The organism is Paenibacillus sp. 01T424 (genome assembly GCF_056398745.1).
The window spans coordinates 1-57671 of the sequence record NZ_JBFTPZ010000015.1; the positions used below are offsets into that span (position 1 = coordinate 1).

The window sequence follows — 57671 nt, forward strand, 5'->3', positions numbered from 1 at the left end:
AGAGCCATACGCGGGTTTGTAGATGCCGATACAAAGGCTTCATTTGAAGAGATGTACACCAAGCGATATGGAAAGGCCTTACCCGAACAATCAATAATGGTCTAATGTTCCGATGGATAATCTTACTACACAAACTTCTTGACGCTACCTCAAATTAGCTGGTTTCGTGCAAATAAGACTAGAAACTAGTCTTATCCATAACTAAATCGCCCCATATTCCCGTCATAGTACTATATCAGCAAGAATAGAACTAGTTTCTAGTTCTATTCCCATCAAATTAGCTTATTTCGTGCATATAAGACTAAAAACTAGTCTTATCCATAAATAAATCGACCCAAAATACCCGCCAAAGTACTAAATCAGCAGAAATAGAACTAGAAACTAGTTCTATTTCCATCAAATTAGCTTGTTTCGTGCAGAAAAGACTAGAAACTAGTCTTATCTATAAATAAATCGCCACATATACCCGTCTAAGCAAAAAATCAACAAAAATAGATATAGAAACTAGTTCTATTTCCATCATATCAGCTTGTTTCGTGCAGATAAGACTAAAAACTAGTCTTATCCGTAAGTAAATCGCCACACTATCCTCGTCTAAGCACCAAATCAGCAAAAATAGATCTATATACTAGATCTATTCCCACCAATCCAGCTTGATAAGTGCAAATAAGTCTAGAAACCAGACTTAGACCCCATATAGGCGCATTCAACAAAGCAACAATCGCTTAGTCAATTAACCAATCCTATTAACCTAACCGCTCACTCCAAAACAGTCTGAGCCTGTAACTGCCTTACTCTCCCACCATACGCATCAAATAAAAGACAGCCTTAGGCTATGAAGCCTCGGGCTGTCCGTCCTTCTACTATTACCAAACCTCAAAGCTGCTGTTCCTGTTGATACAGCACGGTGGACAAGTAGCGCTCGCCGTTGCTTGGGATTACAGCAACTACCCGCTTGCCGGTGCCCAGCTTCTGCGCCAATTGAATAGCGGCATATATAGCTGCTCCTGAGGAAATGCCGCCTAAAATCCCTTCCTCCTTGGCCACTCTTCTAGCTGTCTCGAATGCATCATCATTGCTCACTTGAATGATCTCGTTATAAATATCGGCATCCAATATCGAAGGCACGAAACCCGCGCCAATGCCTTGAATTTTGTGCAGGCCAGGAGCACCTCCCGATAAAACCGGCGATGAGGACGGCTCAACAGCTACAATATGGATATCAGGGAAACGATCGCGCAGTACTTCGCCAGCGCCCGTAATCGTACCTCCTGTGCCCACACCTGCTACAAAACCGTCCAGCTTGCCATCAAGCGACTCCACCGCTCTTACGATTTCAGGACCCGTCGTTTCCCGATGAATTTTCACATTTGCCGGGTTATCGAATTGCAGCGCAGGAAAATAATCCGGATGTTTCTCTTGCAGCTCCTTCGCGGTGCGAATCGCCCCCTTCATCCCCTCGGCTCCGGGCGTAAGCACTAGTTCCGCACCGTATGCCCGCAGCAGATTGCGGCGCTCCAAGCTCATCGTCTCCGGCATAACAAGCACCGCTTTATAGCCTCTTGCTGCGGCTACCAATGCAATGCCAATGCCCGTATTGCCGCTCGTCGCTTCAATGATCGTATCGCCCGGCTTCAGCTTCCCTTCCCGCTCCGCCTCTTCAATAATGCTGATGGCAATTCGATCCTTTACACTGCTGCCTGGATTAAAAAACTCCAGCTTCAAATAAATTTCTGCACTTCCGTCCGGCACGACCCTGTTCAAACGAACCAAAGGCGTGTTTCCTATCAAATCCGTAATATGATTGACAACATGACTCATCTAATCTGCCTCCTATATGATGAATGGCCTAGCGGCTCGTGCCGAAAAAAGTAAATATGGCGCAAAAAGAGTTTTATACAGCAATATTGCCTTGCGAATGCTCATACAGCTCCTTGTAATGTCCGTCATGCTCCAGCAGCTCCTGATGATTGCCTTGCTCCACGATTTCACCGTGGCTCATTACAATAATTCGATCCGCCTGCATGATCGTCGACAAGCGATGCGCAATTACAATAGTTGTTCGATCCTGCGATACGACCCGAAGCGCATTTTGAATCAATTGTTCCGTATGAGAATCCAAGTTAGCGCTCGCTTCATCCAAAATAAGCACTTTAGGCTTGAACACAATAATTCTCGCAAAAGAAATCAGCTGCCGCTCACCTGCGGATAAACCGCTGCCGCGTTCTGACAGCATCGTATCATAGCCATCCCTCAGCTTATGGATAATCGTATCCGCGCCTACAAATTCACAGGCACGAATAACCTCCTCGCGAGAAATGGAATCGTCGAACATTCTTATATTCTCAATAATGCTGCCCGAATACAGATAAGGCTCCTGCTGAACCAAGCCGACTAGTCGATGCAAGGTTGATTGCGGGATATCCCTTACATCGATCTCATCTATTCTTATGCTGCCTTCCTTCACATCATAGAATCTGCATAATAAGCTGATCAACGAGCTTTTGCCCGCTCCTGTCGTACCTACGACGCCAATAAGCTCACCCGAATGGATATGCAAATCCAAATCTTTTATGATCGGAATCCCTTCTTCATAGGAGAAGGAGATCCGATTAAAATCGATTTGGCCCTTCACCTGCTCCAAGCTCAAAGTGGATATAGACGCTTGACGTTCATCCGCCTCTTCTTCGCTATCCGTCTTATGCAGCTCAATCGAATCAAGCTCACGGTCTGTAATGTCCGGCTTATTCGCGAATACGCCCCAAATTCTTGTAATGGCAACGGTAGCAGACTGCAACGTATTCCATTGCTGCGTGATCGTATTAATCGGCTGAAAAAACTGGCGGATATACGTAATAAACGCATACAATACGCCGAATTCCAGCTGGTGGCCAAGAACAGCATTCCCGCCGATCCATGTCACAAAGGCAATCGATAAATTGCTCAAAATATCAAAGGTTCGGCCAAACACAACATTCGTCCGAATTTCCCGAAGATTTGCTTTAAAATATAAGCTGTTTCTCTCGTTGAATTGCTTCTCTTGCTCCTTCTGCTGATGAAACACCTGTATAAGGTTCATCCCCGACAGGTTCTCGGCAACAAACGCTACAAGCCGGGATAGCCTCGTTCTAGCAAGCTGATAGGTCGTGCGCATAAACGAGCGGAAGGCAATCGCAATCGCCCATATGATCGGCAATAAAATCAAGCAATAAAGCGCAAGCTCCGTGTCTAATTGAAACATCATCACCATGATAAAAATGAGTGTAAGCCCATCCCTAAACAGGCTCAGCAGCACCTGATTAAAAAACTGGTTCAGCGCCTCTGTATCGCTTGAGACATGCGTAATTAAGCTGCCGCTCGACATCCGATCGAAATACCGCATAGACTGCTTCAAAATATGACCAAACAGCTGCTTGCGAATGCGCGACACGATGCTTTGCCCAATATTTTGAAGCAGATTGTTTTGCAAATAGCTAAAAAGCAAACTAGACATGGATAAGCCCAGATATATGAAACAAATGGTTAACAACCCTTTGTAGTCATTTTTGCCGGATAACAAATTGTCATCGATCGCTATTTTCATTAAAAAAGGCTGGAACAAATCAGATAAAATCGCGATTAACGTACAACAAAACACACCAATAAAAGCCCATAGATGAGGTCTCGCATACCCGAACAATGTGCGGAAGGCCGAGACATATTCCGGTTTCTGCTCCGGTTGATTCGGATCAGCCTTCTGATCTGCCTGCCAATTATGAATGGCTTGTGCCGGTCGCATGTTGACTTCCCTCCTCCTGAATCGCATGAAGCGTCGCATAGAGTCCTTGCTGCGAGAGCAGCTCTATATGAGTGCCCCGCTGCACAATCAAGCCGTCATCCATCACAATGATTTCATCCGCATGCTTGATTGCACTAATTCGGTGCGCAATAATGATCGTCGTTTTGCTGTCTCTTTCCGTTTGAATCGCTTCTATAATATCCTTCTCTGTCACCGCATCTACGGCACTGACACTATCGTCCAAAATCATAATCGGAGCATTCTTAATCATTCCGCGGGCTAAGCTTGTGCGCTGACGCTGACCGCCGGATAAAGTTAATCCGCGTTCGCCGAGCCTCGTTTCAAACTGATCAGGCAGCTCAGCGATATTATTATAAATTTGAGCTTGCTTCGCAGCTTGCTCAACCGCTTCAAGCTCAAGCTCTCGATTGGAGAAAGCAATATTTTCTCTAATTGTGGTACTGAACAAAAAGCCATCCTGCGGTACGTAGGCAACTTGAGTTCGCAAGCTTTCAAGCGTCATTCCTCTTATATCTGTTTCTCCATACCAGACCGTCTCTGGAGGCGGGTCGTAGGTGCGAAGCAGCAGCTTCATCAATGTTGTCTTGCCGCTCCCTGTTCGCCCGATGATACCAAGTGTCGAGCCTGGCTTAACGTTCAGGTTAATATTTTTCAGTACTGGACTAGACAATGGATCGTATGAAAAGGATAGATTACGAATCGTAATGCCCGCGTCTGTCAAATTCACTTCTTTCGCATTAGGAAGCTCCATAATTTCGGTTTGCTGCGACAATAAGCCGTTTAGACGCTCAAGTGAAGCGCGAGAACGTTGAATGGAATTAATGACATTGCCGATCTGCTGGAGTGGATTCATCAGCATTCTAATATAAAGCGTCAATGCAACAAAGTTGCCCAGCGTAATTTGCTTCGTGATCGTCATGTAACCGCCAAAAGCAAGCGCGACGATTAAAGAAATTGCTCCTAGAAACGGAATCAACGCTTGGAAAAAAGAAGAAACGCGCACTAGCCGCAATTGCTTCAGCCTGATCTGGTCGACCGTTTTGCCGAAGCGTTCATTCATAATGTCTTCTACCGCAAATTTTTTCGTTACACGGATGCCGCCGAATTGCTCCTCTGCCGTCTCTGTCATGAGGCCTAGAGATTCCTGCACCTCAAGCGACCGTTTTCTAATAATAGGCCCGAGATATACGACGATAAAAGGGATAAGCAGCAGCGGAAATATCGAAGCCAAAATCAAATAATAAGGAATATGGCTGACAAGCATCATCGTTATGGAAGCCACGAGCAGCATCGACGCATTCGCTGTTGAATTGACCCCCATCGAGATCGATTCCCTTACAGCTGTAACATCGTTCATAAAGTAGCTGAGTAGCTTGCCTACACCATTTTTCGAATAAAACCGTTCGCCCATTTGTGTAAAATGCTTGAATAGCCCTCTGCGAACAACAAATTCAAATTTTCTTCCTACATACATAACCAAATACATCGCGATGCCGTTAAACAGCACCTGCCCAACGCCAATAAGCAGCAGCAATAAGCTGTAATCCACAATAAGCTGGCTTGTTAATCCACCAATTTGCAGCTTATCCGTGAATTGTCCCAGTACCTTTGGAAAAAAAACGTTGATCAGGTTAGAAATCAAATGGAAAAAGAGAGAGAACAGGTAAATATGCCACGTACTCCGAAAAAAATCGGCCAACAGCCTTTTTGATTTCAAGAAGCGACCACTTCCTATTTTTCAAAATTATTGTTCTGAAACATCCTTTTGCGGGAATTGCAGCTCATAGAGCTGACTGTACCGGCCTTGATGATTGAGCAGTTCATCATGCGTTCCATGCTCGACGATTTCACCTTGCTCCAACACGTAAATCCGATCCGCCTTCTGAATCGTAGACAGACGATGCGCGATGACGAGACAAGTGCGGCCTTGCAATAATTGTGCGAGCGCGTCTTGAATATGCTGCTCTGATTCGGTATCAAGTGATGCAGTAGCTTCATCCAAAATAATAATCCGCGGATTTTTTAGAATCGCCCGCGCAATAGAAAGCCGCTGCTTCTGCCCGCCAGACAGCTTCACGCCGCGCTCGCCAATTTGCGTCTCATAGCCCTGCGGGAACGATTCTATAAAGCCGGCAGCATTTGCCGCTTTTGCCGCTGCCAACACTTCCTGATCTGTCGCTTGCAGATTGCCGTACCGAATATTCTCTTCAATAGAGCCATTGAACAGCACAATATCCTGTGATACGATGCCGATTTGCTCCCTAAGAGACGCGATCGTTATATCCTTTAAGGAATAACCATCAATCGTGATGTCGCCAGACTGTGGTTCATAAAATCTAGCGATGAGATGTGCAATGGTTGTTTTGCCAGAGCCCGAAGATCCAACAAGCGCTGTCACCTTGCCTGCCTCAAGCTCCAATTGAAAATCGTTTAACACAGTCGAATCCTTTGAATAAGCAAAATCAATATGATCAAAAACAATATGCCCGCTCACTGGCGGAAGCTTCACAGCTCCTTTCTTTTCAATAATTTCAGCCTTCGTGTTCATAACCTCCATAATGCGTTCATAAGCGGCGGCCGATTGCTGAATCGTATTAATAATGCGGCTGAAGTGACGAATCGGGTTTTGCAGCAGTCTGAGATAAGCTATAAAAGCAACGATTGTACCCACTGTCATTTGTTCTTTCATCGCAAGCCATGCGCCAAAAACAAGGACGATTGCAAGGCCAAGAAAATTAAGAAAATCAATAATAGGTTCATAAGCAGCTCGCAGGCGAGTCACCTGAATATTCGCATCCATATTTTTCTGTGTTCGTTCGGAGAATCGTTCAGACTCGTAATTCTCGGCAGTAAACGCTTTAATAAGGCGGATGCCGGTTAACGTATTTTGCAGATGATCGCTTACATCAGCCACCGATTCCTGTACCGTTCGGAACGAGGAGCGCATCCTTTTGCTGAAAAACCTAGTTGTCAAAATCATAAACGGGAAGGTCGCAAGCAGCATTAGCGTCAGCTTCCAATCGATCCACAGCATATAAACCGCAATGGCCGTAAAGGTGAAAAAATCGGTAAACAACTGCATCATGCTGGAGGAAATCATTTGCTGTAGGATGCTTACGTCATTCGTGACCCGAGACATTAAATCACCGGTACGATTGCGATCGAAGAAAGAAATGTCCAGGCTTTGCATATGGCGATACAAGTCGTTTCGCAAATTGTAAAGCACCCTTTGACCGATAGACGCCATAAGGGACGTGCTAATATAGCGCAAAGCACCGAGCGCAACAGCTGCTCCCATGACGCCGCCGCCGATAAGCAGCAGTTTATTAAAAAGCTTATTCGGAATGATGTGGTCAATCGTCAGTCTCGTTAGCTGCGGAACGATGAATTCAAGCAGCGATATGGCGATAACGCTGGCAACTGCTGCAATCAATGCGGGCAATTGTGTCCGCGCATGCGCATATATTCGTATAAACATGCTGTAAATGCTGGCAGGCTTTACTTTCTCGCCTGTTCCGAATTTTCTCATGCCGCCCATTCCTGCCCCGCCTCGAAACGCCGGCGCTGAATTGTGCTGCTCTCTCATATCGCGCCGCCTTCTCTGCTGTCACATTCGGATTCTGTTGTGATTTGGCGAAGCGATACTCGAAGGTCATCCAGGATGACGCGCAGCTGCGCAGCTTTGCTCGGATCAGTGACAGCCGCTCGTTCTGCAGCCTTCAGCAAATGCAGCAGCTCCTTGCCAGCAGGCGTCAATCGACGGTTCGGCTTTCTTCTCTCAAAGGGAGCGCCTTCGTCTTCGGATTCACTCTGCTCAGGGCGTTCCATTCCTGTTGCAGCATTATCGTTCTCCTCCAGCAAATAAGCTCTGCCTTCCTCAGTAATCTCAAACACCTTTTTGCCGTCTTGCTTGGAGGACTCTACAAATCCTTGATCCCGCAGCATCTGCAGCGTGGGATAAATGGAGCCAGCACTTGGTTTATAGGTGCCTCCTGATTGCTCCTCAAGCGCCTTCATCATTTGGTAGCCGTGCATGCCCTCCTGTTCAAGCAGTGCCAGCAAAGCATATTTGACTCCGCCGCGGCTGAAAAAACGTCTGCCCGAGCCGTGTCCCTCCCTCTCATTCGCATGATGTAAAAACAATTGTTCCTCTGGCTGCCATTCTTTCGTCATTGTGCAATCTCCTTCGTTAACGATATATCGTATTAATTTACATACTATACGATATATCGTTAACAGGCAATTACTTCTTGCGATTTCATGACAAAGTCCAGTAACGAGATGCTCTTTACTGGACTTTGCTCATTTTCGGCCAGAGATGATTAGAATGAACCTCGTGTAGATACAGGGCCGTTATCGATAACCGCTGCAATACGTTCTAGTGTCTCATGATCAAGTTCAATACCTGATGCCTTCACGTTTTCTTCGACCTGATCGGGACGGCTTGCACCAATCAAAGCGCTGGATACGTTCGGCTGGCGCAAAATCCATGCTAATGACAGTTGACCTACCGTCAGCTCCAATTCGGATGCGATTTCCTTCAGCAGCTCAACCTTCGCCAGCTTTTCCTCCGTTATGCGGTTTTTAAAATTTTCTTGCTTGGCGGCTCGCGACTCTTCTGGTACTTGTTGATTGGATGAGTACTTCCCTGTGAGCAGCCCCTGTGCAAGCGGCGAGAATACGACCTGCCCGAAGCCTTTTTTTATGCCTAGCGGTATGATCTCCTTCTCGATGTAGCGCTCGAACAAATTATAGATAGGCTGATTCACGACGATACGATCTAGTAAATATTTGTCTGCTATGGCGAACGCTTCAGTTATTTGAGCAGCCGTCCATTCACTGACGCCGACATAATGCACCTTGCCTTGACGGACTAAATCTTCAAAAGCGCGCAGCGTTTCTTCAAGCGGCGTCTCCTGATCAAAGCGATGGCTGTAGAACACATCTACGTATTCAAGTCCAAGCCTCTTCAAGCTTGCATTTGCTGATTCAATAACATGTTTGCGAGAGAGTCCGCGATCATTCGGTCCATCGCCAATTTTTCCATAGACCTTGGTCGCCAGCACATAGGATTCACGGGGATAAGCACGCAGCGTTTCTCCGACTACTTTCTCGGCTTCGCCCTTCGCATACACATTAGCTGTATCAAAAAAATTAATGCCAAGATCATACGCCGTTTGAATCGACTTCACGGCATTTTCACGCTCGACATAACCGCCATACGTCAGCCAGCTCCCGAGACTAATCTCACTAACCTTTAATCCGCTTGCGCCTAAATTTCGATATTGAATCGCCATATGAATAACCTCCTCAAATGTATACAAACGTTAGTTTTCAGCTGCGGCAGCGGAATGAGAGCTGCTGCCTCGTTATGGAAATCAGCCGTTTATCTTTTCTGCTTCCCTGCTTAAAGCCCATATCGCTTTATGTTTGTTTTCCGGCTTTTCCAGCCCTAAATTCTCGCGCAGCGTTTTGCCCTCATAGGACGTTCGGAAGAGTCCGCGATTTTGCAGCTCAGGAACGACCTTATCAACAAACGTCTCCAACCCGCTGTAATAAATATGCGGCAAAATATTAAAGCCGTCCGCGCCGTTATTTCTAATCCAGCTTTCAATGAAATCAGCCGTTTGCAGTACAGAACCCGTAAACGATACATGACCATGACCGGCTGCGCTTCGAGCAAGAAACTGCCGAATCGTCATTTTGTCTCGTACCGCGGCATCCACCACTACCTCCTGCCGGCTTGTAATTCCTGTCGTTATCGTTCCGTATGGCTTTGCTTTATCGACAGGAACAAGACTATCAAGCGGATATTCTGACAAATCGACTGTAAAATAGTTTGAAAGCCGCTTTAACGCTTGCTTCGTATTCAGCAATCCATTAAACTCGTCTTCGATATCGCGGGCTTCTGCTTCCGTATCAGCAACAATTGGACTAAGCCCTGGCATAATAAGCAGCTGATCCGGCGTCCTTCCATGCTTCTGCAATCTTCCCTTCACATCCGTATAAAACGCCTGGGCAGCACCTAATGTTTGCTGTGCCGTAAAAATAACATCCGCTGTTTTGGCTGCCAGCTCCTTGCCGTTTTCCGAGGAGCCCGCTTGCACTAGAACCGGATACCCCTGCGGTGGCCGAGGGATGTTAAGCGGTCCTTTTACCGTGTGATATTTGCCCTTAAAGTTAATTTCGTACACTTTGCTTTTGTCCAATGAGACATCTGCGGCTCTGTCATAGATCAGCGCATCCTCTTCCCAGCTATCCCAAAGCTGCTTCGTCACCTCAACAAATTCATCGCCAATTTCGTAGCGCTTTTGCACGTCTGGGTGCTCCGTCTTATTGAAGTTTTCAGCATCATCTTGCGAATGCCCCGTTACAATATTCCAAGCAGCCCGCCCTTTGCTGATATGATCCAGCGAAGCGAATTTCCGCGCTACATGGTAAGGATCGTTATAGGTTGTACTGACGGTTGCGATAAGCCCAACATGCTTAGTCAGCGCAGCAAGCCCAGAGAGAAGCGTAAATGGCTCCAGTCTCCTGCCAAGTCCGGAATAATTGTCGGCTGTAAACAAAGAATCAAACAGCCCTCTTTCCGCTATCTTTGCTATGTTCGCATAATACTCCAAATCCAAATCTTCCTTTGGATTCGAATCCGGGTGTTTCCACGCGGCAGAATGATGACCCGCTCCACGCAAAAACACGTTAAAATGCGCCTTCTTGTCCCGCTTAATCTCGCTCATTTGCCATCCCTCATTTTCGGTTCATTATGAAAACACTTTAAGTTCAATGCTGCTGCTCAGGCATCGTTTCTTCACCACGATATTTGGTGCCATTGGAGTACTTAACAGGAATTTCTCCTGTTCATTCAGCGGAATTCGAATAGAAAAGAGAGTTAACAGGAATTTCTCCTGTTAATTTAGACATTTGCTGATAAAATCGCTTATTTCCGCCTATTTAAGAGGAACTTTTCCTGTTAAATGGCACCAATCTGATTAATTCTCAAAATTAGCTGGAGTTTTTCACGTTAGATTAATAAACAAGATAAGAATCCAAATAAAATGAGTCTAACTAAATAAAAAGAGACTTAGCTTATCGTCAGCTAAATCTCCGGTGGTCCGGTCGTATGGTATGGATTGTGCCTTTTATAAATAAATTCATTTCAGCTTGAACCCTTGACCTACAAGGAAGTCATGCAAATGATCACGCAGCCGGTCCGACTTAAACCTTCTTAACATTTCACGAGACCACCTTGTTTCCTGCTCTCCGCCTTTGCCTCCACCTTTGCGCGTAGCATAATACTCCCGAGTGATCGAATCGTAAGCAATAATTTCATCCTCCAACCCGCTCTGCTTATACGTTTCTTGATGATAGACAGCTGCGAGCGGCAATCTTGGACGAAGATCAGGCTCTTGATCAGGAACGCCTACGCACATGCCAAACACCGGATAAACAAGCTCAGGCAGTTCAAGCAATTTAGTTATTTCTTGAGGATTATTGCGAATTCCACCGATATAAACGATCCCATAACCAAGCGACTCCGCAGCGATTGCCGCATTTTGTGCAGCTAGTGTCGCGTCAATCGTTCCGAGCAGAAACAGCTCCACGTTCTGACGAAGCTCTACATCCTCATGCAGCCTTGCTGCCAATCTGACTTTATTTAGATCGGCACACCAGATGAGAAACACCGGACTTTCAACTATTTGCTGCTGATTGCCAGCAAGCTCCGCAAGCTTTCGTTTCCGCCCAGAGTCCTTTACAGCAATTACGCTGTAAGCTTGGATATTGGATGAGGTGGAGGCTGCTTGCCCTGCCAATATGATTTGTTCCAAATGCTGCTCAGGAATGGGGGAGTCTTTATATTTGCGGATGGAGCGATGGTTTTTTAATAAATCAATAACTTCATTCATTGCTTTACCTCCTCTACATGAATAAGTGCTCTTGAAACAAAAAAACCGAAGACACAGATCAACTGTTGTCTCCGGTTTTCCGGTAGAACTATAATTCCGATTATTCAAACTGTTTTAGTGTGAAAAATGTACTGAAAATTTATCACGTAATAAATCTTTTGTCAATCATCATTGTTGTTCGCAATATGATTTGTCCTACCTTTTTGAAAAAAGTGTATTGCAAAACACATTATTCTTAGTATAATACTCAGCATAAAATCAAACTAACTCTAATGGAGGTGAAATCTGTGGTTGATCTCATCATTATTGGCGCCGGCCCCTACGGAATTTCACTTGCTGCTCATGCAGCCGCAAGCAAAATGTCCTATGTTATTTTGGGCAAACCTATGTTTTTCTGGAAGGAGCAAATGCCGCAAAATATGTTCATTCGCACCCATCCCCGCTACATCAGTCTCTCCGATAAGGATGATGAATTCACCATTGAACGATTTAGCTGCGAAACCGGCATAGAACTGCAGCCTCCCTTTCCTCGTCCTCATTTTGTTGATTATGCCTTATGGTTTGCCAAACAAACCGACATCTCCTTCACATCGGAGCACGTATCAGAGCTTCATTATTCATCCTCAGGCTTCAGCGTGATCACTCACGAAGGTGAGCAATATCAAGCCAAGCATGTTGTCATAGCTACAGGTTTGCAGCATTATAGCTACATCCCTCCAGTACTAAGCTCGTTGCCGCCTCAGCTCATCTCCCACACCTTCGCTCATCGTGATTTTAAGCCCTACGCAAACAAGAAGGTAGCTGTTATCGGCAGCGGCCAAAGCGCTTGGGAAGCTGCCGCACTGCTTCATATGGCTGGAAGCGAAGTTGAGCTTTTGTTCCGGCGTGACGCCGTTCAGTATTCAAGCGAGGATAATGTCGAATCTGGCCAGAAGCTCATCGACTCCGCTGAACAGTTCTATCTACAGCCCGACCAGCTCAAGGCGGAGCGGCGAAATACACCGCGTCAAAGCAGTGTTGCTCCTTTCTTAAAGCCCTACGTAGAAGGGAAAGTGACGATGACTGGCGGCGCAGCCATTACACATGCAGAAGCTACGATTGATGGCAAGGTGCTGCTTCAGCTTGGAAACAATGAAACTCGCCTCGTCGATCATGTTATTGCCGCTACCGGCTATCAGATCAATCTTGACCAAGTACCTTTTCTGCCGCCCCATGTATTGCAGCATATCGAGCGAGAGCCGTATTCTAATGCAAAATTCCCTCTGCTAAGCGCGCAATTTGAAAGCAGCATACCTGGACTTTACTTTGCCGGCCCACTAGCGACCTTTACTCATGGTCCCGCTTTCGGCTTCGTTGCAGGCTTACGCCAAGCATGCCGATGCATTATTCCTCATATCCAGCAGCATACGTAATAAAGCAGGGGCAAATGAATGTTACATTCACTTGCTCCTTCGCTTTCCTTCCTTAACGCATTCCAATTTACTTAAATGAACAGCACAAAACAAAGGGGCCGCATTTTACGCTGCACCTTTGCTCTGGCTCTCTAATCTACTTATCTCCTATTGTCGTTCGGAGCGTTTCAACGTCTTTATTGATGGCCTCCGTTGCTTTGCGAATCGCAGAGTTTACATCCAACCCGTTGATGGCTAAATCCTCAGCCGCCTCTGTCAATCTTGTCGTTATTTCTAGCTCGTAGGGATGAACATAATGCTCCTGCAGCGGCTCGCCAATAAACACATTTTGCACCGTTTTACCCTGCAGCACTGGAATGTCCAGTCCATATTCCTTCTCCAGCTCTGGATTAATAACAGCCGGAACCCGGCCATTTCTAGATAAAATCCGCTGGCCCTCATCCGATAAAATTTCAGCAATGACTTGGAAAGCTTCATCCTTATGCTTGCTCTGGCTGTTCACCGAAAGCGAATGAATTTGCGCCTCCCTAGTTTTGCCCAGCTGGTCGCTAAAGTTTGGTGCCGGAGCGAAATCCCAATTAAACTCAACGCCCTGCTGACGCAGCTCCTCCAGCGGACCGATCATATTCGCCAGCCAAGTTACCCGCATGCCGATAATTTGATCCTTCATAAATTGATCGCGTCCCCAGTTCCAAGTATGATCTGGCGTTACGTAACCAGGAATTTCAAAGATGCGCTTATTAAGCTCAAACACGCGCAGCCAGTCGGGCGTATCGAGTGCAGCATTTCCCGTGTCATGATCGACGTACGGCAGGCCCAGCCCTTTGGCTAGCCCCGTTAGGTTATCAACCGATAGACCAATATACTGCACGCCATTCTCCGTACGAGTCAGCTTTGCAGCAATATCCAGCACCTCATCCCAGGTCAGCTGTTTTTCTGTAGGATACGGAACACCAAACTTATCAAAAATATCTTTATTATAGTAGAGGATATGCTGATTGGAGTTAAACGGAATCGCATAGATTTCGCCTCCCTTGTCTTTCGTTATATCTTTGATGTAGTCATACAAAATCGGTTTGATCCGGCTCTCATCAAAATGATGGCGTTTAATCAGCTCTCTCAAATCCTCATAGGCGCCCGTTCGAATAATGCGCTGATGGGACGAAGAGGAGGAATAAATAATGTCTGGAACATGTGTGGAAAGCACTTCTTCATTTGTAGTTGTTGCTGCAGGCGTTATTCTTTCGATGGTTACATTTGGATATTTTTTCTTAATCGGGTCCGCGATGAGCGTATTAAATTCCACGTCTGGAAAAGTACCGCTCGTGCTGAAAAGGGTTAACGTGAGCGGCTCGTCGCCAAGCTTTTTAAAGTCCGCTTCTTCCGCTACGGCTGCGTTCGTTTCTTGCTGCTTATTTGCATTGCTCCCAGCCTTATTGGCCGGTGTATTATCCTTACTGGCACAAGCCCCCAATAAAGCAAACAACATTAAAATAACTACGCCTATCGTAAGTTTTTTCATGATTAAACTCTCTCTCCTCTATCATGAGGTACAGCTGTGTCGTTTAATAGCCAACAAGCTCTCACCTAGTCTTTTAAAGTACAGCTTTACTCTCATAACGAATATTCGCCGGCCGCTTCAATCCAAGCTGCTCTCGCAAGCTCGTTCCCGAATATTCCGTCCGAAACAATCCGCGATTTTGCAGCTCTGGAATCACCTTATCTACAAATTGCGTAAGGCCGCTCGGGAAAATCTGTGGCATAACATTGAACCCATCAGCAGCGCCGTTAACAAACCAATTTTCAATCACATCTGCAAGCTGAAGAGGTGTACCTGTAAACGTAAAATGCCCTCTGGCTCCTGCTAGACGATTAATCAATTGCTTCAGCGTTAACTGCTCATGGCGAACGAGATCCAGTATAAGCTGATGCCTGCTTTTGTTGCCATTAACCTCATCCGTTTCACGCACACCCTCCAAAGAAAGCGGCTCATCAAGCGGATACGCGGATAAATCAATGCCTAATCGCTCCGATAGCTGTTTAATTGCACCATCTTTATTTACATAATTGAATAATTCGCTCTCGATTTCTCTCGCTTCCTCCACCGTGTCTGCCAATATCGGGCTAATACCCGGCAAAATCTTCAGCTGGTCCGCCTCTCTTCCATACTTCGGCAGTCTTGCTTTTACATCCTTATAAAACTGCTGAGCACTTTCAATGCTTTGATGCGCGGTAAAAATAACTTCCGCTACCTTTGCCGCAAATTCCTTGCCGCTCTCCGAGGAACCCGCCTGCACCAGCACAGGATAACCCTGCGGCGGCCTTGCGATATTTAGAGGTCCCTTCACCGAATATTATTTCCCTTTAAAATCAATCGTATGGACTTTGTCCTTATGGACGCGAGTTCCTAACGTTTTATCATTAATGACCGCCTCATCCTCCCAGCTGTCCCACAGCTGCTTGGCGATTTCTACGAATTCATCTGCTTCCTCGTAACGCAGTGCATGATCGGGATGATCCTCCCTCCCGAAATTATGTGCGGCTGATCCAGCACCCGTAACGATATTCCAGCCCGCTCTGCCTTTGCTTATGTGGTCTAGGGAGGCAAATTTCCGCRCCACATGAAAAGGTTCATTATACGTAGTGCCAACCGTAGCAATTAAACCGATATGCTTCGTCCTGCTTGCCAGCGCAGCCAGCTCCGTGAATGGCTCGAGCTTATTGGAGCGTCCGATATAGTCATCAGCCAAAAATACGGAATCCATTAGTCCTCTTTCAGCCGTCTGAACGATTTGCAGCACATGCTCGAAATCAAGGTTGCGGCTCGGCTCCGCCTCCGGGAGCCGCCATGAAGCTTCATGGTGGCCGGTCCCGAACAAAAAGGCGTTGAGATTTAATTTGCGCTCCGATTCTCCCATATTTAATCCCCTCTCCATCGTCTGCTTATTGACCGATCGTCGTTTTTAAAGTCTCTACATCTTTATTGATCGCATCCGTTGCTTTGCGTATAGCCGAGTTAACATCTAGACCATGGATGGCAAGATCCTCAGCTGCTTCGGTAAGCCGTATCGTAATGCTCGATTCATAAGGATGAATGAAATGCTCTTGAATGGGCTTCCCAATAAAAACATTCTGAACGGTTTTGCCTTGTAGAACCGGTATTTCTAAGCCGTAATCCTTCTCCAGTTCCGGATTGATAATAGCTGGAACACGTCCGTTCTTAGCAGTAATCCGCTGCCCCTCATCCGATAAAATTTCCGCGATCACTTGAAACGCYTCATCTTGATGCGGGCTTTGGCTGTTGATCGCAATCGAGTGGATTTGCGCTTCTCTTGTATTGCCAAGCTGATCGCTGAAGTTTGGCGCCGGCGCAATATCCCAGTTGAACTCCACACCTTGTTGGCGCAGCTCCTCAAGCGGACCAACCATATTGGCAAGCCAAGAAACCCGAATGGCAATGTTTTGATCCTTCATGAAATGGTCACGAGTCCAGTTCCATGTGCCGTCCTGCGCGACATAACCCGGTATTTCAAAAATCTTCTTCTGCAGCTCGAAGACACGAAGCCATTCCGGCGTATCGAGTGCAGCCTGCCCCGTCTCGCGGTTCAAGTAAGGAATGCCCAGCGATTTACCCAAACCAGTTAAATTGTCTACAACAAGCCCGATATATTGAATGCCGTTTTCTGTTCTGGTCAGCTTCGTGCCAAGCTCGACCGCTTCGTCCCATGTCAACTGCTTCTCGGTTGGATAAGAAACGCCGAATTTATCAAAAATATCTTTGTTATAATACAAAACATGCTGATTGATATTGAAAGGAAGTGCGAGAACCGCATCTCCTTTGCCCTTCGTTATGTCCTTGATATAGTCGTAGCCAATCGGTTTGAGACGGCTCTCGTCAAAATGATGTTTTTTGATTAATTCTCTTAAATCCTGATATACACCCGTCCGAATAACCCGCTGCTGCACACTGCCAAATATAATGTCCGGCACATGTGTGGACAGCACTTCCTCCGGAGTCGTCGTCGCTGCTGGCGTTATTCGTTCAATGGTTACGTTCGGATACTTCGCATGAATGGGACCTGCAATCATTGCTTCGAATTCCACGTCTGTAAAGGTAGCGCCAGTGGAATAAAACGATAATTTCAGCGGCTCATCCCCAAGCTTCTTGAAATCCGCGGTTTCGGTCGCACTGTTCGTTGCCTCCTTCTTGCCTGATGCATCATTCTGCTTTGCAGGTGCGTTATTGTCTCCCCCGCATGCGGAGATCGATGCTGCAAGAACAAATATGACGATGATAACCCCTAGTTTCTTCATCCTATATCCTCTCATTTCTATTATTTATTTATATTTGCTGAAGATGGCGCGTATTGGCAGGACGCTGTAGCCCTAAGCTGTCACGAAGCGTCTTGCCTTCATATTCGGTACGGAATAACCCACGGTTTTGCAGCTCTGGAATGACCTTGTCTACAAAGGTCTCAAGCCCTGTAGGAAAGAGCTGCGGCAGCACGTTGAAGCCATCAGCCGCATGGTTTTTAAACCATTTTTCAATAAAATCGGCCGTTTGAAGCACAGACCCGGTAAACGTGATATGCCCATGTCCTCCATTGCTGCGATAAAGAAGCTGGCGAATCGTAAAGCTTTCTCTGCGCGCCGCATCGATAATAACCTCCTGCCTGCTGCGAATGCCGTTGAACTCCTCAGCAGGTTTTGCTTTACCCAGCGGCACCGGCGCATCCAGCGGATAATCATTCAAATTCACCGTGAATCGCTCCGATAAACTATCAAGTGCACGCCTTGTATCTACAAAAGCATGCAGCTCCTCCTCGATCTCGCGCGCTTCCGCTTCCGTATCAGCCACAATCGGAGCGAGCCCTGGCAAAATAACGAGCTCATCAACGGTTCTCCCATACTTCGCTAAACGTGATTTCACATCGTAGTAGAAGGCACGGCCTGCATCGAACGTTTGCTGCGCCGTAAAAATAACCTCCGCCGTTTTCGCTGCCAGCTCCTTGCCTTGCTCGGAGGAGCCTGCTTGCACGAGCACCGGGTAACCTTGCGGCGGACGCGGAATGTTAAGCGGTCCCTTCACCGAATAGGTATGGCCTTTGAAGTTGATCTCGTGCACCTTATTTGCATCCAGCAATTTACCCGCTTTTTTATCGAAAATAAGGGCGTCGTCTTCCCAGCTGTCCCATAGCTGCTTCACCACTTCCACGAACTCCTCGCCCGTCTCGTAGCGCTGCGCATGCTCTGGATGTTCGTCTCTGCTGAAGTTATGGGCAGCTGAGCCCGCACCCGTCACAATATTCCAGCCAGCTCTGCCGCCGCTAATATGATCCAGCGAGGCGAACTGCCTTGCGACATGGAACGGATCGTTATATACGGTCCCGACTGTCGCAATCAAGCCGATATGTTCCGTTACAGAAGCAAGTGCTGCGAGCAGCGTAAACGGCTCCAGCTTGCTGCCGCCGCCTGCATATCCATCTGCTAAAAATACGGAATCCAGCTTGCCTCGCTCAGCAATTCGAGCCAGCTGCCCTAAATAATCAATGTCCAGCTCCAAATCCGGACGCGCATCTGGATGCCGCCAAGCTCCCGCATGATGGCCTGTCGCTCTCAAAAAAACATTCAAATGAACCTTTCGACTCGCTTCACTCATTAGGAATGCACCTCTTCTTCCGTTTTTTTGGCCTGCCAGCTATTTGTAGGTCTCGCTAAACCTAGATTTCCGCGCAGCGTTTGCTCTTCATAGGAGGTACGGAACAATCCGCGATTTTGCAGCTCAGGGATAACTTTATCGACAAAGCGCTCCAGCCCGCTCGGATACACCTGTGGCATCACATTAAAGCCATCGGCCGCCCCATTCTTGAACCACTTTTCAATGACATCAGCCAGCTGCAGCGGTGTACCCGTAAAAGTAAAATGCCCTCTTGCCCCTGCTAAGCGATTGATCAATTGCCTGAGCGTCGGCTGTTCGCGTTCTACTAAATCCAAAATAAGCTGGTGACGACTCTTCATGCCGCTTACCTGATCTGTCGTTTGTGCGCCCTCCAGATTGACAAGGTCATCAAGTGAATGATTAGACAAATCAACGCCTAAGCGACCCGATAACCGCTTAATCGCCCCTTCATGATCGATAAACGCAAACAGCTCATTTTCCAGATCCTGCGCCTCTGCCTCTGTATCCGCCAATATCGGACTAAGTCCAGGCAATATTTTCAGCTGATCCGTCGTCCTGCCATACTTCGCCAAACGTAACTTCACGTCTTTATAAAAAGCTGCTGCCTCCTCGAAGGTTAGTTGAGCAGTAAAAATGACCTCCGCCAGCTTAGCGGCAAATTCCTTGCCCGTCTCAGATGAGCCCGCTTGAACAAGTACAGGATAACCTTGCGGCGGTCGCGCGATATTTAGCGGTCCCTTTACTTTGAAATACTTCCCAGCATAATCAATCGTATGAACCTTGGCTTCATCGATCAGGATGCCGCTGATCTTGTCATTTGGCAGCGCGTCATCCTCCCAGCTGTCCCACAGCTGCTTGACGATCTCTACAAATTCCTCCGCTGATTCATAACGATCATGATGCTCCGGATGCTGTTCCCTGCTGAACTGCTCTGCAGCAGGTCCCGCTCCCGTCACGATATTCCAGCCTGCACGACCCTTGCTAATATGGTCTAAGGATGCAAACTTCCTTGCGATATGAAACGGTTGATTATAGGTCGTTTCTACCGTTGCAATTAGACCGATATGTTTGGTTGCTGCTGCTAATGCTGACAGCATGGTGAACGGTTCAAGCGATCCCGATCCCGCCCAGTAGCCATCCGCCAGAAATACAGAATCGAGCAAGCCGCGTTCGGCAATTTGAGTCAGCTTCAAGTAATGCTTAATATCAACGCCTCGCTCCGGCTGCGTATCCGCATGCCGCCACGATGCTTCATGATGGCCTGATGCGGCCAGAAACGCATTAAGATTTAGTTTTCTCTCCGATCCACTCATCGCACGACTCCCCTTAAGTCATTTTCGAATTAATTACCGTTGTTCAATTCCCAAAAAAAATAGCCAGAGCTGCCCTAAGGCAATCTCCGGCTATCCGGTCGATTATTTCCAATTAAACCAATTGGTTTTATAAGGATTATAGTAAGTGCTAAGAATTTATCATCTCAACTTCGTAATGTCAATGTTTTTTTGATTTACTATTCTACCAATCCTGTCCGTTCAACCCCTTCAATGAACCACCGCTGAGCGAACAAATACACGACAAGCAGCGGCATAATAATTAGGAAAGAGGCCGCCATCTTGATCGCTTCGGCATAAACCGTAATCTCCCCTGCCCCTTCAGCCAGCTTCATCTCGCCAGCCATTCTTGCCAGCGTAATGGAGAGAGGTACGTTCTCCGCAGTAAACATAAAGAGTGACGGAAAGTAAAAATCATTCCAGTTCCAAACGAAGGAAAATAGTACGACCACAACGGTAGCCGACCTCGACAGCGGAAACATGACGCGAAAGAACAGGCGGAAAGGGCCTGCTCCGTCCATACGCGCAGCCTCATCCAGCTCTTTGGGCAGTGTGGAATAGAAGGATCGATAGATGATAACGAACATTGCTCCTTTCAATCCATGGCCAAATAGAGCGGGGACAACCATCGGCAAAAACGTGTTCAGCCAGCCGAACTCTTTAAAGAGCATGATCGATGGCAAAATCGTAATTTGCGGCGGCATAATAAACGTAAACAACAGCAGAGCTCCCCATACTTTTTTGAAGGGGAACTCCAGCCTTGCGAACGCATAACCGGCAATTGCACAGGAGAATACCTGCAGCACCGCTACGGAAGAAGCCAGCGAGACGCTGATGAGGAAACTCTTCGTGTAATTCAGCATTTCACTCGCCTGCTGCAGATGCCCCAAAAATATGGACCGCGGCACCCAAATAACGGTTGGGTCAAGAATGTTTCTCGCATCCTTAACCATCGTCGTCACCATGTATAGAATCGGCTTCATATAGATGAAGGCGACATTAATCAGAATAATATAAACAAACAGCTTGAAGAGAATGCCCTTATCAATTTCTGCTCCAAGCAGCCGATACCTGAGACCAATCAAGCTTCTTCGCAGCTTTTCATCGCTATATAGATTAGCCGCAATCTCATTTCCTTTTTTCACAATTTTCATGAACGCTCACCTCTCTTTCCCACTTATCGTTTTCCTGAAAGCGACTTATCCACTCGGCTGTATAGCAATAAGGTCAAGAGTACGAAGGTTAGGATGATTAAGAAATAGATCCATGCCAAAGCGCTGGAGCTGCCATAATTGCTCGTATTCACTCGGCTGACAATCGGATTGGATGGGAAGGTGAATAAATCGACTACCGTGTACATTAAGTTCAAGAAGATATAAGGGACAAGACCGGGCAGCGTTATTTTCCAAAATGTATTCCAAGGTCCCGAGCCGTCAATACGGGAAGCCTCGTACACAGATGCTGGCAGCGTCTGGCGTCCAGCAAGGAAAATAAGGATTTGCACGCCTGAATACCAAAGGACGAGAACAAATGAGCTCATGACCTTTTGAATCGGAGCCGCCCATGATCCCGGAACATATTCACGCAAATAATAGTCGATACGCAGCGTCTCCATAATGCTGAGAGAGCCTTCCCCCTGCGCAATAAACTCCTGCACAATCTGGCCAGAGGAGAAAATAACAGGCAAAAAGAAGATGACCCGAAACAGCGTTCTGCCTGGAAAACGCAAATTAAGCAAAATGGCGACAAACAGGGAAAAGACAAGAATGATCGGAATCATCATGGCAGACTCCCTTAGAAACGGGAACAGCTCCTCATAGAGCAAGCTTCCGTTCGCGATCAAAATTTCCCGGTAATGGCTGAGTCCAATAAACGTATAGTTGACGCTGCTCACCGTAATTTTCACCTGATGAAAGCTCATGTACAGCGAATAGCCGAGCGGGAACGCCACAAAAACGAGGAAGCCAAACACCCAAGGCGCGATAAACAGGGAGCCTTCGAGCTTCCTAACTGTCGTATTTTCCAGCTTGCGACTCCATCTCATGGCTTCGTTCCTCCTTTTATGACGACAAAGTCTTTTGCTGGAACGATAATGCCATTCTTGCTGTAATCGGTCTGATTATAATTGACGATAATGCGATAATCGCTGCCATACTCTGTTTCCTTCACATTTGGAGCGAGCGTACGATGTCCCGTAATAAACTGCTCCTGCACAGCTGCAAGCGCCTCATTGGTTTTGGCATATTCAGCACTTAAATGATCGATCCAATCCTTATAGTTCAAGCTGTAATACCAGTAGGAATAGGAATTTTTCAAATCAGCTGCCTTGTCGCCGCTAAGCACATAAGCAGGGTATGCCCCATATTCAATGCTGCGGAGCAGCTCATCATCAAACTCATCGCGCAAATTAGACCATTCCAGCGAATATGTGCGCAAGCCATGGAGAACGATTTGGGCAAAAGGAATCGCTTCACTGATGAAGACATCATACGAATAATCAGCGGTTAGGCGATGGATATGGTCGATTTGAGCTAGCGCATAGAAATTCACATTATTCGCCACAAGCGACCCGAGTGCTTCCTTGCTCTTGTTCAAAATGCTGCGCTGTACATCGACAACCTCTGCCCTGCTCGCCAAGTATCGGCTGTTGAAATCCGTATTGACCTGCTTGCCAATGCCATCCTCGAAATAGATGCCGTCTGCTCCCAAGCTCTTATAGCTGTTCAAATCGGCCGAGACCACCTTCTCATAAAACCTCGGGCTTACAAACTTCGCTGCATCCTGGTCCTCATTTCCCCTTTCCTCCAGCACCGTTCCTGCCAAATTGCGCAAGCCGTCGCGCCTCCACCAGAACCGATCATCGCCATTCGTATTGAGCGTATAATTCGCCGTCAAATAAACAGGAATATCCAAGGTATGAGCGAAGGAGATAAAGCTTTTCATCCCTTTGTTTCCACCTAAGCGCTTATCTACAGGAAAGTAGCCGCCATGCGTGCTGTAACCGTCCTGCTGCCACCCTGAGAATTGAATTTGCAGATGCTGAATGCCGCTGTCATAAATCGAACGAACAAGCTCGGTCGCCTCTTCTGTCGTAGTCGCTTTTAAATATGAATCTGCAAAAAGCCCCTTCTCGATGTCTGCGCCTACAATATCTACAAACAGCGGAATGTCTTTTTTGTTTGTTTCCAGCGGTTTTACACCCTGCTCTTGAATCAAATAATTGCGATAAACCTCCGCCATGCCAGCATAATCGCTTTTATTAGGGAGCAGTGGATAATAACGCGTTGCGCGAGCTTTCGTTATAAACTTATCGCCGCTGTATGTATAGAAGCCTTCACCCGTGCTCTTGCTTACACTTTGGAAAAACTTTTTCCGATACTGCCATTCGGTCGTCACCCAGTTCGAGCGGCCCACCGCGCCTGACGGCGCTGCATAAACATTCGCGAACGACTCCCCTTCGGAGATGATCGCAACAAACGCCTGATCCCCTGTCTTTAAGCCGAATACAGGCATCGTAATCCCCTGTCTGCCTGTATTTTCGTTGTAATAGGATAGATCCTGCCCATAAACACTCTCATTGTAGGTCAACTGCTGCATCAAGCGATCTGCCTCAAAATGGATCAACGAGCCGGAGCCGTCCGGCAGCAAAAGGTAACCCTCTTGGCCAGCAGACGGCTGAGCCCCAAACAAAGGGTAAAGCTTAATATTCAATAAGCTTAAAGCGCCTTCGACGATTCCCTCATCCAAAATTCTCGTCTCTACATAGTCCTTGTGCAGACGCACCTCAATCGGAATTTTCAACTGCACCTTCGGCAGCGCGAAGGTGACCGAAAATCCATTTTCCGCAGCCTGGAAGTTTTCCAAGTAACCTTGGTTCTCGATTAATCCGGCAGTTACAGAAGAGGATTTGTAGTTTTTAGCATTTACGTATTCAATGATGACGGGAGAAGTTAAATTATTTTTCCACGTATTCGGTACCGTTTCTTCCTCCCAATACTTCGGCTCTGGATAGGAACGCCATATCTTCCCTGTTGCTTTATTGATTACTTGGAAGTGAGCTGATTCCTTATCTACAAGCAACAGTAATTGGTCTGATTCTGCGATTTGCTCAAAATTTGCTTCAACTGGCAATCCCGCTTTATAGGGAACAGTGCCTTTCGTTTCAAATGGATTTGCAGCAACTACGGCCACGTCGGCGGGTTTACCCCATAACCCGACCGCCACAAGAGCAAACCATCCTATACCGGTCAGCAAAACAGCTAAGAGCAGCAGCTTCATAACGAGCTTTATGTTTATTTTGCGTACAGTCATCGGATGATCACCTCCTGATATAAGGAATTAATAAAGTTGACCAATTCTATGCTTAGGCTAATCAAGATGAAAATAAGAATGACGATTATCGCAAGCGCAAGCAACGATAAGAGGATAATAAAAATAGCTTCGATGAAGGTATAGTTGTGTATGCCTTGCACCATCCATATGAACAGGAATACTACCCATAAAACGATAAACAGCTTCAAAAACTTAAAGATCGCCAGCTCGTTTAAGGTCAGTACATTCGAGAGTAGAGTTACAGGTATACCGATGAGAATAATCGGAAATAAGGCATAGCAGCTGCCATAAAATACGTCTCGGAACCGTCCCTCACCTCTAAGAAGCGAGCTGATTAAATAGTTGGAGACGACAAAGCCGAGCCAAATTCCGATAAATTGAATCGTAATGGGAAACAAATCAATACCGACATGCACAGCAGGGTTAAAGACAAAGCTTGTGCCCGCCTGCATATATCCGTACGATGCTAATGCAAATACAAGTATCAGTATGCTGCTTAACCATCCTGCTTTGTTTTCGTACCGAATAGCATAGAAGCCGTCTACAGGATGTTTTATTAAATAGAACATATGCTGCAGCTGTTCAAGTATCGGATGCCTAGCACTGCGTTTAGCTGATGGTTTGCCTTTTAAGCGAAGCTTTTTGGATAAAACATTCCAGAGAAGATACACGATGCCAAGCACGAGCGCCACATTCATGAGGACGCCAAAGTGCTTCTGGAACCACGTCAACCGATTTTGCCAAAAGGATTCTGAATAGCCGCCTACTACGCCTGCCTGATAAAACAGCTGCTCCGATCTTGCGTACTCCTCTTTTTTGTAAGCGGCCTTCGCCAAACCGATCAGTGCCGGTGTATATTGTGCATTTAAACGATGAACCTCGCTCCAGAGCGGCTCGCTTTGCTCGTATCTGCCTTCCTGCGTTAATTGATTCGCTTCGTGGACGAGATGGCCGAACTCAGACAGCCGCAGCACTTGAATGAAATTATTGACGCTGTCCAGCACGAGCAGCTCACCCTTGGAATTGCTCGCAATAGCTGCTGGCGCTTTGACGATTCCTGTCTTGGACGTAGCGGTAATGACATCCCCGCCCCAGAAAAACAACAGATTGCCATTCGAATCATATTGACTAATCATATTGCCTACAGAGTCGATCACAGTAAAGTTGCCGGCAGCATCCACCGTAATATCATTGAGCTGGGGACTTACACTTTGCTTCGTTCTGTGAAATACCTCTCCGTAAGAACGCACCGGCTGCAGGGCAGCAAATTCACCTTTGCCTACCAGCTGGTCGAGACCCGCGATGTTGAGCTTCTTCACCTGATCCGCGCTAATTTCCTTCGTCACCGTATAAATAAATCCGTTTTTGTCTATCGTTGAGTTGGCGATAGCTCCAGGCAGCTTCTTCAGCTCCCTTTGATACATTTCCCGCGTATATACAAATCGCTTAAATGCATCAAACAAAGAGAAGCTTACGCTATTCGGCCCAAAAAAACTAATGAAATTGCCCTCTGGATCAAGCTGTACCAAGCCTTGAAAAGCGCCAAGCGTCGTTACATAAATAAAGCCGCGCTTATCTACAATGAGGTTAACCGGATCATACTTGAAAGCCGGCGGCAAATAGCTGGACTCCGGACGGCCAAATGCTTTTAGCAGCTTGCCTTCTTGATCGAGCCTTACAACCCGGTTGTTGCCCGTATCTGCAACGTAAATCTCTCCAGCTTCATCGACATAAATGCCGCTTGGCTTCTTGAGGGGGCTTTCTGTTACTTTGATTTCACGAATATATTGGCCTTGCTCATCCAAGTGTACGATTCGATTATTGCCCGTGTCTGCGATGTAAATATGATCCTTATCATCCACAAATAGATCCTTGGGCTGATTAAGCTGCAGCTTTGTTTTCCCTTCGGCTCCCGCAGCTTGGTTTGCTTCCGTAATCTCAACATCCGTGCCAATAATGCCAGCAGGAATGTAAGCCGCTTGCGTCTTCACCAGCTGTCCGAATCCATCCTTATAGTAGGTTTCGTACGGTAACTGCGAGGCTGTGGCCGGTGAGATGGGCCAAGCTATGTAAATCGCCGTAATCAGGATTATAATGATCGGACGAATCCGCAGCCTCCTGTTCTTCAAACGATTTCCCCCTTATTTAATACCGGAATGCGCCATTGTCGAAATGACCTTGCTTTGCAAAATAACAAAGAAAATTAAATTCGGAACGAGCATAATAAGCGCTGCTACAGCAGCGGCGCCTTGACGTGCCACATTGTTCGCCAAGTTATTGGTCAATGTCGATAGGAAAAACGGAAAGTTTTTCATTTCATCGTCCTGCATGAACAGCATCGATGTCTCCACGTTGCCCCAAGAGTTCTGAAAGGAGAGTATCGCAACGGTTGCGATGGCCGGCATACACATCGGAATGACGATACGAGCAAATACGATAAATTCGTTTGCCCCGTCTATTCGTGCAGCCTCCAGCAGTGAATCAGGAATCTGATCCACGAATTGCTTGAGCAGGAACACGCCCACCGGCAAAGCAAGTACGGGCAGCAAATGCCCCCAATACGTATTCATAATGCCAAGGTGGCTGACGACCAAATACCTCGGAATTTGAATAACCTCCGGCGTAAACATCAGCATTAGAATAATCGTAGCAAAGATGAATGCGCGGCCCGGAAAAGGATGTTTTGACAACGGATAAGCGCAAAGCGCACTCACAGTCGTCACGCCAACAACACTCGCAGCCGAAATGAACAAACTATTGAACAAATAGCGCGATACCGGAACGATTGAATTGGACGTTACCCAAAAGAGCTCAACAAAGTTCTGAATGTTCGGCTCCTTCACAAAGAAGGTCGGCGGATAGACGAACAATTCATGATAAGGCTTGAAGGCATGATTAAAAATATAAATGATCGGCAGGATCATGATGACGGATATGATAAGCATGAACAGATTAAAGCTTATTTTTATACCAAGGCTTGATTGTTTCAGCTGTTACTCCTCCTTCGTACCGAACAATCCCCAGCTGAGCTTGTTCGCGAAATACATAAATATAAGAAGAAACACCGAAACCGTCGCCGCATAACCCATTTCAAAACGGATGAGACCATAATCGTTAATATGGTTCACGATCAAATGCCCGGCATATTCGGGCGTCGGGTTTTGACCGGATAGCTCAACACCAATTGATCCGGTCTTAAAGGTCGTAACAATCGCCATTACGGCGCCAAACAGCATTTGCGGCTTCATGGACGGAATCGTAATATACCATAGCTCCTGTATGTTGTTTCTGATGCCGTCGATTCTTCCTGCCTCATAAAGTATCGTATCCACGTTAAGAATACCCGCCAGCATTGCTAGGAAGCCTACACCCATGCTCGACCACAATGTGACGACGATCATCGAGTTCATAAGAAACTCTGGACTGGTCACCCATAACTTTGGCACGTCGATAAGGCCTGCTTTTAATAGAAAGCTGTTCAAATAGCCAATGCGATCGCCCGACAGCAAGGGAAGCCAGATAATCGTCATCGCTATGCCAACGGTAAGCGATGGCGTATACATCGCAAGCGCCACCCACTTGCGAACGCCGCCGCGCAGCCGTGAAATAAGCCATGCGAGCAGGAAGGCGGCAGCATAACCGCCGGGACCAACAATGACAGCAAACTTAAATGTATTGGGCAGCGCATATTTTAGGAACAGCAGATCCTGCGCGATCAAATACTGAAAGTTGCTCCAGCCAATAAAGCGAGGAGGCTCAATCCCGTTGTAATAGGTAAAGCTTAAGCCTACCGCGGCAAGAATCGGAATAACGATAAACAGAGCGAAGCATATCAGAAACGGCGCGATAAACAAATACGAAATACGATACGACCATAATCTACTCCACATAACGATCAATCCCTTCCCAAGGCTGATCGACAATAGGAATGTCCAGCTTATTCACCTGTTCGCCTCGCTCATTGATGTAGCCAAATTCCTGCTGCTTCCTTAGAAGCTCGCGGTTAATGTCCCGAACGGCTTGCTCCAAGGAGGACATATAATTCGCTGTTCCAACAACGGATCGATTCCATGCATTATGAATCTCGCGTTCCAAGAAATATCCGCCGGGCACATTCGGAATATCCTTATACCATTTCCACTGGTTCAAAATAATTTCAGCATCCTCCTTTTTCCACGGCAGATGCGTGAAGGCTTCCACGTTGGACGTATTCCAGCGGAAAGCGACGCCATTGACCGCTTCCAAATCAGAGCCATATTGCTCCTGCACCTCAGCTGACAACCACCACTTCAGGAATTGCCATGACTCTGCTTTTTTATTGGACTTGTCAAAAATGACACCCGTACGCTGCCCCCCGCCAGCCCAGCGGCTTATCGATCCGTCCGCCTGCTTCGTACCGGGAATAAGCGCGATGCCCCAGCGTCCATTCAGCTCAGGCGCAGCAGCCGAAAGCTGCACATACATGTTGTAATCCGATATGCCGATTGGCATCGTTCCGCTGCGGAAATGCTGATAGAAGCTCGGCACCTCCCGCTCCACAGCGTATGTATTAAATAGATCCGTCCATTGCTTGAAAGCACGATAAGCCTCTGGACCATCGAGACCTGATTTCACACCGCCGGGTTCATAAAACTCGACGCCATTTTGATAGAAGAAATGCGTAAACTCCTTCGGATTTACGTAGAAGTTCATAAAGTTTTGCTGCAGCGTAGGCAATAGCTGATATACGTCCTCCCATGTCTCGGGAATTTCAGCTCCAATACGCTTCAAAATATCCTTGCGGTAATAGAGAACTTGAAACGACTGCGTTTCCGGCACGCCATAATAACCGCCATCGTAGTGCAGCGGCAGCCACGATCCCGGACTAAACTTCGGATACAACTGATCAAAATCTTCAAACTTGCTTAAATCCTGCAGCGTACCGCGAATGGCATAATCGACTGGCAAATCCTGCGTCAAGCCAAGGGCAATATCCGGCTGCACGCCAGCTGCATTAGACATAAGCAAAAGCTCAGCATTTGGAAGCAGGTTCACCTTTACCTCAATGCCTGTTTCTGGCGTGAACGACTCATCAGCAAGCTGCTGCAGCTGATCCACATAATCCCTGCCGCGCTGAACCCAAATGTTCAGCTTCTTGTCGTCCAAATCGTTAAGGCTGTCCCTCGCATCGAAAGAGTAAATAAAGTTTTGAGCGCTGCCCCATAGCCGGCCAAAAAAACCAGCTTCCATTTTCGGAGCATCCGTCTTCTCGGGAATAATATAAACCTCATCCAGCTGCAGCGATTGCTTGAGCAGTGTATCGATAAAAGTACCGAATTTCTCTCTCATCGAAGAAATCTCTTCGACCTGATAAGGAATTTCTTCAGGCTTCTTAAGCAATGCTCGCAAATCCTTTGCTGATGTATCGAGTCCTTGACTGATTGAATCCTTGTTGCCATTTGCTTTAACTACCCGCTTCGACAGTGACTCCATGRCATCCGCTGCCAGCGCCATCTTGTCAGTCATCCCTGGGAAGTCCTGCTCCATGTTCCACGTACGATTGCGGTCAATGGTCTTCTTCGAGCTCGAGCCTGTAATCGTACGCAAATCCCAGTCAATCGCATCCAAATGAGCGATCAGCTTCTCGACATCCACAACGATAGACTTAATAGGCGATTGTGTGACGGCTAGCGACAACGTATGTTTGCCCTTCTCTAGATTAAGCAAATACGGATTCTTTTTTTCGTCCTGCAAAATCATTCCGTTCCAACCAGTAGAATAAGGAAAGCCATACGCTAAAAATTGCGTAAACGGTACCTCTCCATCCACTCGAACGACCCGGTAGGAGGTTTTCTGAGCTATCGTATTTTGCAGAGCGCGAAAGCCTATTTTGTACAAGCCGCTCTCCGGCACCTCAAACGACCATGAGATTTCCTGGTTTTGTTCAAGCCAGCGCGGACCGCCGACCGTATTGTAAATAATTCTTCCCGTATACCGCGGCAGCGTGCGTGAGTTTTTATCCGAAAATAGCTTTATTGCCGTATCATTTTTGCTCGTAAAATCCTCCGCTTGAATCGTCAATACATCGCCCGCAAGAGAAGGCGTATCGGCATACGCAGCCTTAACTTCAGCATAATCAGGTATTTGCTTGCTCGGAACAAGCTTAATTCGCTCAAGCGCAACGGGGTCAAACCCTTGCAATCGAATGGTATGCGTTCCTTGTTCGAAATGCCATTGCAAAGGCTGCGCATATGCCCCTCCTGAATCCGTTAACGGCTTCTCGCTCCAGCCCGACACATCAATCGAACGAGGACGAATTTCATCGCCGTCTGAGTTCTTCAGAATAGGGCGCACATCCTCCCATGTCCGATATAAGGATATGGAAGAGGCTTCCCTAAACGGCCTTTGGCCATCTATCGTTACCTCCCACCCGATCGGTCCCTTTCTTCCATCCTTCAGAGGGTTATAAGATACGTGGATTTCATACAGCGCACTCTCTGCAACGTCAACTTGATATTCAACCCATCCTGTGTTCCTTGTATTCCAAATCAGTATGTTTGATTTACCGTCATAATCGCCTGCTTTGATCTCCTCTTCATTCGATACACGAGATGGCTTCGCTGCATCCAGCTGAATTGAAGTTGTTGCATTGCTCAGGCCCTTCTCCTGCCATGCTGCCAGCGCATCGCTAAAATAAGGATCAACCTCATAATTAAATGTAGTTACGAGCTTGTCATATTGGACCGTATCGGTTTTGTCTCCAGATTCTGAGTTTACTGCCGCTCCAGCATTAAGCAGCCATGCTGCAATGACAATACTGGCACCATAGACAAGCCATTTCCGTTTCTTATTCATAAAGGTTAAGCCGCCTCCCTCCTTCGCAAATACCGATCATTCTGTAAATCTTTCACCCGTATCCTTATGAAAGAAATGAGCCTTCGATATATCAAGCTCTACTTTCACTTTCTCATTTTCAGCAAAACGATTATCGGGATCGACGCGTGCAATGAGCAGCTTCTCCTGTCCGATGTCTAAATAAAGAAAACGATCAGCGCCCATAAGTTCATTGTCCTTATAGGTTCCGGTAATGATCGTCTCCGAGAACAAGCCTTCCAGCTTCACATTTTCCGGCCTTATACCTAATATCACCGATTTGTTTAGTTGGTTATTTTTGCGTAAAATATCCTCCATCACTTCATTTAACTTCAGTTGAAAACGATTCGTATGAAACTCTAATCGCCCCTGCGGATTTTCCTGCACGCGTCCATGAATGAAATTGATTTGAGGAGAACCTATGAAGCTCGCAACAAACGTATTCGAAGGTTTGGAGTAGATCAGCTCCGGCGTATCACATTGTTGAATGAGTCCGCCCTTCATCACGACAATACGGTCCGCCATCGTCATCGCTTCGACCTGATCATGGGTAACGAATATAAAGGTTGTGCCTAATTTTTTGTGCAGCTTCGTTATTTCCATACGCATTGTTACTCTAAGCTTGGCATCTAAGTTAGACAACGGCTCATCCATCAAAAACAGCTTCGGGTCACGCACGATAGCTCTGCCAAGCGCCACCCGCTGGCGCTGACCGCCCGACAGCTCCTTTGGCTTGCGATTTAAATACGGCTCAATCTCCAGAATTCGGCTAGCATTTTTTACCGCCAAATCGATCTCATGCTTAGGAAGCTTGCGCATCCTCAGTCCAAACGCAATATTCTCATATACACTTAGATTGGGGTAGAGGGCATAGTTCTGAAAAACCATCGAAATATCACGGTCCTTCGGAGGTAGCTTATTGACGAGCTGCTCTCCAATATAAATTTCGCCTTCGGAGATCTCTTCAAGCCCGGCAATCATTCTTAATGTCGTCGATTTGCCGCAGCCGGAAGGACCGACGAATACGATAAATTCCTTATCTTTAATTTCCAGCTGGAAATCCTGCACAACCGCGTGTTTGTCTTTGCCATATCTTTTGTATAGATGATTAATCGTTACTCCCGCCATGCTTACCGCCTCCCATCCGAACTTGATAAAAAAATGAGGATATCACACACTGCTCTGATATCCTCCATTTATACGGTAGAATGTATTCCATTATAGAATTAGCTCGGAATGGCTTCTTTTGCCGACTCCAAATTGGAGGTTGCTTCATCAGCCTTCGCCAGTTCCTCAGCGCTTAGTTTAACATCCCAGCTTTTTGCAGCTTCCGTAATATGCTCAAGCTTTGAAGCGCCTAGAATTGCCGAAGTAATGCCAGGACGACTCAGTACCCAAGACAATGCGTATTGCGCTTGAGTAAGGCCCTTTTCTTCCGCCAAAGGTCTAATCGCCTCAGCAACTGGAATTGCATTTTTCTTCAAAAGCTCCTCCAGCCTTTGCTCGCCTGCCGCAAGCCGTGATCCTTCAGGCGGCGCTTCTCCAACCCTATACTTGCCAGAGAGTATTCCTCTGCCAAGCGGACTATAAACGATAACGCCTACTTGCTCCGATTGCACAAAAGGTATAATTTCCTTCTCAATTTCACGCGAGATGATGCTGTATTCCGGTTGGAGACTTTCGAAGCGATGCAGGCTATGCAGCGCGCTTATACCGTGAGCCTTCGCAAGCTGCCATGCAGCAAAATTAGAAGCGCCTATGTATCTTACTTTCCCTTGACGCACCAGATCATCTAAAGCTCGAAGCGTTTCTTCAAGAGGGGTATTAGGATCAAATCGATGTACCTGATACAGATCCAAATAATCGGTTTTCAACCGTTTCAAGCTGTCTTCAACAGCCTTGTAAATATGATAGCGGCTTTGCCCCGAATCATTTACCCCTTCGCCTACGCGGCCATGAACTTTGGTTGCCAGCACAATTTGGTGACGTCTTTCTTTTAACAAATTGCCCAGTATACGTTCCGACTCACCTTCCCCGTATACATTAGCAGTGTCCACGAGGTTAATGCCATGATCCAGCGCGGCATCCAAAATTCCAGCAGATGCCTCCTCATCAATCCATCTTCCAAACGCCATCGTACCTAAGCTCACCTCAGATACTTTTAGTCCTGTTCTTCCCAATTTACGATATTCCATGTTCGTTATCCTCCTCAAATTTTGTACAAAAAAAAACCGGAGACAGGTTTTGCATTTGCAAAATGTCTCCGGTTTTCCGGTCGAATATATTCATTATTAGTATGCGGCCAAGGCTCTTATTACCGGAACTTCGTGTTCAGCAGCAAATTGGCTAAGCTGAGCGACCAAATTTCCTTTGCCAAAAGATAAATACTTACGGCCTTCTTCCGCCTGCAGCTTGATCATGTGATCTAGAAACTGAATAATCATCTTCCGCCGGCCTTTAATTCCAGCATAACCGTTGTCATACAGCCATTGATCAATGGTATTGTAGACACCACGGTTCAGCCGATACATTTGCAAGCAGTAATGATGAAAGGCAAGATCCGGCCATTCATATAAACTGGAGCTCCTATCGTTCTTCATACGCATCCTCTCCACTTATAAACGGTTATCTTTGCTTGCGAGCAGCAGATGGCAGCTTCTCCACCTCGTAACGGCTGCGCTCCGTCCGATCAATTTGTACAATTTGACCATTATGAATCGTAATTTGAACGATGCCATATTGAACGCCTGCCAATTGATCCTGTATTCGCTTCAACCATTCATCAGCAACCTCAACCGTTCTGGACATATTCAACATCCTCTCCAAATTTATGAGTGTTTTCAAACTAAATGTATAAGTGCCATCAAACCAAATGCATGGTCAAACAGGTTTCCAGAAAGCATTAGCCGTTTAATCTACCTTAATCTCCAATAGACTCTCAGCCAAGGGGCGACGCCCATTCGGAATTTCTTTATCGCGAAACTTTTCATCGAGCGTATCAAGTCCTCCACGATGACCGAGTGCAATGACGGCATGCAGTGCAATATGTTCGGGTACTTCTAAAATCTTGCGTGCTTCCGCTCGGTCAAATCCTCCAACGGCACGAGTCGATAGACCAAGCAGCCTCGCTTGCAGCGCCAAAGTTGCCCAAGCAGCTCCTGTATCGAAAGCATGCGACACATTCGGATTGCCATCTTGCTTAACCGCTTCAGAAGCTAGAAGCAGCAGCACGGGTGCGTGGTCTGTCCACAAGCGGTTGCCAGGCACGATGAACTTGCGGAACTGCTCATGCTCGGCTTCTTCCCTTGCCACGTAAAATCTCCAAGGCTGCAAATTGCTGGACGATGGCGCCCACCTTGCAGCTTCCAAAACCGTATAAAGCTCTTCATCGCTCACAAGCTGCTCCGAGTAGGATCGTGGCGACCATCGATTCAGAATAAGCGGGTGTACAGGATAATCAGGGCTTCTTGCATCGGCAACCTCTTTACTGTATTGCTGCTCAAGTGACTGAGCATTAGCTCCAAAACCAACATGACTCACTATCCCCATCTCCTCTTCCTTTGAATAAAAAGAAGGCGCACGACAACCGATTCGGCATTCGGTTGGCATGCGCCTCCAGTTTTCTAGCGAGCGCGACTTGCAATCAAATACAGCGAAACCATTGCCATGAATGACGATGCAAGTGTCATTATTCATTTCCGACTAATTCAATAGGATAAATTAAATTTAACATGATGTTTTCCATCCGTCAACACTTATCCGTCTAATTTCCACGACTCTTTTTTACAAATTGGCGCCACGCTTTCGCTGCTGCCAAGGTCAAGCTTGCTTCACCACTTGCTACTGAGCTCCCTGCACCAACTGAAAATTTTCACACTGAATTCACTAATTTATTACCTAAACCCTTAATTAACTGGATTCTTCGTATGAATTTCCCCATGATACGCAACTCCCTATGCTAACACGATTCTTGACACGGGATTTCCTCTCAATTGGTACGAGAATCCCTAGGCTAACTCAATTTTTTACGCGGGATTCACGCAAATGTTACCCAAACCCTTTACTAAATCGATTCTTCACACGTAATTCCCTTCAATTGATACGAGAATCCCTACGCTAACGGGAATTTCTCCTGTTAATTCATCAAAAAGAGTCTAATTTAACTAATTACATGGAAATTCTCCAGTTAATTTTCTTCATATTCCTGAATTAGAGCTAATTTCGCGAAATTAACGGGAGATTTTCCTGTTAATTGAGCATTTGACGTAAAAACTGAGAAATTAACAGGAGTTTTTCCTGTTAGAAGATACGATTACTCAAAACACGATTAACCTTACACATACTCATTATCGAGCAAATCTACCCATTCAAAAAAAAGCCTCCCCACCCACTTAGAACGTGGATTAGGAAGCTTCTTTATCGTACAATGAACCACCTACAATAACCTAAAAAGATCGTTCGCCAATGCCTCTGTTGTTAATTCTCTATTTTCTTCATTCATAACGTACAGCTTGATGCCTGGCAGCTCCTTTATCTTGTCAATTTCGGAATGGCTATCCAAGCAAATCGTGCCTATGATGAGATGCTGCGAGCTTGAAACCATGTCATAGACCATTTTCCGAAAAGGTACCGATAACATTTGCATGTAGCCAATTTCATCAATAACCGTTACCTTCTTCGTCTTCAAGGAATGTCTAATTGACGTTAGAGCTAAATTCTCAAAAGCTTCTAATTCAACGCCATATCTTCCTATTCTTATGGAACTTGTACTATCTACACTTGCTATTCTTTTGCTTACTCCATCCAATGTTACGCAGTTAAATCCAATACGATCCGTTTCGCTCCGTATTTCTTCCGTATAAAATCCTCCAACATGCTCAGCGCCTATTCGGTTAATAAGCTGTACAATGGCAGTCGATTTGCCTACTCGCGGCTTCCCAGTCAACAAAAAACATGTTTCCATATCATTCCCTCATTCGGCGGTGCAGCATATTTTCTGCTAGGGCATATAACAAACCCACAACCGCAAATATTATAATAGAGCTATTTCTATTCAACTCGTATCCCGAGACAAAATTATCATATAAATAATGAAACATATATACGCCCACCAATCCACCAAACAGGATATAGATTGAAGCCTTAATCATTAGTGATTTCACCAGCTTATGAACAACTAAAGAGATTGGCAGCAATGTAATCGGATAAAAAAGGAAGGCGTAAACAACCATCAGCAAAACGAACGTCAGCCCGATATTACGGAGACCATAATATTCGGTTGTCATAATTTTGCTCCCCTCGAATAATTCCAAGACCACCGCTGCCGCAACAAACAATATAATCATAAAAATCCAAAGAAAAAAATGTTTGACTATCTCCAATTAAACACCGCCTTGTTTGCTTAGATAAGTATTAAACGTTTATTTAATTTACAATGTTTCACAATTGCCTTATCTGTTTTATTATTTTGATGCTTCTCTCCCTTCACAAAAAAGCCCGCGCAGCGCACGGACTTCACAACGATCAGCCTTTATGGGACTAATATCATATTTTCACCTTCACTCTCCATTTTCCTTCCTCCCTAAAATTGCTGTTCTATCGATTTCCATAGGTTCGATAACTTGGAATAAAAACCGTGTATCGTTTAAATAATCTCTTATATACGCCTGAGCATACGGCTGTTCTGCAATTAAACTGGCTGTTTCTCTTGGGTCTGAGGCATGATGGCAATAATTCTCGATCATGAACATGACGAAAAAACATTCAAGCCTCTTAACATAGTCCGTTTCCAGCTTTCTTACACTCTCGTAGCCTTGCATAAACAGCCAGCGATGCTTCGGATAAAGCTCTAATAGCGAGCCTGCCATATCGTACAGAAAATAACCAAAACCGCATCTGCCAAAATCAATGGGATACGGCAGATCCTCGTTAAAAACGATGTTGCCGCTATGCAAATCCGCATGAATGAGTCCGTAGTTATCGCCGCTGCGTTCCATTACAGCCAGTTCCGATATGATTTTCTCAGCCGCTGCTTGATATGATCTCCATGCCTCTCCCGATAAAAAACATCCATAATACTGTTCCAGCTTAGCCATTTGATGACTAAAGCTCTCTGCTCCCCAAACAGGACGAACAAAATCAGAAGGCGGGACAAAATTTGCAGCCGCTTTGTGAAGCCTTCCCATCATGACACCCATAAGATGAACCGTATGATCCGAAAACTCCCCGCTAGCGTGCTCGCCATCTACCCATCGCATCAGAGTAACATACGGACGACGATAGCCGGCTTCCGTATCGATCTGCAAAACAGAAGCGCCGCTGCAGCTTGCCAGCGCTTCTGGCACATGCAAATCCTCCGATTTATTTAAGGCCTGAAGCAAAGCAAGCTCTGAACGAATTTCCTCTATGCTGAGTCGATCCGAATGAATTCGAAGCAAATATTTTTCCGCTGTATCTGTCTCAATTTTATACGTGATTGTGTCCGACAGCTGAATAAATCGAATGCTCACCCATTCCAAGTCATACTCTTGCAGTGCCGATAACGCAACTTTCCTCGCTCGAGCTAGCAGTGATATCCTATTCTCATCTGTATCAAAACGAAAAAAATCAATCATATATTATCTCCTTCAACGGCTATAACCACCATTTCATTGTTCTTGTCATTATAATGGCTATCATGCCGTGAACCTAAGTAATAAACATTTAGAAATCATTTAATACACAAAATCACTCTATTAACTGCTCACCGATAACAGAGGTTTGTGACTCCATATTTGTCCGTTAGTTATTCATCCATATTCATATAAAACTAACAAAAAAAAACGCCATTTCAGGAGCCGCCAACCCCATTCGAGGTAAGCAGTACTCCTTCTATTGACGTTTTCTATAAAACGAATGATGTTATGATAAATCAGCTTAATGCTTCGCCGCCATTTGCTTAAGCTCTGAAAGCAATTGATCAAGCTGAGCATATTCTTCTACCATCGTATGAATCTTCATATCCTGTGTTTCCATGCTGGCATGAACCTCTTCAACAGAAGCCATATTTTGTTCCGTAGTAGCTGCGATATTGAGCATTTCACTCGACATGCTCGCATAACGCTCATGCAGTTCATTGGCAGAGCTGCCAACTGAATCAGAATGCCTTTTCACAAGCTCCGTATTCTCGTTTATCTGATCAATAAGCTTCTCAACCTGCAAAGACACATCTCTGCTCGTCGTCACTGCTGCTTGGCCACTTTCAACTTGCGCGTGTACAGCACTGATTTGTGAACGAATACCCGTCAAAATTTCAGATATTTCATTCGTCGCCGCTCTCGCATTATCTGCAAGCTTGCGCACCTCGCCTGATACGACAGCAAAACCTCTGCCGTGCTCGCCTGCGCGAGCTGCTTCAATCGCAGCATTAAGCGCAAGTAGATTCGTCTGCTCAGCAATCGTACTAATCGTTTCTACAATTGAGCTTACACGATCATTTTGCTCATTGAGTTCAATCATCATGTCCACGGTATGTGTAATGATAGAGCGAACACTTTCTACCTCTGACGATAACACAGCCATTTTCTCCCGATTGTTCTCCGTCAAATCTGCATTAACCGTAGAAAATTGCTTCAGCTGCTCCGTACCTTCCAAAAGCGTTTTAACCGAAGTATCAATGACCTGCGAGGATTCACTAATGTTCATAATAGTCCCTGTCTGCTTCTCGATCGCAGCCGACATTTCGGAGAACGTTGCCGTTACCTCTTTCGATATTTCTCCAGTGGAACGAACCGTCAGCTGCTGGCTGCTGCTGAACTCCGTTAATACAATAATAGAAGAGTTTAGTTTAGCGAGCAGCGCCTCTGCCATATCCTTAGAAGCTAAAGCTTCCCGCTGCTTGTCTGTTACCTGCCRCTGCAATTTGCCGCTGAAGCCGGCTGAGAATGCGAGCGCAACCGTAGCAAATAAGAGATACAAAAATAAATAAACAAGCGATTCGTTTGGGAATAGCTTAGGCTGCAGCACAGGATCAAAAAATAAATATGTGCTTACTGCGGCTCCCAAAACACCTGTCAAAATAATCGGTCTATAGTCTGCGTAAAGAGTAATGATTGYGAGGTTTACATAAACTAAAAAGTACGTGCTCACAATAGGATTCGGATCCGATACGATTAATAAAGTAACGATAATGGTCAATATAAAGGGTACAAAAAATTTAATAAATTGTGTAAAAATGCCACGGTATGTCATGAAAGTAGCTGCACCGCACAAAAATATACCGACTCCCGCAAGAAGAAGAACCATCTTTGCATCAAGCCCAATAGCAAGATCTGTAACGATCCCGAGAGCAAGCAAACTCCACAGGATTTTTATTAACAATCGATTCCGTTTGTCTAGTTCTGTTAATTCTTTTTTCATGACATTTCCGCCTTTTCTGTGTTAACTCATGTTTTCATACGTTTAAACGGTACGTCCAGTTCCTCCTGCACCGTTTGCAGCCAAAACCGCTTCTTGCGGATAGACGAGCCATTGATAACTATTTTTGTTGCGATACATCTTTTCCATATCGAACAATACGGGAATGACGTCATCTCCCTTATAGAACACCTTCTCTCCTACTTTTTCTAATGGTACTTGATATGAAATACGAAGTGCCCTCATAAATTTCGGCTCAAGCAACGAGACAAAATATTTCAGCTGCAGCTTCTCTGCTATGTAGACTGCCGACGAGAGCAAATCTGAGATATGCCTTCCTCTATAGGATCGGAGCAGTGCAATTTTGTCAATTTCAGCTACAGCGTCGCCTGCTTCAATAATTTTCGGATGCGTTTGAAACGGACCTGCATCGTTAATGGAGCTTGAAGTCAAGCAATAGGGCTTAATTTCAGATGTCCCTACATAATGTCCTTCCTCTGTCACAATGACGAATCTCTCAAGAGTGTTTTCAGAAAATTCAAGTTCAAAACCTTTCTCCATCCAGACGGTTGTCCAAATGCCGTTAAACATAGCCAGCTCCAGCTCATTCTCCACTCGTTTAAACATGATTTCTCTCCTCTATCTCTCTATTTTTGCGAGTTTCTACATAGGTGAAATAGGCAGGCAATTTTTTTATCGGAATAATTAACTCAATAATTAACCAATTTAAGAGAATAAATATATTATTTTTCAAAACTTTTCTAAAGCTACTTCTAATTTTTCATCTTACTAAATATAAACGCCCTCCTTCTCAATCTTTTTATATAAATTATTCCATGCAATCGATTTACTCAACCGTTCATATCACATAATTCCTAGCAAGTAAGTGAGAAATCGAAACAAATCGTAGCATCGTCTCCCTTTAATTGTCAATAGTTTCCTTATTGATTTGTTTCAAAACGTTTGTTTTCGTTTATATATAACTAAGAAATTCAAACAACGTTGATCAACTTGATCGACAAATACAAATCGAGGAGAGATGACAAATGTCACGAGAAAACTCTAGTAACGGCGTATTGATTGGCGCAATTGTAGGAGGTGCTATCGGTGCTATTTCAGCTCTGCTGTTCGCACCAAAAACAGGTGCAAACCTGCGGGAGGATCTCTCCAACAAGTTCAAGACGATTAGCGAAAAGACAAAGGAAATTGCCACTACGGTGGGAAATAATACAAAGGATTTAGCTGCTGCCGTCGGACAAAACACGAAGGATATAGCAACTAATATCAAAGAGGAAGCTGGCGACTTGGTAGATCACGCCAAAAAATCAAATCAGCATATTATGGATTCCATTTCCTCTGCTAAAGATGATGTCAAGGATGGACTTGCAACAACTGGGAGGTAATGAAATGAAAGACGAGCTTGAATCAACTACAAATTCAATGGCACCTACAGAAGAAGAGATGATTAAGCTTGGCGAGGATATGGAGAACATGGAAACCAATGCACAAGTCATTGAGAATGGCATGGTACCCGATCCGGTTCAATAACAATAAGGCTTATAACAAAAACCCCCTTTCCATCAAGATGGAAAGGGGGTTTTTAATATATTAAAAATTAATAAAAGTGCTTTACATTCCAAATTCAGCGCTATGATCTGCGAGCAGTACCTTCAGCTTCTCAATCGCCCGCTTTTGTATGCGAGAAACGCTCATCTGCGATACGCCAAGCTGATCGGCTATATCACGCTGAGATTGACCATTATGATAAGCAAGAATAAGTACCTTCTTCTCCTCTGCTTTCAGTTGATCCATCGCCTCCTCCAAGTCTAGACGATTATCAACATTCTGATAATCGTCCTTGTCTGAACCAATTAGATCGCCTATAGTAGCAGCGCTTTCCCCTTCGCTTGATAATGGAGTATCAAGCGATACATAATGATAGGATTCGCGGCAAGAAAGTATCTCTATCGTTTCTTCCACCGAAAGCCCCAAATGAACCGCAATTTCTTCCATTTTGGGCGAGTGGCCGAGCTCAACGGTTAAGTGATCGATGGCTTGCTGAATCAGCAAGCCTTTTTCCTTAATCCGTCTCGGCACCTGGATATACCAAGACTTGTCTCGCAAATAGTTTTTCAAATGCCCGATAATGCTCTTCATTGCATATCCCTCAAATGGGATTTCACGCGAGCTGTCATACTGCCTAAATAAACGCAGCATAGACAACTGACCGACTTGGTATAAATCCTCATAGAGATCTGGTCTGCTGCGGGACATCTTTGCAGCTGCCATCTTCACAATGGGCTCAAAATGCTGCAGCAATACGGTTGCAACTTCATTACAATTCGATTGCTGATACAATTTTATTTTTTCAATCATATGTTCTGGATCCAGGAAGGATGAATTTGCGTTCATGCCATCTCCTCTTTCCTACCAAATAGCTTGGTCAAAATTACCTCAGTGCCTCTCTCAGAAAACACTTCCACTTTATCCATCAATGCATGCATCATAAACAGCCCAAGTCCACCAGCCGTTACTTCACTTAGTTCTTTATTGTGCAGAGACTCGGTTTTACTTGCGGATGGCTCATATTTAAAGCTCGTACCCTCGTCCTTAATGCGAATAGAGAGCCCTTCTTCCTCAAGCTCAAAGCTAATATCCACTACACCAGGCTGGCTATTGCTGTATGCATGGAGTACTACGTTCGTACAAGCCTCGGTTACAGCAACCTTCATATCTTCAATTTCCTCATAGGAAAAACCTGCTTTGTTCGCAACGCCAAATAATGTAAGTCTAACAATATCAATAAATTCTGCTCTCGCCGGAATCGATAAACGAATGAATGAGTTCATAGTCGCTTCTGTCCTCTCTTCTATGTTCCTATTATAGCTTATATTTTCTTCACTTTATTCCATATCCTTATTGTGGAAATCGCACCATCATATATCGTACTTATTAAGCTAGGTTCAGATGCTGGTTTCTTCTTGCCTTCACCTTTTATCGAAGCAACTACGCTTGCTGCCGATTCCTTAGCCGCTCCAGTAAATGAGTGCAAGGCGTGACCAAGATCATTGACGGATGCGAACAACACATCGAGCGAGCTTAGCTTCGTTCGTACATCAAGTGTCATTGCATTCGTATTATGAATAGCCTCCTTCACCTCAACGCTAATTTGAGTCACTTCAGTTCGCAGCGAGCCAACGGTTTGCCTCATTTCATCAAGTGCACCTCGCAATACTTTCAACGTTTGAATTAGTGAATACAAGAGAACAAGAAAAGCAATCGCTATAACCGCAATACTGATTTGCATAAGTAGATCCATCGGTCATCACTTCCTTTTTTTCATTACATACCCGCTATTTCATTCTTTGAAACAAAAAGCGGTTTTTCTCATATAAGAGGCAGGAATATTCTATGCACTCATTCATGCTATAATAAAGGGAGACTGTTACTAGAATTCTTTCATATAAAGGAGTTTATTCTATTGGGTAATTTACGTTTCAAAATCCGCTCAAAGATTTTACTCGGCTATTTTCTGATCATACTCTGCTTAGGCGTTTCTATCCTTGTCGTCAGCGAGAGAATATCATCCTTACAAACAGAAATTGAGTCAATTACAAGTCGAGACATCGAAGTGCATAATTTGATTACCAGTATTCGCTATAATGTCGTAAGCATGGAGACTAGCCAGCGCGGTTATGTGATTACGGGCAATGACCTTTATTTAGAGCCCTATATTCGTGGAAAAAGCGAATGGGAAGCCAACTATAACGCACTGTACCAGTATTTATCCGACAATCCAACTACACTCAAAACTATGGAAGAAATAAAACTGACCATACAAAATTGGATCGAAATTGCCGGTGAGCCTACTCTAACCATGCGCAAAAATAACGATACGCAAGGTATTATTGATTTCTATAATGACGATATTGGAAAAGACCAAATTGATTCTCTTCGGATACAGTTAGAAACCTTGCGACAAAATGAAATCACTTCAACGAAAGAGCATATTGCTGAATTGGAAAATCGAAATGACATACTCATTATTAGCTTGTATCTCATGCTGCTTATTGTGTCAGTTATTGCTTTCATCATCGTTTCATTTGTTTCCGGCGCAATCGTTAAAACGATCCAACAGGTTGTGAAGACGATAAACGATATCGCATCCTCCGGAGGGGATTTATCCACTCGTATTAAAGTAAATACAAGAGATGAAATTAAAGATCTCGCTGAAGCTACCAATAGTTTGCTTGATAATATAAACGACCAAGATTGGATCAAAACAAAAGTTGCCGAGGTGGCAACGATGAATCAAGGCATTAATGATACATCAACGCTAGCAGATTCTTTTCTCACGAAGCTTGCTCCAATTCTAGGTGCAGCCTATGGCTTATTTTATCTCCGCCAAGGTGCAGGCGAGCAGCAGAGACTTGTGAAAATGGCTTCCTATGCAGCCCATGGCGATCAGTCAGGACTAGAAAGCTTCCGATTGGGCGAAGGCCTTATCGGTCAAGCGGCAGTGGAGAAACGTACGTTTTTGTTGAACACGGCTCCAGAGCATCGAATTAACTTAACCTCKGGTCTTGGAACGCTTCAGCCTAAGAGCATCCTAATCGTGCCTTTCGAGTATGAAGGCAAAGTAGTAGCTGTCGTTGAATTTGCTTCCACCGAGTCGTTCACTTCTCAGCACCTAAAGCTGCTTGAGCAAATCGATACTCATTTTGGCGTTGCGATTAACAGCGTTGTTGGCCGAATGGAAATCGAGAGGCTGCTTAGCGAATCGCAAGTGATGACGGAGGAGCTTCAAACGCAAACCGAGGAGCTGCAGACACAGTCTGAAGAGCTTCAGATGCAGCAAGAGGAAATGCGCATGACTACTGAGCATCTAGAGGAACAGAATCTATTTGCCGAACAGAAAACAAAGGAATTGGAAAAAGCAAAAGAAGAGCTCGAGGCCTATTCGGAGCAGCTTAAACAAAGCTCGCAGTACAAATCCAATTTTTTGGCTAATATGTCGCATGAGCTTCGTACTCCATTAAACAGCATCTTAATTCTCTCTCAGCTCCTTGCGGAAAATGAGAACCATACGCTTAATTCGGATGAAGAAGGGTATGCTAAAGTCATTAATACATCCGGTAAAGATCTATTAACGCTAATAGATGACATTCTTGATTTGTCTAAAGTCGAAGCCGGAAAACTCATCTTGACGATGGATGAAGTAAACGTAAGTGAAATTCCTGAACATATGAAGCTGCTATTCCAACCTGTCGCTGAGCAGAAAGAAATAGCTTTCCATATTAACGTCAATGCTAATGTCCCTCAATTGCTTTATACAGATGGTCAGCGGCTGCAGCAAATTTTGAAAAATCTACTGTCCAATGCTTTTAAATTTACGGAAAAAGGATCAGTTACTCTCGACATCCAGAAGGCTGGCTCACATGAAGTACAAAAACTTGTACCAGCACATATAAATAAAGACGTTTTGGCCATATCTGTAACCGACACCGGAATAGGCATTCCACTGGATAAACAGCAGCTAATATTTGAAGCGTTCCAGCAGGTCGATGGCGAAACGAATCGTCAATATGGCGGAACAGGATTAGGTTTATCCATTTGCAATGAATTTACTAAGCTTCTGGGCGGCAGTATCGTCCTTGAAAGCTCGCCAAAAAAAGGGAGTACTTTTACTCTCTATGTACCAAGTCTGCCTGATATGGAGAAAGAACAGCTTGTATCCCTTAATCAAGAGGTCGCAGCAGCTTCAGAAACTGTGGTCATCGATGCCTCACCTGATATTGCCGATGATCATAACATTTCTGACTTATCGGAAGATGAATGCACTCTATTTAAAGGGAAAAAGGTACTGCTCGTCGAGGATGATTCCCGTAATGTATTCGCTCTCGTCAAAGCGCTTGAGAACAAAGCATTTAACGTAACCGTGGCAAGCAATGGTAGACAATGCTTGGACATTATAAAAGAACAATCCGACTTCGATATTGTGCTCATGGACATTATGATGCCAATTATGGATGGCTTTGAAACGATGAAAATCATACGTCAGGATACCAAAATGAAGGATACGCCAATTATTGCGCTTACGGCGAAAGCGATGAAAAGCGATCGCGACAAATGTTTGGAAGCCGGTGCTTCCGATTATATTAGCAAACCTCTAAATATGGACCAGCTTTTCTCGCTGATGCGGGTATGGTTGACGAAGCAGGTGGGCAATTGACCAGTCAAGGAAATGAAGAAGCTGTAGATTATAATGAATTAACGCTCGATGATCTGGAACGAATCGAAATCGATTTGTTATTGGACGGTATTTACCGCGTCTATGGTTATGACTTCCGCAATTACTTGCGTTCATCGCTTCGCAGACGCATTACGCATCGAATGAATCTTGAAGGCTTGCCCACGATCACCTCTCTCCTTGAGAAGGTGCTCCATGAGCCTGGATTTATTCATATATTGCTTAATGATTTCTCCATACGAGTAACGGAAATGTTCCGTGATCCAAATTTCTTTGCTGCGTTCCGCAAGGATGTTATTCCTTTTCTTAGGAACCTTCCTGAAATTCGCATTTGGCATGCGGGCTGTGCGACTGGAGAAGAGGTTTATTCGATGGCTATCCTGCTCCAAGAGGAGGGCTTGCTGGATAAAGCGAAGATTTATGCAACGGATATGAATGAGCATGTTATCGAGAGTGCAAAACAAGGGAAGTTCCCGCTCAAACGAATGCAAGGATTCACCAAAAATTACTTGCAGGCTGGCGGTACAAAAGAATTTTCCTCTTATTATACGACTGATTATGAGCATGCCTTATTCCATCCTTATATCAAAGAAAATATGATGTTTGCCCAGCATAACTTGGCAACGGATCGTTCTTTCAATGAGTTTCATGTTATTTTGTGCCGGAACGTTCTCATTTATTTTGACCCGGATCTGCAAAGCCGTGTTCATTCTTTGTTTTTTGAAAGCCTCGCTCTACAAGGCTTCTTGGCACTAGGCAATATGGAATCATTAATCTCGGTTCATAAAATCAAATACGAGGATTTTAATCAGTCAGAACGAATTTTCCGCAAAATAAGTAATTAGCTAAAGCTGCTTCACTAACGAAACAAATAAGAGCCAAAATCCTATCCTAAGGATTTTGGCTCTTTCCGTTTTAACGTATGGATGATCTCGTTTGTCTCCTATCGGCTAATCGAAACCGAACCTGCTGCTTTAATCGAGGCGCTAATCGTTAATTTTTTCGCTAGGCATTGAAGCTCCTCCGCCGTTCCCTCGAATGGCTTGAGAGCAAGGCATAATTGCAATAAAGCAGCTTTTGCTGCCTCTTCAGCGAGATATGCATCTTGCAAAATAAAGTGAGCAACCTGATAGGCGTATGGCTCAACTCCTTTTAATTGCTGGAGCTTGCAAGGTGTTAGAATGGCTCTGCTCATAACATTTCCTCATCCATTTATTTTTCCGACAATTTCCATATTATTTAAATGTAAATTCTCCTTTAATTCTTCTGGTGTTTGCTTGCCATTGCCGATTTCAACAACACGGCCAGTATAGAGCAACTCCCCTGTTGCAAGATCGAGCACAGATGCTCCGGCAACATCTGCATGTTGAGTCATAACGTATACACGATTTGAGTTAATCAACAGAAATTTGATCTCGTCTACGTTCAACTGCTCTGCGGATAATTTGGCATAAGCTTGCTCGAATTTATTAGTTGATAAATGATACCGCGATAAGGTGATGTGTTCAGGTCCACTTTTTGCTACATAATACTCATCGCCTTGCAGGCTCGTCCACGCTTCCTTAATCACTAAATTAGTCAATTCAGTCATTAAGCCCGTACGGTAGGAATAGGCAAAATATTTCTCGCTTAGCGTTTCTGGTACCTTGTTCGCTTCTCGATCTTCTTGGCTAATTTTCTCTTCCCTTACAATAAAGATTATTTTCTCGAAAGGAGAACTGTATTGGCCACTTGAATCCCCCATATGCCCAATTTGGATTTGAACATCTTTTTTATTACTTGTGGACTTGATGCCCAGTGACTCGATGTTCGTATTACGCAGCAGCTTCCCGCTTTTCATATCGATGACAAATATCTCGTACCTGCTGCTCTCATTGTCGTAATCATATGTACTGACGAGCAAATGAATCTCTTCATCTACCTTTTGAACATCCACTAAATTCATATAATTATTGCTGAAATTGTTCACTCTTGTCGTTTTCACAGCTTTCGGCAGCTCATAAGTCACTTTAAGTTTCGATACTTTGTCTGTTGATTCTTCAAGCAGCTGCAGCTGAAATACCGCAATTGCGGCTTCTGAGCCCTTTTTTTCTGCTTTAACTTCTGCATAGACAATCCACTCCTCGTCTCTGTAAAAGCCTTGTGCATTAAGTTTACCCCGCATAAATGACTTATGATCTTTTATCATTTGCTTAATGTCAGGCTGCTTATAGAACCATGAGTCTCCGCTAAGCACATTTTTACGCATATTTTCGTTCGACCTGTAATATTCGCTTCCTTTGAAATTAATATTTAGAGCTTCGGAGCGTCTCTCTAAATATTGAGAGCCTGATAATTCGATAACAGCGCCTTCCTTGGCATCGCCTTGTATCGTTTCCAGCTTATAATCAGGCAAGAAATCTAATCTGCCATATGAATAATAAGTGGCTATTCCGCTTACAACGAGCACAACCATTAAGATCGATAACCAATAACGTCTCATGAACATTCTCCTTACACCGTAATCTTTTTGGCCATCAGCCGCATGCCGAGCCACACCGAAATGCCGAGCACAAGAATGCACAGGGTTAGCCCAAGCGCAAATATTTCATAGGGATACAAATAACTATAGTACTGATCCATATACAAAAATAAAAATGGAGCTGCCACAACGAACACACAACCGGCCAAATAAAGCACGCCATATAAAATGCCTAAACGGCGATAGCTTCGCTCCAGCAAAATGGCAGTAAACACAGCGACTACAACGATGGCTCCAAAGCCGTATAAATAAACAAACTGTTCAAACTGCTGCGGAATAAGCCATACAAGTGCTTGATTGCTGATGATCGCTTCAACGATATGGGAGTCTATTCGCTGATCAGCCGGAACGATGAGGTTGAATACGATATGCTGAATCGGGAGCAATAGTAATTGTAACGAAATAAACGCAAGAACGAACAGGAGAAATGCCGATATTTTGGCTAAATAAAGATTCCTTCTAGCCGTTGGCAGCATAAGCAATCGATATACAAAAGTAGAACGGCCAAACCAATCACGGTACCAGATAACAAAAACATATAAGGCAAGTACACCTATACTAAGGAACATCGGCAAAATATAACCCATCTGCGAGCTGAAAATGGCCCATTCAAACGATAAATATTGAGGAGAAAAACCACCCAGGAGACTTTTGTCTACGGTCTCTAACAACAGCTTTTCTCGAAATGACAATTCTTTGGTCGTCGCCCAAATGAGCGAAGCAAATTGGGTAATCGCAACAATTGCCATTAGAATAGCGAGCACCCAGCGGAAACGATGTACTTCCATATGAACAAGCTTCAAATAACGGTTCATCCTCGGTACACCTCTCTCATCACATCAATGACTGATTTCCCTTGCTCGCTGCGCATTTCTTCGCAGTAGAACGATTTGTTTATTTTACCGTTCTGCAATAAAATAGCTTTATCAATGAGCTGCTCCATCTCTCCGATTTCATGCGTTGTGAGCAAAACGCCACGCCCCTCAATCAATTCACTCGTAAACACGTCCACTATCGTTTCTCTGCTGAACAAGTCAATGCCGGAAAACGGTTCGTCCATTAAGATATAATCAGCATCTTGTCCCAATCCCAGCATGAGATTGAATTTAGCGGCAGTTCCTTTCGACAGGTTCCCGATTTTTTCCGGATACTCCAGCTTAAAAAACTGCATGAGCTCACTTGCGCGTTTTGGATTCCAGCTTTCATAAAAGTCAGCCATAAACCTGATCGCTTCGGATATTTTCATGCTGGTTGGCATCGTCAAATGATCGGGCACGAACGCTATTTTCTCATACAAGCTTGGACTTAAAAGTTGTTCATCAATAAGGATCGAGCCTGCCGATATTGGAGTCAGTCCCATGATTGCCTTCAGAATCGTTGACTTACCGGCTCCATTCACGCCGATAAGGCAAGCGATTTCTCCCTTTTGCACGGTAAAAGAAACGCCATTCAGAACATCGCGGCGTCGATACCGCTTATGCATGTCTTTTACCTCAATCATGCTCCGGCTCACCTTCCTCATATTTGTTTTTAACCAGCTGCAGCAGCTCTTCGATAGGTACATCAATTTTGCGCACCGACGCCACAAAAGCACCTACCGCCTCGCCAATGAGCTCCGATCTTATTTGATTCAGCAGTTCTTTATCATTCGTAATTCGGCTAGGTGAGTTTCCTTCCGTAATAATCAATTGCTGCTCCTCCATTTCCTTATACGCTTTCTGTACCGTATTGGGATTAATTTTCATAAGCGTGCCCAGCTCCCTTCTCGAGGGAGTTTCCTGGCCAGCGGCAAGCTTGYCCGTTGCGATTCGTTCTTTAAAATGACGGACCACCTGCAAATAAACAGGGTCCCGATTATTGAACGCAACTTCCGTCCAGCCTTCAATCGTGTTCATAGTCATACCTCACATTCATCGCAAATGTGTATTACGCGCATAATACACTTCATAAGCGTATTATGCATGTAATACACTTGGAAGTCAATGGGAAATTATCCAGCAGCTCTAGATCAGAATCAAAAAAAAAAGCGGTGCAGGAAATATTCCTGCACCGCTTTTTTTATGTTTTTGTAACCTTAATCACACTAAGCCTCTGCTGCTGCATCCAAATATTTGGTTAGGACGACTTCCGTTCCATTCTCCAATGGATGAACCTCTACCTCGTCCATCAGCGCCTGCATTAAATAAATGCCTAGGCCTCCGACCCGAAGCCCGCTAACGTCGGCTTCAGGGAGCGGAGCTGCTTTATCGAGTGCATCCGATAAAGGGAAAGCTGATCCACTGTTCTTTACTTTGATCGTTAATCCCGTTTCAGTTGGTTCAAAGGAAACGTCGATAACCTCTTGCTCGGAGTTCTGAACGCCATGAATAACTGCGTTGTTGCAGGCTTCAGAAACAGCCACCTTCATATCTTCCATTTCTTCATATGCATAACTCATCTTTGAGGCAATTCCGAATAGACAGATTCTGACCAGATCGATATAGTCCGCATGGGCCGGTATTTGTAAACGAATGGCATTCATGCTTGGGCCTCTGTCCCTTCTATTAAATATCTGGAAATGCCTGTGATGTCAAACAGACGCTTAACCGCGGAAGGAATATCCCGCACGAAAAACGGTGCTTTTAGCTCATCACGAAGTTTTAGCACCGAAACGATAATGCCGATTCCGGTACTGTCGATATATTTTAAATGTTTAAGATTTAGAATCAATGCTTTATCTTCGCGGTTCATAACCGGCTCCAGAGCTGCCCGCAGCTGCGGCACTACAGATAAGTCCAACTCTCCGCTTACATGAAGAATAATTTGATTTTGTGTCTCTTCTTGCTTGACTTGAAATTGCTCAGCTTTCATTCCATTCACTCCGCTCACTTTTGTTTAATAAATAGTATCAAGATCCTTCTCCTTGTACAAGCTGTACAAGCGATTTATTACATAGAGAAGCTGTGGAAGTAATGAATGGACGTCAGCTTCTGCGTATCCGCATCAATGAAAAGCTTTAATAAGGCTTCATCTCGCTCGAATACGATACCGTCCTCCGTCACATAATCGGGTTCCCCTAACGCATCCTTTACAGCATCTACTGTCGCTGCAACTTCACTTCCATCAATCAGCAGCGTTTTGGTATTCTCCGCCATTTCAACAGATTGTATGAACTCACCACTAAAGATGACATTCATATTCGGGTATTCATAGGTGATCAGATCGGTTAAATCCGGGTCCGCCGTTTTGCTTTTTGGTTTACCCAGCTTCTGAATCACAAGGCTTGGATCATCATAAAGCGTGATGCCGTTAACCGTTTGAAGCGTAAATTTTGGTTTTTTTGCCTTCACAACCGGTGTTGATTCTGCTGCATAGGTAACTTCCGTTACAGTAGAGGGAGATGCAGAAGCGATTACAATTTCATGAGTTGCTTCCTCAGCCTTTATCGCCTTCACTGGGCTTGAAGCCGTCACTGGCGAATATGTTGCGGTGACCTGTCCAATATCTCCCGTGTATGCGAATATACCTCCGATTAAACAACCAATAAGAATAAACGTCCTCATAATTATCTCCCTCCTATGCGGGATTGTCGAGCTTCCTTTTGCTTATACTTACATATAAACCGTTCGGATTGCTTTGAAACAGGTTAAACATTTATTTTTAAAATATAATGATATCTCCAAGCCGGAAATTTATTTGGTTTCAATCATGACTAAGCATATATCGTCCTTCTGGCTGACACTCGCATGCTCCGATAAAAACGCACTGACCATTTCCGCATGCTCACTCGCATCTTTTTTCACTAGCTGTTCGACAAGCATATTAAGCTTATCCTCTTCTTTATCTCCAAGAGATTCACTTAATCCATCCGTATAAAGAACGATCTTCATATGATCCTCGTAAGAGATGCTGCCCTTTTGGATGTCGATATTTTCAAACAACCCAATCGCACAGCAGCCTGCAGTCAACAAGGTTGTCTCATCGCCAATTAGCACTTTTCCCGGAGGATGTCCGGCATTTACATATTCAATGACCCGCTTATTCGTATCCAGCACTAAATAAATGGCGGTAAAATAATAATTAAGCAGTTCTTCCTTCTTATACAGCTGGTTCATGTACCGATTCAGCTCGCGCATAACAAGACTTGGATCGGTAATATGCGTAATTGTATCCTTAAGAACCGAGGAGATATACATGCAAACCAGTGAAGAAGAAATGCCATGTCCCATCATATCCAGCAAAATAACGCCGTAACGATTCTCATCAATCGGATACCATGCGTAAAAATCGCCCGCAAGCTCCGAAGAAGGCTGATATACAGCGCTTATCGCCACATGATCATCGTTGATCGGCTGGCTTAATACATTTCTTTGCACCTTTTTGGCTAGCTCCAGCTTTGCTTTAATCTGCCTGTCTCTTTCTTTGTGCCAATCAATTTCTCGCTTGAGCCTTAAAGCAGATCGAATCCTTGCGAGCAGCTCCATCTTGTTGATCGGCTTCATCACGTAATCACTGGCACCGGCATCAAGCGCTTCCGCCATCTTGCTGGAATCGCCAAGCGCAGTAACAAAAATGATCGGAACATCCTTATAGCGCTCCACCTGCAATATTCGTTTGCAAGCTTCTAAGCCATCAATCTCCGGCATCATCATATCCATCAAAATCAAATCTACGTTTGATTCAGTCGATAGCGTACAATCAATGTCCAGCATCGTATAAAGCTCTTTTGCCGAGGACGCGATTTTCAAATTTTTATAACCTTCTTTATTTAAAATAGCTTTAATAATAATCTGGTTAGTAGCATTATCATCTACAATTATAATACTCATATGCAGGCTCCTTTAGCTCCAATAACTACTACTTATATTCTGAGCGTAAGCGGTAGTAGAGTCAAATTTTTATAAGTAAAATTACCAAGCAGCATATTAACTTATAAGCTTACTTATAAAATTGAAACTTAGCTTTCTAATAAAGGGCCTACCCTCGCGGATAGGCCCTGATTGAATTCTTGGTAGTTGTGGAGTCGGATGTTAACCCATGTATTGAGGGTAGTAGTATACGGCAGGGTCAAATTCTTCACCTGTATATTCTTTACCGCCCCATGCGATGACCAAGATTTTATCCTGATCCATCTCGCGCTCAAGACGCTGTGACTCTTGCTCCGAAATACCAAGTGATCTCATCTTCGCCCGCAGCTCATCTCCGGTCGAACGGAAAATGTTTGCGATCGCCGATCCTAGACCTTCCTCGGAAATGCCGATTTTCTCAGCGTCCGTGTTGTCAGCAATACGATTTGTCCGGTCCTTGTCATGCGTCAGTACAAAAATTTTGTCCTTCGCATAACCTTCCGTTTGAAATTTATAAACCTGCTCTTGCACCTCGACAGCGTTGTTTACCGTGTGTACCTTCGTATTGGATAAGTGATTCATAATAAATTCCTCCTCCGTTTTTGTTTGGAATCGTTTTGTTTAGATTAGTGTTGTTTTACTTTGTTAGATGAAGTTAACTGACTCGTCTTCTACCAACGATGAGAGAAACAATAAAGAGAATAACGAATACGACGAATAATATTTTTGCTATCCCGGCTAATGCGGAGGCAATGCCTAGAAATCCGAAAATGCCTGCGACAATGGCAAAAATGAAAAATAATAATGCCCATCCTAACATCGGAATCATCCTTCCTTTGAAGCTGTTTTTGTTGATTGGTTAATTTGTTAACTTGTCATGTTATTAACCAGCCTATTGACCTTTGAAACAACCCATTCTCAGACTTCCGTATTGAAAATAGGGCTATTAATGAAGAAATAAATAATCCGTTTTTTCAAATGTTTCAGAAGCTCTGGAATAGGTTAAGAGACTACACCAAAACAAATCGATAATAGAAAAGGCTGGTGATGATCGATGGAAAAGCAGCGTATACACGTTAATGGCATCGATTTAGTCTATGAAGAATGTGGCAGTAGTAAAGGAGACGTCATTGTATTGCTCCACGGCTTTTGCGGCTCATCTCAATACTGGCAAAAAATCTGTCCTGTATTAGGTGATCAATATCGCGTCATCATCCCTGATCTCCGCGGTCACGGCGGTTCATCTGCTCCTGAGGGCCCGTATACRATGGAGACTATGGCCGAGGATATTGCAGCACTTTTGGAAGCACTTGCAATTGAGAAGGTTGTTATGTTCGGTCATTCCTTGGGCGGTTATGTAACAGCTGCCTTTGCAGAAAAATATCCGGACAAGCTCGCAGGTTTTGCCCTTATCCATTCGACTGTGCTTCCCGACTCCGAGGTAACAAAGGAGAAACGTGATACAGATATTGAAGCGATTCACGAAAAAGGCATTTCAAAATACTTGTACAGTATCATTCCTAATCTATTTACCGATGATAAAGTCGGAGAAATGCGCGACGAGGTCAATCAGCTAATTGGAGTAGGTCAGGAGATGGAGGCACACGCTGCTATCGCTACATTAGAGGGGATGAAGATGCGTCCCGACCGCAGCCATGTGCTGGCAGAAGCCAAATACCCTATTTTGCTAGTAGCAGGCGCAGAGGATGGTGTCATTAAACCTAATGATACGTTCACGGTTACGAGTCTGGATCAACCAGAAACGACGTTCAAATACCCTCATATTCTGGAGACTACTTTTGAAAATGTCGGACATATGAGTCTTATGGAAGTATCCGATCAGCTAGCGAGAGTGATGTCGACGTATTTGAAAACGCTATTAGAGCGTGAGAAAACGAGAACTGAAGCAAAAACGGAAAATGCCGCAAGCAGCTAAGTTATCTTTTTTCACTACAAACTGTTTCATATCATGCTGAGCGGGGTAAATAAGAATAAGCAGGTAACCCCCTATCTACCTGCTACAAAATAACTGGAGGTGCTAGTTACTATGAGTAGTACGAATACTTCTTATCGAACGGGAGAAATTGTTAAGCATGCTGGGAACTACATTTCAGAGTCAGGCAAGAAAGATAAGCTCCAAAAGGGAGAAAAATTCCCTGCTTGTCCTATTAGCGGTAATGAAACAACTTGGAGTAATGCCGATTAGCGCAAAATAAACGTATGGAACCATATTGAAGGGCTGTCTCAGAAGTAGATCTTCTACTTTTGGGGCAGCCCTTCTAGCATTTTAAATTTACGCTTACGCACTTGTATACTTGTATGGTAGTATGGTAGTGTGAAGATGAAAGGAATGAGCCGATGGATTATCAAGTACGTCAACAGCCCCTATCCACTAGAGACTCCGTTTATATGCAGCTAAGAGAACAGATTTTGAAGCTGGAACTGCCGCCTGGAACAGCTCTTTCAGAGAATGAGACTTCCATTTTGTTCAAGGTCAGCCGTACTCCCGTTAGGGAAAGCTTCCTTAGACTCGCTCAAGAGGGTCTTGTTCAAGTGCTTCCACAGCGGGGAACACTCGTTTCATTAATCGACACTGCACTCGTAGAGGAAGCAAGATTTATGCGAGAGCATCTAGAGAGGGCTGTCATTCGGTTAGCGTGCAGCCATTTTCCTGCGCCCTACCTTCTCAAGCTTCAGAACAACCTTCACCTTCAGCAGGAAAGCATTCACAACAAAGATAACCAAAGTATGTTTTCGCTTGACGAAGCTTTTCATCGCATCTTATTTGAAGGCTGCAGCAAGAGCAACACCTGGTCGAATATGCAGCAAATGAATGGGCATCTCAATCGAAGCCGTATGCTGCGTCTGGTGGATGATCTCCACTGGGAAAATCTTTATGCGCAGCATCGCATGATGGCAGAAGCTGTAGAAGCTCAAGATGCGGATACTGCTGATCGGCTCATGACGGAGCATCTTACTCAGAACATATCCGATCAGGCCGTGCTTAAGGAAAAGTATCCTCATTACTACAAATAAAACGGGAGGATTGATACGCATGAAAATGACTTTTAGATGGTTTGGAGAAGGCAACGATACGGTTCCCCTTAGCTATATTAAACAAATTCCCGGTACAGACGGTATCGTCTGGTCGCTTCATGATGTTGCGGCAGGAGAGGAATGGCCGCTGGAGCGAATTTTGGAGGTAAAGCAGCAAGCAGAGCAATACGGTTTGCATATCGATGTCGTCGAAAGCGTTAACGTACACGAGGACATTAAGCTTGGTTTGCCGTCGCGTGATTTATACATAGACAATTATAAGAAAACAATTGAGAAGCTAGGCAGCGTTGGCGTTAAAGTTATTTGCTATAACTTCATGCCCATCTTCGATTGGCTGCGCACCGACTTGCACAAGCCGATGGGCAATGGTGCAACCGCTTTATTTTATGAAAATAGCCGAATAGCTGATGCCGATCCATTCCAATTTGTTGAAGAAATTAACGCGAACTCAGCGCTAACTATGCCGGGTTGGGAGCCTGAGCGGCTTCAGCATTTGACGAAGCTGTTTGAGGCTTATCAAGGCGTGACCGAAGAGCATCTATGGGAAAATCTTCGTTACTTCTTAAATGAAATTATACCTGTGGCAGCACGCAACGGCATTCGAATGGCCATTCATCCGGATGATCCGCCATGGTCTGTGTTCGGATTGCCGCGCATTATGACAGGACAGGAAAACTTCAGAACTTTCCTTAAGCTTTATGATAGTCCGTTTAACGGAATCACGCTTTGCAGCGGCTCGCTCGGCGCAAATCCTAGCAATGATATTATTTCTATGATTCATGAGTTTGCAGATCGTATCCCATTCGCCCATATCCGCAACGTCCGCGTGTATGAGAACGGAGACTTTATCGAGACGTCTCACCGTACAGAAGATGGAACCGTTGATATCGCCGGCATTGTGAGAGCTTATCACGAGGTGGGCTACACAGGATATGCAAGGCCTGATCATGGTCGTCATATTTTTGATGAGCAGTGCAGACCGGGATATGGCCTATACGATCGCGCGCTCGGCATTATGTATTTATGGGGGCTTTGGGACGCGTATCGGCTTGCAGCCGCTTCGACTGCAGGTTTGGAGGGCAAATCATGACACAGCTGCCTAAGCATGAGTCATTTGAAGGCAAGGTCGCTGTCATCACTGGCGGTGCTGGCGTACTATGCCGAGTCATGGCGCTTGAGCTTGCTAGACAAGGCGCCAAAATCGCTATTCTCAATCGTACCGCTGAGAAAGGGATTGCCGTAGCTGAGGAGATACAGGCTGCTGGCGGGATCGCCATCGCTGTCGCATGTGACGTCACCAACGCTGAAAGCAC

53 protein-coding genes and 1 pseudogene (1 of these 54 running past the window's edge) are annotated in these 57671 nt (G+C 45.0%); 10 read left to right on the forward strand and 44 right to left on the reverse strand.

The window, feature by feature from the left end; all coding sequences use genetic code 11:
• Window positions 1-876: 876 nt before the first annotated feature.
• The 8 genes from cysK to nfsA form a co-directional block, all read right to left on the reverse strand.
• Complete coding sequence (gene cysK / locus AC1DPK_RS13605; protein ID WP_339204702.1) at window positions 877-1821, reverse strand: cysteine synthase A; 945 nt, start codon at window positions 1819-1821, stop codon at window positions 877-879.
• 73 nt (window positions 1822-1894) lie between these two features.
• Window positions 1895-3778, reverse strand: a complete 1884-nt coding sequence (locus AC1DPK_RS13610; protein ID WP_477510640.1) for an ABC transporter ATP-binding protein — start codon at window positions 3776-3778, stop codon at window positions 1895-1897.
• Window positions 3753-5516, reverse strand: a complete 1764-nt coding sequence (locus AC1DPK_RS13615) for an ABC transporter ATP-binding protein (RefSeq protein ID WP_477510641.1) — start codon at window positions 5514-5516, stop codon at window positions 3753-3755. Before AC1DPK_RS13615 ends, AC1DPK_RS13610 begins: the two co-directional genes overlap by 26 nt.
• A gap of 27 nt (window positions 5517-5543) precedes the next feature.
• Window positions 5544-7385, reverse strand: coding sequence for an ABC transporter ATP-binding protein (locus AC1DPK_RS13620; protein ID WP_477510642.1), 1842 nt, complete (start codon window positions 7383-7385; stop codon window positions 5544-5546).
• A complete protein-coding gene (locus tag AC1DPK_RS13625; RefSeq protein WP_477510643.1) occupies window positions 7382-7972 on the reverse strand; it encodes a PadR family transcriptional regulator in 591 nt (196 codons plus the stop codon). Before AC1DPK_RS13625 ends, AC1DPK_RS13620 begins: the two co-directional genes overlap by 4 nt.
• Window positions 7973-8121: 149 nt before the next feature.
• The gene (locus AC1DPK_RS13630; RefSeq protein ID WP_477510644.1) at window positions 8122-9096 is read right to left on the reverse strand and encodes an aldo/keto reductase family protein; all 975 of its coding nucleotides are present in this window, start codon (window positions 9094-9096) and stop codon (window positions 8122-8124) included.
• A gap of 81 nt (window positions 9097-9177) precedes the next feature.
• The gene (locus AC1DPK_RS13635; protein WP_477510645.1) at window positions 9178-10536 is read right to left on the reverse strand and encodes an LLM class flavin-dependent oxidoreductase; all 1359 of its coding nucleotides are present in this window, start codon (window positions 10534-10536) and stop codon (window positions 9178-9180) included.
• Between the two features lie 414 nt (window positions 10537-10950).
• Window positions 10951-11703 carry an oxygen-insensitive NADPH nitroreductase gene (gene nfsA, locus AC1DPK_RS13640; protein WP_477510646.1) on the reverse strand — a complete coding sequence of 251 codons (753 nt, stop codon included), beginning with the start codon at window positions 11701-11703 and terminating at the stop codon, window positions 10951-10953.
• A gap of 287 nt (window positions 11704-11990) precedes the next feature.
• On the opposite strand from nfsA, the gene AC1DPK_RS13645 reads away from it, so the two are divergent.
• Complete coding sequence (locus tag AC1DPK_RS13645; protein ID WP_477510647.1) at window positions 11991-13115, forward strand: NAD(P)-binding domain-containing protein; 1125 nt, start codon at window positions 11991-11993, stop codon at window positions 13113-13115.
• Window positions 13116-13251: 136 nt separating this feature from the next.
• Here the strand turns inward: AC1DPK_RS13645 and AC1DPK_RS13650 are convergent, their stop codons facing one another.
• The 22 genes and pseudogenes from AC1DPK_RS13650 to AC1DPK_RS13755 all read right to left on the reverse strand — a co-directional run bounded on the left by AC1DPK_RS13650 (window position 13252) and on the right by AC1DPK_RS13755 (window position 40331).
• Entirely contained in the window at window positions 13252-14637 is a 1386-nt protein-coding gene (locus AC1DPK_RS13650) for an ABC transporter substrate-binding protein (RefSeq protein ID WP_441883633.1), read from the reverse strand.
• 73 nt (window positions 14638-14710) lie between these two features.
• Window positions 14711-16033 (reverse strand): annotated as a pseudogene (locus tag AC1DPK_RS13655) (LLM class flavin-dependent oxidoreductase).
• 25 nt (window positions 16034-16058) lie between these two features.
• Window positions 16059-17429 carry an ABC transporter substrate-binding protein gene (locus tag AC1DPK_RS13660; protein WP_477510648.1) on the reverse strand — a complete coding sequence of 457 codons (1371 nt, stop codon included), beginning with the start codon at window positions 17427-17429 and terminating at the stop codon, window positions 16059-16061.
• A 28-nt stretch (window positions 17430-17457) separates the two neighbouring features.
• Window positions 17458-18774: an LLM class flavin-dependent oxidoreductase gene (locus AC1DPK_RS13665; RefSeq protein ID WP_477510649.1), complete on the reverse strand. Its 1317-nt coding sequence runs from the start codon at window positions 18772-18774 to the stop codon at window positions 17458-17460.
• Window positions 18774-20108, reverse strand: a complete 1335-nt coding sequence (locus AC1DPK_RS13670; protein WP_477510650.1) for an LLM class flavin-dependent oxidoreductase — start codon at window positions 20106-20108, stop codon at window positions 18774-18776. The genes AC1DPK_RS13665 and AC1DPK_RS13670 overlap by 1 nt, the downstream gene beginning before the upstream one ends.
• Window positions 20109-20305: 197 nt before the next feature.
• The gene (locus tag AC1DPK_RS13675) at window positions 20306-21280 is read right to left on the reverse strand and encodes a carbohydrate ABC transporter permease (protein WP_339204716.1); all 975 of its coding nucleotides are present in this window, start codon (window positions 21278-21280) and stop codon (window positions 20306-20308) included.
• 23 nt (window positions 21281-21303) lie between these two features.
• Complete coding sequence (locus AC1DPK_RS13680) at window positions 21304-22170, reverse strand: carbohydrate ABC transporter permease (RefSeq protein WP_076269028.1); 867 nt, start codon at window positions 22168-22170, stop codon at window positions 21304-21306.
• Window positions 22167-24437, reverse strand: a complete 2271-nt coding sequence (locus AC1DPK_RS13685; RefSeq protein ID WP_477510651.1) for a DUF5696 domain-containing protein — start codon at window positions 24435-24437, stop codon at window positions 22167-22169. Before AC1DPK_RS13685 ends, AC1DPK_RS13680 begins: the two co-directional genes overlap by 4 nt.
• Window positions 24434-26587, reverse strand: coding sequence for an SMP-30/gluconolactonase/LRE family protein (locus AC1DPK_RS13690; RefSeq protein ID WP_477510652.1), 2154 nt, complete (start codon window positions 26585-26587; stop codon window positions 24434-24436). Before AC1DPK_RS13690 ends, AC1DPK_RS13685 begins: the two co-directional genes overlap by 4 nt.
• Window positions 26588-26599: 12 nt before the next feature.
• A complete protein-coding gene (locus AC1DPK_RS13695; RefSeq protein ID WP_477510653.1) occupies window positions 26600-27403 on the reverse strand; it encodes a carbohydrate ABC transporter permease in 804 nt (267 codons plus the stop codon).
• Between the two features lie 48 nt (window positions 27404-27451).
• Window positions 27452-28348, reverse strand: a complete 897-nt coding sequence (locus AC1DPK_RS13700; protein WP_083682186.1) for a carbohydrate ABC transporter permease — start codon at window positions 28346-28348, stop codon at window positions 27452-27454.
• On the reverse strand, window positions 28338-31292 hold the full coding sequence (locus tag AC1DPK_RS13705; protein ID WP_477510654.1) for an extracellular solute-binding protein: 2955 nt from the start codon (window positions 31290-31292) through the stop codon (window positions 28338-28340). The genes AC1DPK_RS13700 and AC1DPK_RS13705 overlap by 11 nt, the downstream gene beginning before the upstream one ends.
• Window positions 31293-31328: 36 nt before the next feature.
• Window positions 31329-32438 carry an ABC transporter ATP-binding protein gene (locus AC1DPK_RS13710; RefSeq protein ID WP_477510655.1) on the reverse strand — a complete coding sequence of 370 codons (1110 nt, stop codon included), beginning with the start codon at window positions 32436-32438 and terminating at the stop codon, window positions 31329-31331.
• A 98-nt stretch (window positions 32439-32536) separates the two neighbouring features.
• Window positions 32537-33505, reverse strand: coding sequence for an aldo/keto reductase (locus tag AC1DPK_RS13715; RefSeq protein WP_477510656.1), 969 nt, complete (start codon window positions 33503-33505; stop codon window positions 32537-32539).
• 96 nt (window positions 33506-33601) lie between these two features.
• Window positions 33602-33910 (reverse strand): hypothetical protein, encoded by a 309-nt coding sequence (locus tag AC1DPK_RS13720; protein ID WP_477510657.1) that lies wholly within the window; start codon window positions 33908-33910, stop codon window positions 33602-33604.
• Between the two features lie 25 nt (window positions 33911-33935).
• Window positions 33936-34118 (reverse strand): YezD family protein, encoded by a 183-nt coding sequence (locus tag AC1DPK_RS13725; RefSeq protein ID WP_076269036.1) that lies wholly within the window; start codon window positions 34116-34118, stop codon window positions 33936-33938.
• Window positions 34119-34220: 102 nt separating this feature from the next.
• Window positions 34221-35006, reverse strand: a complete 786-nt coding sequence (locus tag AC1DPK_RS13730; RefSeq protein ID WP_477510658.1) for a nitroreductase family protein — start codon at window positions 35004-35006, stop codon at window positions 34221-34223.
• Window positions 35007-35745: 739 nt separating this feature from the next.
• Window positions 35746-36273, reverse strand: a complete 528-nt coding sequence (locus tag AC1DPK_RS13735) for a nucleoside-triphosphatase (RefSeq protein WP_477510659.1) — start codon at window positions 36271-36273, stop codon at window positions 35746-35748.
• A gap of 1 nt (window position 36274) precedes the next feature.
• Window positions 36275-36691 (reverse strand): hypothetical protein, encoded by a 417-nt coding sequence (locus tag AC1DPK_RS13740; protein WP_076269040.1) that lies wholly within the window; start codon window positions 36689-36691, stop codon window positions 36275-36277.
• A gap of 177 nt (window positions 36692-36868) precedes the next feature.
• Window positions 36869-37924, reverse strand: a complete 1056-nt coding sequence (locus AC1DPK_RS13745; RefSeq protein ID WP_477510660.1) for a phosphotransferase enzyme family protein — start codon at window positions 37922-37924, stop codon at window positions 36869-36871.
• Window positions 37925-38225: 301 nt separating this feature from the next.
• The gene (locus AC1DPK_RS13750) at window positions 38226-39707 is read right to left on the reverse strand and encodes a methyl-accepting chemotaxis protein (protein ID WP_477510661.1); all 1482 of its coding nucleotides are present in this window, start codon (window positions 39705-39707) and stop codon (window positions 38226-38228) included.
• Between the two features lie 42 nt (window positions 39708-39749).
• Window positions 39750-40331, reverse strand: a complete 582-nt coding sequence (locus AC1DPK_RS13755) for a GNAT family N-acetyltransferase (RefSeq protein WP_477510662.1) — start codon at window positions 40329-40331, stop codon at window positions 39750-39752.
• 419 nt (window positions 40332-40750) lie between these two features.
• Here AC1DPK_RS13755 and AC1DPK_RS13760 point away from each other — a divergent pair, with 419 nt between their 5' ends.
• On the forward strand, window positions 40751-41107 hold the full coding sequence (locus tag AC1DPK_RS13760) for a YtxH domain-containing protein (protein WP_339204730.1): 357 nt from the start codon (window positions 40751-40753) through the stop codon (window positions 41105-41107).
• Window positions 41108-41111: 4 nt separating this feature from the next.
• The gene (locus AC1DPK_RS13765; protein ID WP_339204731.1) at window positions 41112-41252 is read left to right on the forward strand and encodes a hypothetical protein; all 141 of its coding nucleotides are present in this window, start codon (window positions 41112-41114) and stop codon (window positions 41250-41252) included.
• 81 nt (window positions 41253-41333) lie between these two features.
• Here the strand turns inward: AC1DPK_RS13765 and AC1DPK_RS13770 are convergent, their stop codons facing one another.
• Genes AC1DPK_RS13770 through AC1DPK_RS13780 form a run of 3 tightly spaced genes read right to left on the reverse strand, consistent with a single transcriptional unit; the run spans window position 41334 to window position 43023 of the window.
• The gene (locus tag AC1DPK_RS13770; protein WP_339204732.1) at window positions 41334-42116 is read right to left on the reverse strand and encodes a sigma-70 family RNA polymerase sigma factor; all 783 of its coding nucleotides are present in this window, start codon (window positions 42114-42116) and stop codon (window positions 41334-41336) included.
• Window positions 42113-42553, reverse strand: a complete 441-nt coding sequence (rsbW, locus tag AC1DPK_RS13775; protein ID WP_076269046.1) for an anti-sigma B factor RsbW — start codon at window positions 42551-42553, stop codon at window positions 42113-42115. The genes AC1DPK_RS13770 and rsbW (AC1DPK_RS13775) overlap by 4 nt, the downstream gene beginning before the upstream one ends.
• A gap of 38 nt (window positions 42554-42591) precedes the next feature.
• Window positions 42592-43023 carry a DUF948 domain-containing protein gene (locus AC1DPK_RS13780; RefSeq protein WP_076269047.1) on the reverse strand — a complete coding sequence of 144 codons (432 nt, stop codon included), beginning with the start codon at window positions 43021-43023 and terminating at the stop codon, window positions 42592-42594.
• Between the two features lie 162 nt (window positions 43024-43185).
• On the opposite strand from AC1DPK_RS13780, the gene AC1DPK_RS13785 reads away from it, so the two are divergent.
• Window positions 43186-45936 carry a response regulator gene (locus AC1DPK_RS13785; RefSeq protein WP_477510663.1) on the forward strand — a complete coding sequence of 917 codons (2751 nt, stop codon included), beginning with the start codon at window positions 43186-43188 and terminating at the stop codon, window positions 45934-45936.
• Complete coding sequence (locus tag AC1DPK_RS13790) at window positions 45909-46799, forward strand: CheR family methyltransferase (RefSeq protein WP_477510664.1); 891 nt, start codon at window positions 45909-45911, stop codon at window positions 46797-46799. Before AC1DPK_RS13785 ends, AC1DPK_RS13790 begins: the two co-directional genes overlap by 28 nt.
• A gap of 98 nt (window positions 46800-46897) precedes the next feature.
• Here AC1DPK_RS13790 and AC1DPK_RS13795 read toward each other — a convergent pair whose 3' ends face one another.
• The 11 genes from AC1DPK_RS13795 to AC1DPK_RS13845 all read right to left on the reverse strand — a co-directional run bounded on the left by AC1DPK_RS13795 (window position 46898) and on the right by AC1DPK_RS13845 (window position 54121).
• On the reverse strand, window positions 46898-47149 hold the full coding sequence (locus AC1DPK_RS13795; RefSeq protein WP_430059564.1) for a hypothetical protein: 252 nt from the start codon (window positions 47147-47149) through the stop codon (window positions 46898-46900).
• A gap of 9 nt (window positions 47150-47158) precedes the next feature.
• Window positions 47159-48436 carry a hypothetical protein gene (locus AC1DPK_RS13800; protein ID WP_477510665.1) on the reverse strand — a complete coding sequence of 426 codons (1278 nt, stop codon included), beginning with the start codon at window positions 48434-48436 and terminating at the stop codon, window positions 47159-47161.
• An 11-nt stretch (window positions 48437-48447) separates the two neighbouring features.
• The gene (locus tag AC1DPK_RS13805) at window positions 48448-49290 is read right to left on the reverse strand and encodes a hypothetical protein (RefSeq protein ID WP_477510666.1); all 843 of its coding nucleotides are present in this window, start codon (window positions 49288-49290) and stop codon (window positions 48448-48450) included.
• The gene (locus AC1DPK_RS13810) at window positions 49287-49976 is read right to left on the reverse strand and encodes an ATP-binding cassette domain-containing protein (RefSeq protein WP_477510667.1); all 690 of its coding nucleotides are present in this window, start codon (window positions 49974-49976) and stop codon (window positions 49287-49289) included. Before AC1DPK_RS13810 ends, AC1DPK_RS13805 begins: the two co-directional genes overlap by 4 nt.
• Complete coding sequence (locus tag AC1DPK_RS13815) at window positions 49969-50370, reverse strand: GntR family transcriptional regulator (RefSeq protein ID WP_477510668.1); 402 nt, start codon at window positions 50368-50370, stop codon at window positions 49969-49971. Before AC1DPK_RS13815 ends, AC1DPK_RS13810 begins: the two co-directional genes overlap by 8 nt.
• A gap of 188 nt (window positions 50371-50558) precedes the next feature.
• Entirely contained in the window at window positions 50559-50996 is a 438-nt protein-coding gene (gene rsbW, locus AC1DPK_RS13820; protein WP_477510669.1) for an anti-sigma B factor RsbW, read from the reverse strand.
• The gene (locus tag AC1DPK_RS13825) at window positions 50993-51325 is read right to left on the reverse strand and encodes an STAS domain-containing protein (protein WP_076269057.1); all 333 of its coding nucleotides are present in this window, start codon (window positions 51323-51325) and stop codon (window positions 50993-50995) included. Before AC1DPK_RS13825 ends, rsbW (AC1DPK_RS13820) begins: the two co-directional genes overlap by 4 nt.
• Window positions 51326-51402: 77 nt before the next feature.
• A complete protein-coding gene (locus AC1DPK_RS13830; RefSeq protein WP_475443853.1) occupies window positions 51403-52017 on the reverse strand; it encodes a hypothetical protein in 615 nt (204 codons plus the stop codon).
• Between the two features lie 129 nt (window positions 52018-52146).
• Window positions 52147-53283 (reverse strand): SpoIIE family protein phosphatase, encoded by a 1137-nt coding sequence (locus tag AC1DPK_RS13835; protein ID WP_430059551.1) that lies wholly within the window; start codon window positions 53281-53283, stop codon window positions 52147-52149.
• A gap of 201 nt (window positions 53284-53484) precedes the next feature.
• Entirely contained in the window at window positions 53485-53883 is a 399-nt protein-coding gene (locus tag AC1DPK_RS13840) for a YflT domain-containing protein (protein ID WP_076269060.1), read from the reverse strand.
• A gap of 73 nt (window positions 53884-53956) precedes the next feature.
• The gene (locus tag AC1DPK_RS13845) at window positions 53957-54121 is read right to left on the reverse strand and encodes a DUF1328 domain-containing protein (protein ID WP_076269061.1); all 165 of its coding nucleotides are present in this window, start codon (window positions 54119-54121) and stop codon (window positions 53957-53959) included.
• A 234-nt stretch (window positions 54122-54355) separates the two neighbouring features.
• Here AC1DPK_RS13845 and AC1DPK_RS13850 point away from each other — a divergent pair, with 234 nt between their 5' ends.
• The 5 genes from AC1DPK_RS13850 to AC1DPK_RS13870 form a co-directional block, all read left to right on the forward strand.
• Entirely contained in the window at window positions 54356-55237 is an 882-nt protein-coding gene (locus tag AC1DPK_RS13850) for an alpha/beta fold hydrolase (protein ID WP_430059548.1), read from the forward strand.
• A gap of 111 nt (window positions 55238-55348) precedes the next feature.
• Window positions 55349-55507: a hypothetical protein gene (locus tag AC1DPK_RS13855; protein WP_179089827.1), complete on the forward strand. Its 159-nt coding sequence runs from the start codon at window positions 55349-55351 to the stop codon at window positions 55505-55507.
• A gap of 152 nt (window positions 55508-55659) precedes the next feature.
• Window positions 55660-56337, forward strand: a complete 678-nt coding sequence (locus tag AC1DPK_RS13860) for a GntR family transcriptional regulator (RefSeq protein WP_477510670.1) — start codon at window positions 55660-55662, stop codon at window positions 56335-56337.
• Window positions 56338-56356: 19 nt separating this feature from the next.
• The gene (uxuA, locus tag AC1DPK_RS13865) at window positions 56357-57448 is read left to right on the forward strand and encodes a mannonate dehydratase (protein WP_477510671.1); all 1092 of its coding nucleotides are present in this window, start codon (window positions 56357-56359) and stop codon (window positions 57446-57448) included.
• Window positions 57445-57671, forward strand: the start of a protein-coding gene (locus AC1DPK_RS13870; protein ID WP_477510672.1) for an SDR family oxidoreductase. 628 nt of this gene lie beyond the right edge of the window; 227 of the gene's 855 nt are visible here — the first part of the coding sequence; the start codon lies at window positions 57445-57447; the stop codon falls past the right edge of the window. The genes uxuA and AC1DPK_RS13870 overlap by 4 nt, the downstream gene beginning before the upstream one ends.

Excerpts from the sequence above, each read along its gene's own strand:
- cysK (WP_339204702.1), bottom strand. The coding sequence starts at position 1,821 with ATGAGTCATGTTGTCAATCATATTACGGATTTGATAGGAAACACGCCT.
- AC1DPK_RS13665 (WP_477510649.1), bottom strand. The coding sequence starts at position 18,774 with ATGAGTGAAGCGAGTCGAAAGGTTCATTTGAATGTTTTTTTGAGAGCG.
- AC1DPK_RS13745 (WP_477510660.1), bottom strand. The coding sequence starts at position 37,924 with ATGATTGATTTTTTTCGTTTTGATACAGATGAGAATAGGATATCACTG.
- AC1DPK_RS13800 (WP_477510665.1), bottom strand. The coding sequence starts at position 48,436 with ATGAGACGTTATTGGTTATCGATCTTAATGGTTGTGCTCGTTGTAAGC.
- rsbW (WP_477510669.1), bottom strand. The coding sequence starts at position 50,996 with ATGAATGCCATTCGTTTACAAATACCGGCCCATGCGGACTATATCGAT.
- AC1DPK_RS13860 (WP_477510670.1), top strand. The coding sequence starts at position 55,660 with ATGGATTATCAAGTACGTCAACAGCCCCTATCCACTAGAGACTCCGTT.
- uxuA (WP_477510671.1), top strand. The coding sequence starts at position 56,357 with ATGAAAATGACTTTTAGATGGTTTGGAGAAGGCAACGATACGGTTCCC.
- AC1DPK_RS13700 (WP_083682186.1), bottom strand. The coding sequence starts at position 28,348 with ATGTGGAGTAGATTATGGTCGTATCGTATTTCGTATTTGTTTATCGCG.
- AC1DPK_RS13830 (WP_475443853.1), bottom strand. The coding sequence starts at position 52,017 with ATGAGGACGTTTATTCTTATTGGTTGTTTAATCGGAGGTATATTCGCA.
- nfsA (WP_477510646.1), bottom strand. The coding sequence starts at position 11,703 with ATGAATGAAGTTATTGATTTATTAAAAAACCATCGCTCCATCCGCAAA.
- AC1DPK_RS13620 (WP_477510642.1), bottom strand. The coding sequence starts at position 7,385 with ATGAGAGAGCAGCACAATTCAGCGCCGGCGTTTCGAGGCGGGGCAGGA.
- AC1DPK_RS13755 (WP_477510662.1), bottom strand. The coding sequence starts at position 40,331 with ATGTTTAAACGAGTGGAGAATGAGCTGGAGCTGGCTATGTTTAACGGC.
- AC1DPK_RS13725 (WP_076269036.1), bottom strand. The coding sequence starts at position 34,118 with ATGTCCAGAACGGTTGAGGTTGCTGATGAATGGTTGAAGCGAATACAG.
- AC1DPK_RS13720 (WP_477510657.1), bottom strand. The coding sequence starts at position 33,910 with ATGAAGAACGATAGGAGCTCCAGTTTATATGAATGGCCGGATCTTGCC.
- AC1DPK_RS13845 (WP_076269061.1), bottom strand. The coding sequence starts at position 54,121 with ATGTTAGGATGGGCATTATTATTTTTCATTTTTGCCATTGTCGCAGGC.
- AC1DPK_RS13610 (WP_477510640.1), bottom strand. The coding sequence starts at position 3,778 with ATGCGACCGGCACAAGCCATTCATAATTGGCAGGCAGATCAGAAGGCT.
- AC1DPK_RS13840 (WP_076269060.1), bottom strand. The coding sequence starts at position 53,883 with ATGAATCACTTATCCAATACGAAGGTACACACGGTAAACAACGCTGTC.
- AC1DPK_RS13760 (WP_339204730.1), top strand. The coding sequence starts at position 40,751 with ATGTCACGAGAAAACTCTAGTAACGGCGTATTGATTGGCGCAATTGTA.
- AC1DPK_RS13735 (WP_477510659.1), bottom strand. The coding sequence starts at position 36,273 with ATGGAAACATGTTTTTTGTTGACTGGGAAGCCGCGAGTAGGCAAATCG.
- AC1DPK_RS13770 (WP_339204732.1), bottom strand. The coding sequence starts at position 42,116 with ATGAACGCAAATTCATCCTTCCTGGATCCAGAACATATGATTGAAAAA.
- AC1DPK_RS13630 (WP_477510644.1), bottom strand. The coding sequence starts at position 9,096 with ATGGCGATTCAATATCGAAATTTAGGCGCAAGCGGATTAAAGGTTAGT.
- AC1DPK_RS13680 (WP_076269028.1), bottom strand. The coding sequence starts at position 22,170 with ATGAGATGGAGTCGCAAGCTGGAAAATACGACAGTTAGGAAGCTCGAA.
- AC1DPK_RS13675 (WP_339204716.1), bottom strand. The coding sequence starts at position 21,280 with ATGAAAATTGTGAAAAAAGGAAATGAGATTGCGGCTAATCTATATAGC.
- AC1DPK_RS13635 (WP_477510645.1), bottom strand. The coding sequence starts at position 10,536 with ATGAGCGAGATTAAGCGGGACAAGAAGGCGCATTTTAACGTGTTTTTG.
- AC1DPK_RS13625 (WP_477510643.1), bottom strand. The coding sequence starts at position 7,972 with ATGACGAAAGAATGGCAGCCAGAGGAACAATTGTTTTTACATCATGCG.
- AC1DPK_RS13805 (WP_477510666.1), bottom strand. The coding sequence starts at position 49,290 with ATGAACCGTTATTTGAAGCTTGTTCATATGGAAGTACATCGTTTCCGC.
- AC1DPK_RS13855 (WP_179089827.1), top strand. The coding sequence starts at position 55,349 with ATGAGTAGTACGAATACTTCTTATCGAACGGGAGAAATTGTTAAGCAT.
- rsbW (WP_076269046.1), bottom strand. The coding sequence starts at position 42,553 with ATGAACTCATTCATTCGTTTATCGATTCCGGCGAGAGCAGAATTTATT.
- AC1DPK_RS13670 (WP_477510650.1), bottom strand. The coding sequence starts at position 20,108 with ATGAGTGGATCGGAGAGAAAACTAAATCTTAATGCGTTTCTGGCCGCA.
- AC1DPK_RS13650 (WP_441883633.1), bottom strand. The coding sequence starts at position 14,637 with ATGAAAAAACTTACGATAGGCGTAGTTATTTTAATGTTGTTTGCTTTA.
- AC1DPK_RS13825 (WP_076269057.1), bottom strand. The coding sequence starts at position 51,325 with ATGAAAGCTGAGCAATTTCAAGTCAAGCAAGAAGAGACACAAAATCAA.
- AC1DPK_RS13730 (WP_477510658.1), bottom strand. The coding sequence starts at position 35,006 with ATGAATAATGACACTTGCATCGTCATTCATGGCAATGGTTTCGCTGTA.
- AC1DPK_RS13710 (WP_477510655.1), bottom strand. The coding sequence starts at position 32,438 with ATGGCGGGAGTAACGATTAATCATCTATACAAAAGATATGGCAAAGAC.
- AC1DPK_RS13685 (WP_477510651.1), bottom strand. The coding sequence starts at position 24,437 with ATGACTGTACGCAAAATAAACATAAAGCTCGTTATGAAGCTGCTGCTC.
- AC1DPK_RS13780 (WP_076269047.1), bottom strand. The coding sequence starts at position 43,023 with ATGGATCTACTTATGCAAATCAGTATTGCGGTTATAGCGATTGCTTTT.
- AC1DPK_RS13835 (WP_430059551.1), bottom strand. The coding sequence starts at position 53,283 with ATGAGTATTATAATTGTAGATGATAATGCTACTAACCAGATTATTATT.
- AC1DPK_RS13795 (WP_430059564.1), bottom strand. The coding sequence starts at position 47,149 with ATGAGCAGAGCCATTCTAACACCTTGCAAGCTCCAGCAATTAAAAGGA.
- AC1DPK_RS13810 (WP_477510667.1), bottom strand. The coding sequence starts at position 49,976 with ATGATTGAGGTAAAAGACATGCATAAGCGGTATCGACGCCGCGATGTT.
- AC1DPK_RS13715 (WP_477510656.1), bottom strand. The coding sequence starts at position 33,505 with ATGGAATATCGTAAATTGGGAAGAACAGGACTAAAAGTATCTGAGGTG.
- AC1DPK_RS13695 (WP_477510653.1), bottom strand. The coding sequence starts at position 27,403 with ATGCTTATCATATCCGTCATCATGATCCTGCCGATCATTTATATTTTT.
- AC1DPK_RS13765 (WP_339204731.1), top strand. The coding sequence starts at position 41,112 with ATGAAAGACGAGCTTGAATCAACTACAAATTCAATGGCACCTACAGAA.
- AC1DPK_RS13790 (WP_477510664.1), top strand. The coding sequence starts at position 45,909 with ATGGTTGACGAAGCAGGTGGGCAATTGACCAGTCAAGGAAATGAAGAA.